At 70.9% G+C, this 40,870-nt stretch carries 40 protein-coding genes and 1 pseudogene (1 of these 41 running past the window's edge); 14 read left to right on the top strand and 27 right to left on the bottom strand.

Annotated elements, in window-relative coordinates:
* Nucleotides 1-153: 153 nt before the first annotated feature.
* From FE633_RS23785 to FE633_RS23775, 3 genes are read right to left on the bottom strand one after another with little or no spacing between them, the layout of a single operon-like run.
* Entirely contained in the window at nt 154-1,014 is an 861-nt protein-coding gene (locus tag FE633_RS23785; RefSeq protein ID WP_246113794.1) for a hypothetical protein, read from the bottom strand.
* Nucleotides 1,014-2,291 (bottom strand): VWA domain-containing protein, encoded by a 1,278-nt coding sequence (locus FE633_RS23780; RefSeq protein WP_138047198.1) that lies wholly within the window; start codon nt 2,289-2,291, stop codon nt 1,014-1,016. Before FE633_RS23780 ends, FE633_RS23785 begins: the two co-directional genes overlap by 1 nt.
* A 56-nt stretch (nt 2,292-2,347) precedes the next feature.
* Complete coding sequence (locus tag FE633_RS23775; RefSeq protein ID WP_246113803.1) at nt 2,348-3,826, bottom strand: IucA/IucC family protein; 1,479 nt, start codon at nt 3,824-3,826, stop codon at nt 2,348-2,350.
* 190 nt (nt 3,827-4,016) lie between these two features.
* Here FE633_RS23775 and FE633_RS23770 point away from each other — a divergent pair, with 190 nt between their 5' ends.
* Both FE633_RS23770 and FE633_RS23765 read left to right on the top strand, forming a co-directional pair.
* A complete protein-coding gene (locus tag FE633_RS23770) occupies nt 4,017-5,642 on the top strand; it encodes an IucA/IucC family protein (protein WP_138047196.1) in 1,626 nt (541 codons plus the stop codon).
* Nucleotides 5,643-5,782: 140 nt separating this feature from the next.
* Nucleotides 5,783-6,291 (top strand): annotated as a pseudogene (locus FE633_RS23765) (DM13 domain-containing protein).
* Nucleotides 6,292-6,425: 134 nt separating this feature from the next.
* Here FE633_RS23765 and FE633_RS47405 read toward each other — a convergent pair.
* From FE633_RS47405 to FE633_RS23710, 12 genes are all read right to left on the bottom strand, one after another.
* Nucleotides 6,426-6,602: a hypothetical protein gene (locus tag FE633_RS47405; protein ID WP_171060095.1), complete on the bottom strand. Its 177-nt coding sequence runs from the start codon at nt 6,600-6,602 to the stop codon at nt 6,426-6,428.
* Nucleotides 6,603-6,626: 24 nt separating this feature from the next.
* A complete protein-coding gene (locus FE633_RS48610) occupies nt 6,627-7,502 on the bottom strand; it encodes a 3-hydroxybutyryl-CoA dehydrogenase (protein ID WP_281291245.1) in 876 nt (291 codons plus the stop codon).
* A complete protein-coding gene (locus FE633_RS48605; RefSeq protein WP_138047195.1) occupies nt 7,499-8,725 on the bottom strand; it encodes an acyl-CoA dehydrogenase family protein in 1,227 nt (408 codons plus the stop codon). The genes FE633_RS48610 and FE633_RS48605 overlap by 4 nt, the downstream gene beginning before the upstream one ends.
* Nucleotides 8,726-8,751: 26 nt before the next feature.
* A complete protein-coding gene (locus tag FE633_RS23750) occupies nt 8,752-9,870 on the bottom strand; it encodes an alcohol dehydrogenase catalytic domain-containing protein (RefSeq protein WP_138047194.1) in 1,119 nt (372 codons plus the stop codon).
* A gap of 108 nt (nt 9,871-9,978) precedes the next feature.
* Entirely contained in the window at nt 9,979-11,433 is a 1,455-nt protein-coding gene (locus FE633_RS23745; RefSeq protein WP_138047193.1) for a class I adenylate-forming enzyme family protein, read from the bottom strand.
* Complete coding sequence (locus FE633_RS23740; RefSeq protein ID WP_138047192.1) at nt 11,430-12,677, bottom strand: NAD(P)/FAD-dependent oxidoreductase; 1,248 nt, start codon at nt 12,675-12,677, stop codon at nt 11,430-11,432. Before FE633_RS23740 ends, FE633_RS23745 begins: the two co-directional genes overlap by 4 nt.
* Nucleotides 12,674-12,997 carry a 2Fe-2S iron-sulfur cluster-binding protein gene (locus tag FE633_RS23735; protein WP_138047191.1) on the bottom strand — a complete coding sequence of 108 codons (324 nt, stop codon included), beginning with the start codon at nt 12,995-12,997 and terminating at the stop codon, nt 12,674-12,676. Before FE633_RS23735 ends, FE633_RS23740 begins: the two co-directional genes overlap by 4 nt.
* A gap of 23 nt (nt 12,998-13,020) precedes the next feature.
* Nucleotides 13,021-14,244 (bottom strand): cytochrome P450, encoded by a 1,224-nt coding sequence (locus tag FE633_RS23730; protein ID WP_138047190.1) that lies wholly within the window; start codon nt 14,242-14,244, stop codon nt 13,021-13,023.
* A complete protein-coding gene (locus FE633_RS23725; RefSeq protein ID WP_138047189.1) occupies nt 14,241-14,771 on the bottom strand; it encodes a cupin domain-containing protein in 531 nt (176 codons plus the stop codon). Before FE633_RS23725 ends, FE633_RS23730 begins: the two co-directional genes overlap by 4 nt.
* A gap of 176 nt (nt 14,772-14,947) precedes the next feature.
* Entirely contained in the window at nt 14,948-15,493 is a 546-nt protein-coding gene (locus FE633_RS23720) for a MarR family winged helix-turn-helix transcriptional regulator (protein WP_246113793.1), read from the bottom strand.
* A 35-nt stretch (nt 15,494-15,528) separates the two neighbouring features.
* Complete coding sequence (locus FE633_RS23715) at nt 15,529-16,377, bottom strand: fumarylacetoacetate hydrolase family protein (RefSeq protein WP_138047188.1); 849 nt, start codon at nt 16,375-16,377, stop codon at nt 15,529-15,531.
* Complete coding sequence (locus FE633_RS23710; RefSeq protein WP_138047187.1) at nt 16,374-16,985, bottom strand: carboxymuconolactone decarboxylase family protein; 612 nt, start codon at nt 16,983-16,985, stop codon at nt 16,374-16,376. The genes FE633_RS23715 and FE633_RS23710 overlap by 4 nt, the downstream gene beginning before the upstream one ends.
* A gap of 81 nt (nt 16,986-17,066) precedes the next feature.
* On the opposite strand from FE633_RS23710, the gene FE633_RS23705 reads away from it, so the two are divergent.
* The 5 genes from FE633_RS23705 (at nt 17,067) to FE633_RS23685 (ending at nt 21,526) form a co-directional block, all read left to right on the top strand.
* Nucleotides 17,067-17,948 carry a VOC family protein gene (locus tag FE633_RS23705; RefSeq protein ID WP_138047186.1) on the top strand — a complete coding sequence of 294 codons (882 nt, stop codon included), beginning with the start codon at nt 17,067-17,069 and terminating at the stop codon, nt 17,946-17,948.
* Nucleotides 17,949-18,006: 58 nt separating this feature from the next.
* Nucleotides 18,007-19,554, top strand: a complete 1,548-nt coding sequence (gene paaZ / locus FE633_RS23700; protein WP_138047185.1) for a phenylacetic acid degradation bifunctional protein PaaZ — start codon at nt 18,007-18,009, stop codon at nt 19,552-19,554.
* 465 nt (nt 19,555-20,019) lie between these two features.
* Nucleotides 20,020-20,271: a hypothetical protein gene (locus tag FE633_RS23695; RefSeq protein WP_246113802.1), complete on the top strand. Its 252-nt coding sequence runs from the start codon at nt 20,020-20,022 to the stop codon at nt 20,269-20,271.
* Between the two features lie 21 nt (nt 20,272-20,292).
* A complete protein-coding gene (locus FE633_RS23690) occupies nt 20,293-21,207 on the top strand; it encodes a HipA family kinase (protein WP_138047183.1) in 915 nt (304 codons plus the stop codon).
* 37 nt (nt 21,208-21,244) lie between these two features.
* On the top strand, nt 21,245-21,526 hold the full coding sequence (locus FE633_RS23685; RefSeq protein ID WP_425473213.1) for an Rdx family protein: 282 nt from the start codon (nt 21,245-21,247) through the stop codon (nt 21,524-21,526).
* Between the two features lie 21 nt (nt 21,527-21,547).
* Here the strand turns inward: FE633_RS23685 and aceB are convergent, their stop codons facing one another.
* Both aceB and FE633_RS23675 read right to left on the bottom strand, forming a co-directional pair.
* Nucleotides 21,548-23,170, bottom strand: a complete 1,623-nt coding sequence (aceB, locus tag FE633_RS23680; protein ID WP_138047181.1) for a malate synthase A — start codon at nt 23,168-23,170, stop codon at nt 21,548-21,550.
* Nucleotides 23,171-23,286: 116 nt separating this feature from the next.
* On the bottom strand, nt 23,287-23,925 hold the full coding sequence (locus FE633_RS23675) for a nucleotidyltransferase family protein (protein WP_138047180.1): 639 nt from the start codon (nt 23,923-23,925) through the stop codon (nt 23,287-23,289).
* A 209-nt stretch (nt 23,926-24,134) separates the two neighbouring features.
* On the opposite strand from FE633_RS23675, the gene FE633_RS23670 reads away from it, so the two are divergent.
* Entirely contained in the window at nt 24,135-24,449 is a 315-nt protein-coding gene (locus FE633_RS23670) for a DUF5955 family protein (RefSeq protein WP_138047179.1), read from the top strand.
* A gap of 13 nt (nt 24,450-24,462) precedes the next feature.
* On the opposite strand, the gene FE633_RS23665 is transcribed toward FE633_RS23670, so the two are convergent.
* Nucleotides 24,463-25,278: an IclR family transcriptional regulator gene (locus FE633_RS23665; RefSeq protein ID WP_138047178.1), complete on the bottom strand. Its 816-nt coding sequence runs from the start codon at nt 25,276-25,278 to the stop codon at nt 24,463-24,465.
* Nucleotides 25,279-25,539: 261 nt separating this feature from the next.
* On the opposite strand from FE633_RS23665, the gene allB reads away from it, so the two are divergent.
* Nucleotides 25,540-26,889 (top strand): allantoinase AllB, encoded by a 1,350-nt coding sequence (allB, locus tag FE633_RS23660; RefSeq protein WP_138047177.1) that lies wholly within the window; start codon nt 25,540-25,542, stop codon nt 26,887-26,889.
* 5 nt (nt 26,890-26,894) lie between these two features.
* Complete coding sequence (gene alc, locus FE633_RS23655; RefSeq protein ID WP_138047176.1) at nt 26,895-28,025, top strand: allantoicase; 1,131 nt, start codon at nt 26,895-26,897, stop codon at nt 28,023-28,025.
* Nucleotides 28,026-28,265: 240 nt separating this feature from the next.
* Here the strand turns inward: alc and FE633_RS23650 are convergent, their stop codons facing one another.
* Nucleotides 28,266-29,036, bottom strand: a complete 771-nt coding sequence (locus FE633_RS23650) for an SDR family oxidoreductase (protein WP_138047175.1) — start codon at nt 29,034-29,036, stop codon at nt 28,266-28,268.
* A 148-nt stretch (nt 29,037-29,184) separates the two neighbouring features.
* On the opposite strand from FE633_RS23650, the gene FE633_RS23645 reads away from it, so the two are divergent.
* Both FE633_RS23645 and FE633_RS23640 read left to right on the top strand, forming a co-directional pair.
* Nucleotides 29,185-29,814, top strand: coding sequence for a dihydrofolate reductase family protein (locus tag FE633_RS23645; protein ID WP_138047174.1), 630 nt, complete (start codon nt 29,185-29,187; stop codon nt 29,812-29,814).
* Between the two features lie 141 nt (nt 29,815-29,955).
* Nucleotides 29,956-30,348, top strand: a complete 393-nt coding sequence (locus FE633_RS23640) for a guanyl-specific ribonuclease (RefSeq protein WP_138047173.1) — start codon at nt 29,956-29,958, stop codon at nt 30,346-30,348.
* Here FE633_RS23640 and FE633_RS23635 read toward each other — a convergent pair whose 3' ends face one another.
* Nucleotides 30,349-30,555 (bottom strand): hypothetical protein, encoded by a 207-nt coding sequence (locus FE633_RS23635; protein WP_138047172.1) that lies wholly within the window; start codon nt 30,553-30,555, stop codon nt 30,349-30,351.
* A 179-nt stretch (nt 30,556-30,734) separates the two neighbouring features.
* Between FE633_RS23635 and FE633_RS23630 the strand changes: the two genes are divergently transcribed.
* On the top strand, nt 30,735-32,072 hold the full coding sequence (locus FE633_RS23630; RefSeq protein WP_246113792.1) for a sensor histidine kinase: 1,338 nt from the start codon (nt 30,735-30,737) through the stop codon (nt 32,070-32,072).
* 65 nt (nt 32,073-32,137) lie between these two features.
* Nucleotides 32,138-32,809 (top strand): response regulator, encoded by a 672-nt coding sequence (locus FE633_RS23625; protein ID WP_138047171.1) that lies wholly within the window; start codon nt 32,138-32,140, stop codon nt 32,807-32,809.
* Between the two features lie 30 nt (nt 32,810-32,839).
* Here FE633_RS23625 and FE633_RS23620 read toward each other — a convergent pair whose 3' ends face one another.
* The 7 genes from FE633_RS23620 to FE633_RS23590 form a co-directional block, all read right to left on the bottom strand.
* Nucleotides 32,840-33,187, bottom strand: a complete 348-nt coding sequence (locus tag FE633_RS23620; RefSeq protein WP_138047170.1) for a DUF3099 domain-containing protein — start codon at nt 33,185-33,187, stop codon at nt 32,840-32,842.
* Nucleotides 33,184-34,368 carry a chorismate synthase gene (gene aroC / locus FE633_RS23615; protein WP_138047169.1) on the bottom strand — a complete coding sequence of 395 codons (1,185 nt, stop codon included), beginning with the start codon at nt 34,366-34,368 and terminating at the stop codon, nt 33,184-33,186. The genes FE633_RS23620 and aroC overlap by 4 nt, the downstream gene beginning before the upstream one ends.
* Entirely contained in the window at nt 34,365-35,666 is a 1,302-nt protein-coding gene (gene aroA / locus FE633_RS23610) for a 3-phosphoshikimate 1-carboxyvinyltransferase (protein WP_138047168.1), read from the bottom strand. Before aroA ends, aroC begins: the two co-directional genes overlap by 4 nt.
* A gap of 161 nt (nt 35,667-35,827) precedes the next feature.
* Nucleotides 35,828-37,468 carry a flavin-containing monooxygenase gene (locus FE633_RS23605; RefSeq protein WP_212747268.1) on the bottom strand — a complete coding sequence of 547 codons (1,641 nt, stop codon included), beginning with the start codon at nt 37,466-37,468 and terminating at the stop codon, nt 35,828-35,830.
* Nucleotides 37,469-37,556: 88 nt separating this feature from the next.
* The gene (gene phzG / locus FE633_RS23600; protein ID WP_138047166.1) at nt 37,557-38,192 is read right to left on the bottom strand and encodes a phenazine biosynthesis FMN-dependent oxidase PhzG; all 636 of its coding nucleotides are present in this window, start codon (nt 38,190-38,192) and stop codon (nt 37,557-37,559) included.
* Nucleotides 38,193-38,201: 9 nt separating this feature from the next.
* Nucleotides 38,202-39,080 (bottom strand): PhzF family phenazine biosynthesis protein, encoded by an 879-nt coding sequence (locus FE633_RS23595; RefSeq protein WP_138047165.1) that lies wholly within the window; start codon nt 39,078-39,080, stop codon nt 38,202-38,204.
* Nucleotides 39,077-40,870: the 3' portion of an anthranilate synthase family protein gene (locus FE633_RS23590; protein WP_425473212.1), read on the bottom strand. Its footprint extends 183 nt past the window's final position; 1,794 of the gene's 1,977 nt are visible here — the last part of the coding sequence; its start codon lies off the right edge, out of view; the stop codon is at nt 39,077-39,079. The genes FE633_RS23595 and FE633_RS23590 overlap by 4 nt, the downstream gene beginning before the upstream one ends.

Raw genomic sequence — 40,870 nt, 5'->3', positions numbered from 1 at the left:
GATGCCGTCCCTCGATGCCGTACCAGGACATCCGGCGATCCGTGAGCAGGGCAGCCTGGCGCGCTGCTGATGCCAAGAGGCGCGTCGCACCGTGCAGTTGGTGCGACGCGCCTCCCAGGAATCGTCCCCGGGGCGGGGACGGCGTCCGGCGGATCAGCTGCCCGGCGGAACCCGCGAAGGCTGCCCCGCACCCCGCGTGAGCGAGCATCCGCCGACGCCCGCGAGCGCCGCCAGCACCCCGCCCACGGTGGTCCACACCCACCGGTCGGACCACCAGCCGGAGGCCCAGCCGTCGTCCGGTTCGAGCGAGGACAGCACGGCGGTCGACGAGTCGTCGGAGGACTCGTCGCCCTCCTCGGTGGTCATGGCGATCCCCGGGACCAGCGGCTCCGCCAGCGAGCCGTCCACCGCCGCCGCACCGCCGACGTCCTTCGCGTCGACCCGGACCTCCGCGTCCACCGGCAGTCCCAGATCGGCCGTCCCCAGGTCCGTGGCGGTCAGCCGGATGTAGTACGTGCCCGGCAGCGGGTCGTTGGCCCACTGCTCCGACCAGGCGCGCACCGTGCGCAGGGTGCAGGACAGCTCCACGGAGCCCGCTTCCGCCCCGGCCGTCCGCGTCTGCGCCCCGTACTGGCACGCCTGGCGGCGCCGCAGCCCGTCGTACACGTCGATCTGCCAGGTGGACGAGGTCTGCGCGGCGTCCGGCAGTTTCACCGTCGCCTTCACCGTGGGGCGCCGGCCGGAGTCCGCGGGGAACGACCAGTACAGGTAGTCGCCGGTGGAGGCACCGGCCGTCGCCTTCTGCCCCTGCTCGATCTCCGTCGCCGTACGGAAGGACGTGCCCGCCCGGGTCGGCGCGTCACCGTCCTCCGACGGGCTCGCGGAGGGCGAGGAGTCGGCGACGGAGGGGGAGGCGGTACCGCCGAGCAGCAGGAACAGCCCGGCCGTCACCGCGAGAGCCGCCCCTCGCGTCGTACGCGACACAGTCGTACGCAACACACTGGTGATTCGCATCAGTTGGTCCTCCAGACCGCGACCCGCCACCGCGACAGCCAGCCCCACAGCACACCCGCCAGGAAGCCGACCAGTACCAGCACGCCCAGCAGCCACCAGCCGCGCCCGAGACCGAAGGAGGCCACGTCGCTCGACCCGCCGGGTCCCTTCACGACGTCGATGGTCATTTCGAGCGGAAGTCCGGGTGTGGTCTTCACGCCACCGGCCGGGGAGAAGGAGTGGGTGACCTGCAGGCACACGGTCTCGGGTGCGAGCTCGCCTTCGCCGTCCGTGCCCTCCAGCTCGGCTTTCGGGTAACGCAGCCCCGTCGAGAGCACATCGGTCCGGCCGTTGCCCGCCGCCTCACCGCGCACGATCTCCCGGCCGTGCACGGTCACCGCCCGCAGCAGCAGCCCGTACGACGGATCCACCCCGCGGTCGGCCGCGACGCTCACCGAGGCGCGCAGTTCATAGCCGTGCGGGACGGGCACGCGGTACCAGCGCTGCTGCCCGAACTCCTCGCGGTCGGTGTACAGGCCGGACCGCAGCCTCGGTGCCTTCGCGCATGCGTCCGCGCCGTCCACGGCCTCCGGCACCACCACCGGATCGGCGGCCCGGTCGACCAACTGGCTGACCTTGTCGGTGAGTTCGTCGGTGTGCTCCACCGAGGTGTACGTTCCGCCGGTCGCCTCCGCGATACAGCTCAGCTGCTGCCGCAGCTTGGTGTTCGGGACCAGACCGAGCGTGTCGATGGTGAGACCGATGCCCTTGGCGGCGATCTCCCGTGCCACCTCGCACGGGTCCAGTGGCGCGCAGGTGTCCTCGCCGTCGCTGATGAGGACGATACGGCGGGAGCCCTCGCCGCCTTCGAGGTCGTCGGCCGCCTTGAGGAGCGCGGGGCCGATCGGCGTCCAGCCGGTGGGTGTCAGGGTCGCCACGGCGGCCTTCGCCTCGGTGCGGTCCAGCGGTCCCACCGGGTACAGCTGAGCGGTGTCCTTGCAGCCCTTCTTCCGGTCCTCACCGGGGTAGTTGGCGCCGAGCGTCCGTATGCCGAGGTGCACCTCCTCGGGCGTCGCGTCCAGCACTTCGTTGAAGGCCCGCTTCGCCGCGGCCATCCGTGACTGGTTGTCGATGTCCCGCGCCCGCATCGAACCACTGACGTCGAGGACGAGGTCGACCTTGGGCGCGGGCTGGTCAGCCACCTCGTCGGCGACGGCTCCGGACGGGAGGGCGATCCCGGCCGTCAGGGCGGCGAGCAGGGTGCAGACTCCTGCCGCCAGCCGTTTTCTTTTGATCATCGCCGGATCCTATGGACCTCAAGGGGCAGGCGCCAAAACGGAGTTGGGAGGTGAGGTCAGGACCGGGGTCCCGGCGCCAGGGGATTGGGGACCTGGGCCCAGAGGTCGCCAGGCCCCATGGGGGAGAGCCGCATCAGCGTCAGCGCCTTCGTGGGCAGTGGCCCGTCCAGCAGAGTCGCGAGGTCGGGGGAGGGCGGCAGGTCTCGTACGGCGGTGGCGAGAGCTTCGCCGAGGGCCGCGCTCGAACCGGCCGTCGCCCCGAGCGTGCCCGTCACGAGTGAGCCGAACAACTTGCGGCGCAGGGTGGTTTCGTCGTCCGTGATCAGCCGGCCGGAGAGGTCCGGAGCCGGGATGCCGTGGCGGGCGAGGCGGGCCGGGCTGATGCGGATGTCGGCAAGGTCGCGGTAGATGAGGCGGGTCGGGGAGCACGAGGGAGAGAGCACCACGAGGAGGTTCTGACCATGCGCCTCCAGCGCCACCCCCAGGTCGAGCAGTCGCAGGGACACCGTCAGCGCGAGCCGCGTGAACTCGGCCGTCCAGGAGGCGGATCGGGCCTGTTCGGTCGTGGCGAGCGCGGCGACCGGCACGACCCGCTCGCCCTCGGCCGCGTACGTCTCCGGCGCCTCACGCACGACCGCCGCGAGATCAGGCGTGTGGGCGGTGACCGCCCCCAGGGTCCGCGTGATGTGCAGGAGGCCGTCCAGGCGGGCGGCGACGGCTTCCAGGAACGCCGACACCGTCGCGGCCGTCTCGATCGAGTACACCGAGATGTCCCGCACCGCCGACGTCAGCCGGGCACTGAGCGCGGTCTTGATGTGCGGGCCACCGGGCGTGGCCTCGGCGAGCGTGCGCAGCGACATGAGGGGATGCGCGGTGATGCCCGTGCCGTCCACGAGCCTCTCGTCCTTGAGTACGTGCCGGGCCTGCCAGGGATGGACCGGGATCACTGTCCGTCCCCCTGCCTCCCGGTAGGGCCACTCGCCCGACACCAGACAGGTCTCCTCCGGCACCGCGACCAGCCCCAGCCCGACCAGCGGCCGGTGCTCGGGCCCGTACGCCAACTGCTCGGCGACCGAGAAGCCCGGCCGGGAACGGCAGTTGGGGTGGAACGGATGCCCGTCGACGATCCGCTGCTCCCACTCCCAGGTGGTGCGAGGGCGGTCGTGGTCGGGCGGCGGCTGGTTGGCGCGTGACAGGGCCAACGAGGCGACGCTGTGGTCGAGTTCGGCGGCGAAGCCGTCACCGTACGGGAAGGAGAGGGCGGTCATGAGTGCGGCCGGGTGGTCGTACGCCGTGCCGTCCAGTTCCACCTCCGCGACGGAGGCGGCAGTCCCGTACGCGTCCGAGTGCGGGCCGTGCAGACGGCGGCCGTCGGCCAGGTGGAGCGTCAGGCCCTCGCTCCCCGGCTCGCGCTGCGTGATCCACGGCAGCGGCTCATGAACGAGACCACGCCACAGCCGGGTCAGCACGGCCGCCCTCGCCCCGGGGAGCCCGGCGGCGTACCGCGACAGCAGGGCGGGGCGAACGGTACGCAGCTCGGCGGCGAACGACTGCTCGGCGGCGAGCGAGGGCTCGGCGGCGAGCGAGGGCTCGGCGGCGAGCGAGGGCTCGGTCTCGGCCGGGGTGCGGGGACGGTGCACGGTGCGGCTCCTCGGTGTGGGGGACGGCGTCGCGGCCGGGGTATGACGCCGGAGATACTGATCGTCAGTGCACGGTACGGAACGAATGGATCACGTGGACTCCATGCCCCCCAGGGACAGGGACGACGTCTCGGCGGCAGCCGACGCGTACGCGGCCGCGCCGCTGCTCAATTGTCTGCTGCGGGAGGTGGCCGAGCCCGCACCGGGGCCCGGTGCGGGGCAGGCGGAGGCACACATCGCAGGGCAGGTCGAGGGGCACGTCGAGCGGCGGGTGTACCGGCTGCCCTCCGGCGGACGGCTCCTGCGGGTACGCGGCGGACGCCGGCCCGCCGATCCGGAGGTGTACTGGGCCGGGGCCTGGCACCGTCTCGACCACGCCGAGTTGGTCAAACTCACCGCCGAGGAGCTGCGTCGGCACACCGGCCTGTCGAACCCCGAGCTGCCCATCGAGATGGCGGACAGCCGGGACGCGGTGGCGGCGATCCTCACCGCGCGCGACAGCGCGACACCGCCCGAGGACCCGTATCTGCGCTCCGAGCAGTCCCTGATCACCGGACACCCCTGTCACCCCGCCCCCAAGGCCCGGGGCGGCGGCCCCGTCGCCGGCTGGCTCCCGTACGCCCCCGAGGCGTACGCCCGCTTCCCGCTCGTCCTTCTGGGCGTACGGGAGGACGCGGTCGTCGAGGAGGGCGACCTGCGGGCGATCGACGCGCTGGGCGAGGCCCCTGCCGGCTACCGGCTCCTCCCCGCCCATCCCTGGCAGCTCGACCTGGTCGGCGCCCGCCCGGAGATCCGCGACGCCTTCGCCGACGGCCGCCTCGTACGGCTCGGCCGGACCGCGTCCCCGGCCTGGCCCACGGCCGCCATCCGCACGGTGTACGTCCCCACCGCCGACGTCTTCGTGAAGTTCAGCCTCGACGTCCGCATCACCAACGACATCCGCCGCCTCTGGCGCCACGACCTCCTCCAGCTCCGCCGCACGGACGCGGCGGTCACCTCGGCGTTCACGGCCCTGGACGGACCCGCGACCTGGCTCAGCGACCGCGGCTACCGCACCGCGGACTTCGCCTTCGAGGAACTCGCCGTCCTCGCGCGTGACGGTCTGCGCGAGCATGTGCTGCCCGGCGCCACGCCTCTGCTGGCGGCGGCACTGACGGAGAGCGCGGACGGCGTGGACGGTGCGGAGGGCGCTAAGGGCGCGGACGGTTTCGCCTCTGGGCCGACAGGACCCAGCCCCCTCGACTCCCTCCCCGACCCCGCCGCCTGGTGGGCGGCGTATCTGCGTCAAGTCGTCCCGCCCGCCCTGGAGTTGTTCGCCCGGCACGGCGTCGTCCTCGAAGCGCACCTGCAGAACACGGTGGTGGCCGTGGACGCGGACGGCATGCCCGTTCAGGCGCTCTTCCGGGACGCCGAGGGTGTGAAGCTGCTGCCCGACGTGACGCGGGCCGCCGGCTGGGAGCGGCTGGTGTACTGCCTCGTCGTGAACAACCTCCTGGAGATCGCGGGGGCGCTGGAGGAGCGGTACCCCGGGGTGGAGCTCTGGCCCGCCGTGCGGAAGGAACTGTCACGGCACGACCGGGAGCTGCCCGAGGTCGCGGAGCTGCTCCGGGCGCCCTCCCTTCCCGGCAAGACCAACCTGCTGCTGCGATGGACGGGAGCGGACGGGGCGGACGCACGCTACCTGCCCCTGCCCAATCCGCTTCGGCAGTGATTGGCGCTCGGTGTGTGCCATACGCGACCGCCGACCTCTGACGGCCAGATGTGGTGGCGGGTACATGCGTGCCGCGGTGAGTTCGGGACGGAGTTGGTGCGGGCTATTCGTGCCGTCCGTGCACGCCCTGTACTTACGCCCTGGGGGGGGCGAGTTGGGCTCCACGACGCCGGGCAGGGCCTCGTCGATGGTCTCGTCCTGCCAAAGCTTCCAGGGCTGGAACCAGTAACAGCTCCGCTTCTCCTGGCGCGGCGCCCGCCGAGCAGCCCGCCGAGTCGGCTTCCCCGGCGGCCGGGCCGCAGACGCTGGCGAGCGGTGAGCTGATCAGCCACGAGCACGCGACATCGGGCAGGTGAAGCTCGTACGGCTGGCCGACGGCTCTCATGTCGTCCGACTGGAGAACCTCGACACCAGCAACGGAGCGGACCTGCGCGTGTGGCTGACCGACGCACCGGTGAAGGAGGGGCAGGCCGGCTGGCATCTCTTCGACGACGGGAAGCACGTCAGCCTCGGCAAGCTCAAAGGCAACAAGGGAAGCCAGAACTACGCCCTTCCCAGTGAGGTGGATCCGTCGAGCTACAGCAGCCTGAGCATCTGGTGCGACCGTTTCGACGTCTCATTCGGCGCTGCCGAGCTCGCCCGCGTCTGACAGCCGTGCAGTCATGGCCGGACCGGACCGCCGAGCTGTGGCCGCACCGGCCGTCGGACCACGGCCGGTCCCCGTGAGAGTGGCGATTCTCGCCACGCCGCGAGGTGAGAGAACCGTCCGCGCGGCCGCCCGACCTAAGGCGTGTCGACGGAGGTGGCGCCGTTCGTGGCATAGGCCACCAGGGCTTCGTGGCGACGTCGAGGGGGAGGTCCGCCCTGAACGAACGGCAGCGCACGCTTCTCGAGCGGCTCGCGGCCGTGAGGAACCTGGAGCCCGGGCGTCGGGCGACTGGAAATCACGATCGCGATCATCCGCGTACTTCCTGTGCCATGGGGTCAGTTGCCCTTCTCGGAATAGTCGTGGAAGCCGCGCCCGGACTTCCGGCCGAGCAGACCGGCCTCCACCATGCGCAGCAGCAGGGGCGGCGGGGCGTGCAGCGGGTCCTTGAAGTCCGCGTACATCGCCTCGGCGATGGCGGTGAGGGTGTCCAGGCCGATCAGGTCCGCCAGGCTCAGCGGCCCCATGGGGTGGGCGCAGCCGAGGACCATGCCGGTGTCGATGTCCTCCGCTGAGGCGTGGCCGGACTCCAGCATCCGGATCGCCGAGAGCAGGTACGGCACCAGAAGGGCGTTCACCACGAAGCCGGCCCGGTCCTGGGCTCGGATCACCTTCTTGCCCAGGACCTGCGTGACGAACTTCCCGGCCCGGCTCTCGGTCTGGGGCGCCGTCAGCAGGGACGGCACGATCTCGACCAGCTCCAGCACCGGGACCGGGTTGAAGAAGTGCACCCCGATCACCTGGTGCGGGCGTGCGGTGGCCATGCCGAGTTTCATGATGGGCAGGGAGGATGTGTTGGACGCGAGGAGGGCGTCCTCGCGGGTGACGATCCGGTCGAGCTCGGCGAACAGCTCGACCTTGACCTTCTCGTCCTCCGTCGCCGCCTCCACCACCAGGTCCCGGTCGGCGAGAGCCGTGAGATCGGGGGTGACCCGCAGCCGGTCGAGTGCGGCATCCCGTTCCGAGCCGGTGAGCTTTCCACGTCGTACGCCCCGGTCGAGCGAGGCGGTGATCCGGGCCCGGCCGGCCTCGGCCGCCACCGGGCTCACCTCGTGGACCACCACGTCCAACCCGGCCCGGGCGCAGACCTCGGCGATGCCCGCGCCCATCAGACCGCAGCCGACGACCCCGACCCTGTGGAAGTCCGAACTCACCGGAAGGCCGCCTGCCCCGTCAGCGCCTGGCCGATCATGAGGGTGTGCATCTCGACGGTGCCCTCGTAGGTGAGGATCGACTCCAGGTTGTTGGCGTGCCGGATGACCGGGTACTCCAGCGAGATGCCGTTGGCGCCCAGCACGGTACGCGCGGTGCGGCAGATCTCCAGCGCCGCCCGGGTGTTGTTGAGCTTGCCGTAGCTGACCTGGTCGGGGCGCAGACCCCGGTCGTCCTTGGTGCGGCCCAGATGCAGGGCCAGCAGGAAACCCTTGTTCAGCTCCAGGGACATGTCGGTCAGCTTGGCCTGGGTCAGCTGGAAGCCGCTGATCGGGCGGCCGAACTGGACCCGGTCGCCGGCGTAGGCCAGCGCCGCCCGGAAGGCGGAACGGGCGGCGCCCATCGCGCCCCAGGCGATGCCGTAGCGGGCCTCGCCCAGGCAGGACAGCGGTCCGCGCAGTCCCCGCACGCCGGGCAGGACGGCACTGCCCGGCAGCCGTACGGAGTCCAGCACCAGCTCGCTGGTCACCGACGCCCGCAGCGACATCTTGTGCTTGATCGCGGGCGCCGAGTACCCGGGCGTGTCGGTGGGGACGACGAAGCCGCGGATACCGTCCTCCGTACGTGCCCAGACGACGGCGACATCCGCCACCGAACCGTTGGTGATCCACATCTTGCGGCCGTCGAGGACCCAGTCTCCCCCACTCTCGGCTCCGCTCGAGCGGGAGGTGCCCCCACCGTCGCGGCGGGCCGTGGTGCGCATGCTGCCGGGGTCGGAGCCGGAGTCGGGCTCGGTGAGGCCGAAGCAGCCGATGGCCGTCCCCGCCGCCATCCGCGGCAGCCATTCCTCCTTCTGCTCCTCGGAGCCGAAGGCGTGGATCGCGTACATGGCCAGCGAACCCTGGACGGAGACCAGGGAGCGCAGCCCGGAGTCGGTCGCCTCCAGTTCCAGGCAGGCCAGGCCGTAGTCGACCGCGCTCATGCCGGCGCAGCCGTAGCCCTCCAGGTGCATGCCCAGCAGGCCGAGTTCACCGAGCTCCTTGGTGAGTCCGCGGATGTCCTCGATCTCCCCCTGCTCGAACCACCCGGCGATGTGCGGGTCGACGCGCCGGTCGCAGAAGGTGCGCACCGCGTCGCGCACGGCGCGCTCGTCCGGCGTGAGCAGGCTGTCGAGTTCCAGAAGGTCGAGGGGGTCGGCCGGGCGCCCGGCTTGCTGAGCGTGCATCACATTCTCCAGGAATCTCGCAGGGGTCAGGCCGTGGCCGTCGGGCTGATGATGAAGTTGCTGAAGCCGCCATTGCGCACGGCGATCCCGCTGATGGCCTCGTTGACCTGCTCCAGGGGGTACACGTGGTGCTCCAGCGGGCTCAGGTCCAGCAGGCCGGCCCCCGCCATGTCGGCCATGGTCTGGCCCTCGGCGGAGGTGAACCACGCCGAGCCGATCAGCCGCAGCTGCTGGTCCATCATCCGGTGGATGTCGATCGGCAGATCACCGGCTACGGCACCGATGTTGACGGCGATGCCGCCGCGCGCCATCGCCCGCATGCCCGCCCGGAACGTCTCGTGCGGGGCGCCCGGGCCGAGGGCGTCGACGTAGATGTCGGCGCCGTAGCCGCCGGTCTCCTCGCGGACCCAGTCGTCGAGCGGGCCGTCGTCCAGGGAGTGCAGGTGCAGTCGGCCGCCCGCCAGCTTGCCGACCTGGTCGAGGAGGGCCTTGTCCCGGCCGGTGCCGTACACGTGGGTGAGGCCCATGGCGGGCGCGAGGAGCGCGGCGGCGATGCCCAGGGTGCCGCTGATGCCGTTGATGAGGATCGTCTTGCCCGGACCGGCCTCGGCCTTGCGCAGTGCCGAGTACATGGTGCCGATGTAGCCGAAGCGGGCGGCGGCCTCGAAGGAGAGCGAGTCCGGCAGCTTCACCAGGCTGTACGCCGGAGCCACCATGTACTCGGCGAGGCCGCCCTGGTAGCGGTCGAGCAGGTCGACGGCGGTCGGGGAGAAGCCGAAATATCCGGCGAAGGCATAGCTGGCGCAGTTGATCGAGTCACCGCTGCGACACGAACGACAGGAGCCGCAGGAGCGGCCCGGGTTGACGTAGACCCGGTCGCCAGGCTTGAACGCCTGGACGCCTTCGCCGACCGCCTCGACCACGCCCGCCGGGTCGAGACCGAAGATCGCCGGCAGGGTGGGCAGGGGGCTGTGCGGGAACCAAGTGGTCCACATGTTCAGGATGTTGGCGAGGTTGGGGACGATGTTGACGGCGTGGACGGCCACGCGGACGTCACCGCGGCCGGGCTCGGGAACGGGCAGTTCCTCGAGCCTCATCGGCTCGCCGACGTGGTGCATCCGCGCGGCTCGCATGGTCGCACTCATGGCGTCTCCTCGGGGTGAGGGTAGGGGGGAGACGGCACCAACGGCGGTGCGGCCTCTGGGAGTTGTGGAGAGATGAGAGAGGGGTTGAGCGGTTTTTCCGACGGGTGGTCAGCTGTCCAGCAGCGTCATCAGTCGTGCGCGCTGCAGCTTTCCGGTGGCCCCGCGGGGCAGGGCGGGCACCACGCACAGGCGGCGCGGCCACTTGTGCCGGGCGAGCCGGCCGTCGAGATGACCTCGGACGTCGTCCAGGGTCGGGTTGCCGGACTCGCTGACGAGGAAGGCGGTCACGACCTCGCCCCAGACGGGGTCCGGCGCCCCGGACACGGCGACCTCGACGACGCCGGGGAGGTCGGCGAGGGCGTTCTCGACCTCGGCGGGATCGACGTTCTCCCCGCCGGTGATGATCATGTCCTTCAGCCGTCCGACGACCGACAGCAGGCCGTCCTCGTCGAACACCCCGCGGTCCCCGGAGTGGAACCAGCCTTCGCCGTCGGTCACCGGCACCGGTCCGTCGGCGGTCCAGTACACGGCGGCCACCGAGGGACCGCGCACCCAGATCTCGCCGGGCGTGCCGGCCGGTGCGGGCGTCCCGGTCGCGTCCACGACCCTCAGTTCGGCCTGCGGGACGGGTGGTCCCGTGGAGGTCGCCGGTTCGTCGGGCGCCGAGTACGTCACCCCTGCCGCGGTCTCCGTCAGGCCGTAGGAGTTGACCACACCGATCCCGCGGGCCCGGAACTGCTCGCGGGTGGCGGTCTGGGCCGGTGATCCGCCGGACAGGATCCAGCGCAGGGTGTTCAGGTCGCCGCTGCCGAACCGGGGGTGGCGGGCCAGCAGCGCGGACATGGCCGGTACCGCGAAGGCGCAGGTTACCCGGTGGTCGCGGACCAGGTCGACGAACAGGTCCGGGTCGAACCGCGGGGCGAGGATCACCGTCCCGCGCCGGGCCCAGGTGTACTGCGGGAGCCCGCCCAGTACGGCGACATGGGCCAGCGGGGTGGAGACGAGTGCCGTGTCGTCCTCGCCGAAGGGCAGCCGGGCCAGGCCGTTGACCATGCTCCAGTGCAGGTTGTCGTGGGTCAGCGTGACGCCCTTGGGGCGGCCGGAGGTGCCGGATGTGAAGGCGATGACCGCGACGTCGGAGCCGGACGGGGCGTCCGGTTCGGGAGCCTCGGGCCCCTCGTCCCCTGCGGGGTGCAGCTCCTCCCAGGCCAGCCTCAGACCCGTGCCCGCCGGGAAGCCCTCGTCGGCGACCACCGCCGTCGGCCGGGTCTCCTCGCACACGGCCGCGAGCTCGCGGCCAGCCACCTGCGGGTGCAGGGGGACGAGCACCGCCCCCATCCGGGTCACCGCGAACAGCGTGATCAGGGCCTCGGGCCGGGCCGCCCCCTGCATCACCACCCGGTCGCCCCTGCGCACCCCGTACTTGTCGAGGCGAGCGACGGTCCGCCGCACCGCCCGGTCGAGCTCGGCGTAGGTCCAGGAGCGGTCCTGGAAGACGAGGGCGGTCCGGGAACCGGCCTCGACCGCGCTGACGGCCAGATGAGCACCGAACGTACGCGTCATGCCCGTACCTCCGCCGCGCGTCTGGCCCGGGCGAGCGCGCCGAGGGTCGTCCCCGTGAGGTCGGCGGCGGTCACCGGGGTCCGCCGTTCGAGGAGCCTGCGGGCCGCGAGATGTTCGGCGGGCCAGTTCAGGGTCTCCACCGCCACGAGCAGACCGTCCCGGAAGGCGTATGCGGCCAGTCGCTCGGGGGAGTCGCCGACCGCCAGGCGTACGTCGTCGGAGGGCGCCCGGAGCCCGGCGATCTGCAGCTTGATGTCACCTTGGTCGCTCCAGAACCACGGCAGGCTCTCGTACGGCGCCGGTGGCTGCCCGGCGATGCGTCGGCCGACCAGAACCCCCTGGTCGGTGGCGTTCTGCACGGACTCCAGCCGGACCGGTCCGGCCGCGTGCGGGTGCGGGTGGCGGGCGCAGTCGCCGACGGCGGAGATCCGCCGGTCGGAGACCGAGCGCAGCTGTTCGTCGACCAGCACGCCGTCGTCCACGGCGAGGCCGGCGTCCCGCGCCAGCTCATCGCGGGGCGCGGCGCCGATGCCGTACACAACGAGGCCGGCGGGAAGGACGGCGTCGGAGGTGACGACCCGCTCGACCCGGCCGGAGCCCTCCAGGGCCCGTACAGCGGTGCCGGTGAGGATGCGTACGCCCGCCCGCTCGTGCCTCTCCCGCACATGCGCCTCCACCTCGGCGGAGAGCGCCCGGCTCAGCAGCCGGTCGGTGAGTTCAACGACGGTGACCCCGGCGCCACGGGCACGGGCAACCCGGGCCAGCTCGAGGCCGATGAAGCCGCCGCCGATGACCACCACGTCCCTGGCCGTCGTCAGCGCCCGGCCGATGGCTAGAGCGTCGTCGAGGGAGCGCAGGGCGTGGACGCCGTCGAGGTCCGCGCCGGGCACGGGAAGCGGGCGGTTGCGGGCGCCGGTCGCCAGCACCAGGTGGGCGTACGGAACGCTCATGCCGGACCGGGTGCGGACCGTGCGGGCGGCCGGGTCGAGGGCGACCACGTCGTCACCGAGCCGCAGCCCGATGTCCCGCTCGCCGTAGAAGGTCTCCGGGACCAGCGAGACCCGCAGGTCGTCGTGGTCGGTGTGGGCCTTCTTCGACAACGGCGGCCGCTGGTACGGCAGATGCGGCTCGGCCGCGAACACGGTTACCGGACCGTCGTATCCGGAGGCGCGCAGGGTGGAGGCGACGCTGAAACCGGCCTGCCCGCCGCCCACCACGACCACTCCCGGTGCGCCGCTCGTCATACCTGCTCCTCGGGCACGTGGACGACCAGTCCGTCCAGGGCGTCGGAGAGCTGGATCTGGCAGCTGAGCCGGCTGGTGGGCCGGCGTTCGGCGGCGGTGAAGTCCAGCATCTCGTCCTCGACGTCGTTCGGCGGGCCCGCCGGCTCGGACTGCGTGGCGTCGACGTAGACGTGGCAGGTTGCGCAGGAGGCGTTGCCGCCGCACTCGGCGACGATGCCCGGGACGCCGTTCGAGACGGCCGCCTGCATGAGCGCGGTCCCCGACGCGGCGGTGACCTTGCGTTCGGTCCCGTCGGGCAACTGGAAGATGACGGTGGGCATGAAGTCCTCCCGATGGGGACGGCTCAGGCTGCTTGCCAGGTGACGTTCAGCGAGGTCAGCCCGCGGAACACCCAGCCGTCCATGCGGCCCGCGGCGGAGTCGCTGTCGGATGCTGTCGCGCCTTCGGCGAGGCGCAGTCCCTTCAGGCGGCTGAAGATGAGGGGCCAGGCGATCGCGCTGACTTCGTGGCGCGCGACCCACGCGCCCATGCAGAAGTGCGGACCGCCGCCGAAGGCGAGGTGCGGGCGGTGCGGCCGGTCGACGTCGAACTCGTCGGCCCGCTCGAACACCGAGTCGTCCCGGTTGCCGGAGGCTATGACGAGGGCGACGCGGCTGCCGGCCGGGAGGGTCACCCCGGCGATCTCGTACTCCTGGGTGAGCTGGCGCGGGTACATGCCGATCGGCGAGACCCAGCGGGCCGTCTCCTCGAAGACCCGCTTCCAGCTCGCCGGATCCGCCAGGACCCGGTCCAGCACCCCGGGGCGGTTCAGCAGTGCCCAGGCGCCCACCCCGAAGACGTCACGCGGCTCGTTGACGCCTCCGCCGATGATGACCTTGACATTGTTCTGGATCTCCGCGAGCTCCACCGGCCCGTCCGCGTGGACCATGGAGGAGATCACCGAGCCGTCGGGCTCGCGCCGGGCCGCCTCGGCGGCTTCGGCAACCGCGCCCTCGATGGCCCGGGTGGCCCGCTCGGCGCGGAGCCAGACGTCGGGGTCGTCGGCGTAGTTGCTGTTGCCGGCCATCATCGCCCGCGACCAGTCGGCGATGTCCTCGGCGCTCGCCGTGCGCAGGCCCAGGACCAGGGCCAGGTTGGCGGCGACGAGCGGCTCGGCGAAGTCGGCGATCAGGTCGGCCCCGCCGCGGCCGGCGATGCGGTCGAGCAGTTCGTGCGCGGTGCGTTCGAAGGAGGCCGCCCACAGGTCCCGGACCTGGCGCGGGCGGGTGGGCGGCTCGGCGGCGGATCGCAGCCTGCGGTGGTTCGGCTCGTCCTCGCGGAGCATGTTGGGGCCGACCGTGCGCAGCAGCAGCGAGCCCTCCTCGCGGGAGCTGAACACCTCGGGCAGCTTCTCCGCGTGGACGATGTCCTCGTACCGGGTGAGCAGGTGCCGGCCGACCGAGGGCACCCAGGCGAGCGGGGCGGTTCGGCGCAGCTCGGTGTAGGCGGGGTAGGGGTCGCGGCGCAGGTCGGCGAGGTCCAGGTCGACGACCGGAGCGCCGGGCGCCGCCGTCGTCAGGGGGCTCATGAGATGCGGTCCGCGCCGATGAGGACGAAGAACATGGTGGCGGGCTCGGTGCCGTTGTTGCGCCAGGCGTGCCGGGTGGCGTTCTGCACGACGATGTCGCCGGGCCCCAGGACGGCCGTCTCGCCGCCGTCGAGGTCGAGGACGATCTCGCCGCTCAGGACGACGCCGTAGTCGACGGTCGGGGTGGTGTGCATGCCCGGGTTGTCGGGCTCGAAGAGCTCGGCGAGACCGGGGCTGGCCTCCAGCTGCTCGGCCGCCGCGGCGATCGGGTCCCAGGACGGGTCGGCGTAGACGCTGCCCGGCGGGAAGGTGACGGTCAGGGCGACCGTCTCGCCGGGAGCCGGGACGAAGTTCGTGAGGTCTGCCGTCGGATCTTCGGACGGGACGGCGGGAGAGGCCGTGTTCCACACCACGGAGCGGGCGAAGCCGGAGGTGTGGGTGAACTGACGGGTGCGCGGCGGCTCGCCGTCACTGACGATCACGGGCTTGCCGCTCGGGCTGACACCGCTGACGACACGACGGACCATGACTCTCTCCTTTGAGGAACCGACGCGAGGGGCGTCAGGGGAAGGTGGCTGAACGTTAAAGGGCCTCGGGAAAATTCGTTAGAGGTCTGACGGTAAAAGTTCTGACGATATGGGAGGTCGCCCTGCCGGGGGATGCCACACGGGCTCCGCGCGGGGGTCGGCCGGGCTCGCCGGACTCAGGCGTCGTCGGCCGGGGTCTCCTGGTTGACCAGCGTACGCAAGAGATGCACCAGCTCACTGAGCTGGTCGTCACGCAGGACGCCGGTCCAGGCCCGCTCGCGCTTTGTCTGGGCCTCGATGGCCTGCCGCAGCGTGTCGCGACCCTCGGAGGTGAGCTCGACGAACAGCTGACGGCGGTCGGACTCGACGCGTTCACGGGTGATCAGGCCGCGGCTCTCCAGCGTCGCCAACGCGCTGGAGATGCTGGCCCGGGTGGATCCGGAGACCCGCCCGATGTCCTGCTGGGCGAGGGGGCCGTAGACCCACAGGGCGTTCAGGATCCTGAAGCCCGCCCAGGTCAGGCCCAGGGGTCGATGGACGTGTTTCTCGAAGTCCTTGGTCAGCCGGGCTTCGAGCCGAGTGAGGTCGGTGACCATCTCGATCGCGTCGAGGTCCCGGGGATCGGTCGTGCCCAGCTCGCGATGGTGGTGGCGCAGGAGTTCCGAGAACTGCCGGGTCCGGCTCGCGCCTGTGGTCTCCGGTTCGCGCACGGTGTCGGTCACGATCTCCCACCCTTCCTCGTCCGGCCTGACCGGTGTCAGCCGGCGACGACCGGATTGACCATAGTCCCGACGCCCGTGACCTCGGTCCGCAGGACCTTGCCTTCGGTGAGGTAGAGGCGAGGGGTGCGGCGGACGCCGCAGCCTGCGGGGGTGCCGGTGAAGATCAGGTCGCCGGGCTCGAACGTCACCCGCTTCGACAGCCAGGCGATCAGCTCGGGCACGCTGAAGATGAGGTCGGAGGTGCGGCCGCGCTGCACTTCGAGGTTGTCGACCCAGCCGGCCACCTCGATGTCGTCGGGGTCGGCGAACTCGTCGAGGGTCACCAGGTAGGGGCCGATCGGGCTGAAGGTGTCGTACGACTTCGGCAGCGTGAACTGGTTGATCGGCTTGCGCCACTGTTCCTTGCGGTCGCTGATGTCCTGACCTGCGGTGACACCCGCCACGTGGGACCAGGCGTCGGCCTCGGGGATGTTCTTGCCCGCCTTGCCCATGACCACGACGAGCTCGGCCTCGTAGTCCACCTTGTCGTACTGCGGCTCCACCACGATCGAGTCATAGGGGCCGACCACGGAGGACGCGAACTTGGCGAAAACCGACGGCTCGTCCGGGACGGGGAGGTTGGACTCCTCGGCGTGCGCGCGGTAGTTCAGGGCCACCCCGATAGCCTTGTACGGCTTGGCGACGCGGCCCAGGTCACGCTTGTCGAACGGCTTCCAGTCGGCCTCGGCGGCGCGCTCGGCGAGGGTGCGCAGCTCGTCGTGGAGGGCAAGGTCGCAGAGCACCTCCAGACGCGGCTCGATCGCTCCCTTGCTGGCGTCCGCGATGTCGAGGGCGAGGTCGTCGCGGACGACGACCGGGCGGCCGGCGAGGTTGGCGAGCTTCATGCGGCTTCTTCCTTCTGCTGGTCGGCGGGCTGACGGTCGGCGGGACGGGGGAGCGGCAGGGCGAGGTCGCCCTCCGCCTGGACTCCGAGCGTGTTGATGACCGTGGCGATGGTCAGGTACTGGCCGACGGTGTAGAGGACGTCAATGACCTGCTCGGTGCTCAGGTGGGCCGTGAGCCGGCTCCACAGCCCGTCGTCCACGCCCTGGTGGTCGAGGATCGAGTCGGTGGCGGTGAGCAGCACCCGGTCCAGCTCGTCGAGCCCGTCCCAGTCGCCGTTCACAGCGGCCAGGATCGTCTCGTCGGCGAGCCCGGCGCGGCGGGCGATCCGTACGTGCTGGTCCCACTCGTACGCGGCCTGCGCGCGGGCCGCGATCCGCAGGATCATGAGCTCGCGGGACGGCAGAGGCAGGGTGTTCTTCCCCAGCACATGGTTGCCGAAGACGAGGAAGCGGCGCAGCGCGTCCTCGTGGTGCGCGAGGGTCGCCCAGATCGTGTAGATCCGGCCGTCCTGATCGCGGTACGGCGCCAGCGCCGCCAGTGTCTTCTCGTGCAGCTCGCCCTCATTCACGGGCTCCACGCGGGCCTTCTCGGGCACTTCTCCCGACATCGGAGACCTCCTCGGCTCGATGGCGCCAAGGTATTCGTATGAGTCTTGACCGTCAAGGGTCTAACAAATACCGTCTTCGCCATGACGATCCAGAGCCTTGGGTACGTGGGCATCGGTGCGCCCGACCCGACAGCATGGGCGGAGTACGCCCGCAGAGTGATTGGCCTCGCGGTCGAGCCCGGAACCGCATCCGACAGCTCAGCCGCGGGCGGCGATTGCGTGCGCTACCGCCTGCGCATGGACCAGCACCCCTTCCGCATGTGGCTGACCGAGGCGCCGACGGGCGGCGTGACGGTCATCGGGTGGGAGGTACGCGACCCGGCGGCGATCGACGAGATGACGGTGCGCCTGAAGGAGGCCGGAGTTGACGTGTCCGTCGGCACCGACGAGGAGTGCCAGGACCGCCAGGTGGTCCGGATGGTGCACTTCACCGGTCCCCTCGGCATCCGCACCGAGCTCTTCTGCGGCCGCCGCCTGGCCCCCAGCCAGTTCGTCTCGCCGCTGGGCGTCGACTTCGTGACCGGAGAGCAGGGGCTCGGGCACGTGGTGATGAAGACGCCGCGCGTGCAGGAGGCGGTGGACTTCTACTGCGACGTCCTGGGATTCCGGCTCAGCGACACCGCCGACTACCCCTGGGGCACCTTCTACTTCCTCGGATGCAACCCACGGCACCACAGCATCGCCTTCATCCGGTCGTACAGGAACGAGGGAACCCACCACATCCTGTGCGAGGTGACCAGCCCGGAGGAGGTCGGCCGCGCCCTCGACCGCACGCGTGAACACGACGTGAAACTCATGGCCACGCTCGGCAAGCACGCCAACGACGGGATGTTCTCCTTCTACATGACCTCGCCGGCCGGCTTCGGGATCGAGATCGGCGCGGGCGGCGTGCAGGTCGACGAGAGCACCTGGGTCAGCCGGGTCTACACCGCCGACATCTGGGGCCACCACCCGGCCGAGTAAACGGCGCACCTTCCGTAACCCCTCCCTCGAAGTTCTCGAAGAAAGCGGGCCGCACCCCATGCTCCAGAGCTATCTGCAGGACACCTGGGTCACCCCCACGGCCACGGACGGGTCCGCGACCGACGTGCACGACGCGGTCACGGGGGACCTGCTCTGCCGTGTCTCCTCCGCCGGCCTCGACCTCACCGGGGCGTTCGGCCACGCGCGCCGCGCCGGCGGCCCCGCGCTGCGGGCCCTGACCTTCCACCGGCGGGCCGACCTCCTGGACGCCGTCGCCGCCGCCGTCCGCGCCCGCCGCGAGGAGCTCTACGCCCTCTCCGCCCGCGCCGGTGCCACCCTGAACGACGCCCGCTACGACGTCGACGGCGGCATCCGCGTCCTGCGCGACTACGCCGCCCGGGCCCGCACCGAACTCCCGGACGCGACCTACCTGGTCGAGGGCCCCGCCGAACGCCTCGCTCGCGGCGAGGACTTCCTGGGCGTCCACCTCGTGACCCCTTCCCCGGGCCTGATGCTCCAGGTGAACGCCTTCAACTTCCCCGTCTGGGCCCCGCTGGAGAAGCTGGCCCAGGCGGTGCTGGCGGGCATGCCGAGCGTGGTGAAGCCGGCCACCCCCACCGCGTACCTCACCGGGCACCTGGTCCGGATCGTGACGGGGGCCGGTGTCCTGCCGCCGGGGACCCTCCAGCTGGTCGTGGGCTCGGTACGGCCGGCCCTCGACCTGCTCGGAGAGCAGGACGTCCTGTCCTTCACCGGCTCCGCCGCCACCGCCGAGACCCTGCGCACCCATTCCCACCTGGTGTCCCGCTCGGTCCGCTTCAACGCCGAGGCGGACTCCGTCAACGCGATCGTCCTGGCCCCCGACGTCACGCCCGGCTCACCGCTCTTCGACGCGTTCGTGCGCGAGGTGGTGACCGAGATGACGGTGAAGGCGGGCCAGAAGTGCACCGCGATCCGCCGCGTCCTCGTCCCCCGGGAGCAGGAGTCCGCCGCCCTCGACGCGATCTCCGCGCAACTCGCCGGGGTGACCGTCGGCAACCCCGCCGCCGAGGGCGTCCGGATGGGCCCGGTCGTCAGCCTCGCCCAGCGCGACGACGTACGGCGCGCAGCACGCCGTATCGCGGAGTCCGGCCGCTTCGTACACGGCGACCCGGAGAAGGTACGGGCGGTCGACGCCGACCCCGAGCGGGGCGCCTTCCTGGACACCCTCCTCGTATCCGCCGACCCCGAGGCCACCGCGCCCCACGAGGTCGAGCCGTTCGGCCCGGCGGCGACGGTACTGGCGTACCGCGACACCGGGCACGCGGCGGATCTGCTGGCGCGGGGGCGGGGCAGCCTCGCCGCGTCGACGGTGAGTGACGACGTCGACTGGACCAGCGCGTTCGTACGCGAGACGGCGGCCTGGCACGGGCGGCTGCACCTGCTCGACTCGCTGACCATGGGACAGACCACCGGACACGGATCACCACTGCCGGCGCTGCGGCACGGCGGCCCCGGGCGGGCCGGTGGAGGGTCGGAGATGGCGGGTGTCAGAGGTGTGGTGGACCTGATGCAGCGGACGGCGGTGCAGGGGTCCCGGCGGGCTCTGGACTCGCTGGGGGCGTAGGCGCTGCTGATGGTGCAAGAAGGGCGCCCTGGCCGTGGTCAGCGCCTACTACTCGCTCGACACCGGCCGGGTGGAAGTCCTCACCGGCGCGCCGTCCGCCTGGCAGATGCCTCCCGGTCGGCCGAGCCGGCCGAGGTGTTCGGATTGAGCCCGGAGGACATTGACTACGCGAGAGGCTTGCTTCATGTCCGAGCTCAAGCGCCATGTTGAGCCGTTTCCGCCGGTGAAGGTGGAGCTCCCGTGGGGGAAGCCGGAGGCGGAGGGACAGCGGAGGAAGTTCTCCCTTCTGCTCACCACACGATTCGGCAAGGCCATTGCGGTGAACACCTGGAACCCCTACACCTGGAAACCTGCGTTGGCCAGGCCGGCATTGTCCCGCCGCGCGACAAGGGAGCGAAGGATTGGCGGTGGGAGGCGGCACCGCGGGACGGTTTCCACGTGCTGCGGCACACCTGTGCCTCGATCATGTTGGAGGCGGGAAAGTCTGTGGTGACCGTGGCGCGGTGGCTCGGACATTCCTCGCCAGCGATCACCCTCGGTTACTATGCTCACTTCATGCCGGAGGCCGGAAGTAAGGGGCGGACGGCCATCGACCACTGCTGGGGAGGCAGGGAGATCTACATGCCGGTCGAAACTCCCCAGATTCTCCCCAGGGCTGATGATGGGCGATTCCCGCTGTTGCGTGCCTCCGAGGTCGAGCGTGGATTTCAAGGCTGAAGGGGCGGGTGGCCTGGGAAAATGCTGACTGAAGTCACCGCAACCCGCTACGTCGAACCCCTGCGGTCCGGCGGCTCCGTCCCTGGAGTCGTCGAGGCCGACGACCTGGGGACGTACGTCGTGAAGTTCACGGGCTCCGCGCAGGGGCGCAAGGCCCTGGTCGCCGAGGTGATCGTCGGTGAGCTGGCGCGCGCCCTCGGGCTGCGGTTCCCCGAGCTCGTGCTGGTGCACTTCGATCCGGCGGTCGCCGGGCACGAGCCCCACCAGGAGGTCCAGGACCTGCTGCGCGCCAGCGCCGGGCTCAACCTCGCCATGGACTATCTGCCGGGCGCCCAGGACTTCACCCCGGAGGTGGCGAGGACGTTCGCCGTTGACCCGCTGGAGGCGGGCAGGATCATCTGGCTGGACGCCCTCACGGTCAACGTGGACCGTACGACGCACAGTTCGAACCTGATGATCTGGCCCACATTCGGCATCGCACCCCCGCGCCTGTGGCTCATCGACCACGGCGCGGCGCTGGTCTTCCACCACCGCTGGGACACGTCGTCACCGGAGAAGGCGTACGACTTCCGGCGGCACGCGCTCGGCGGCCACGCGCCGGACACGCGGGCCGCGGACGCCGAGCTCGCTCCCCGGGTGACCGAGGAGCTGCTGCGCGCGATCACGGCGGAGGTGCCCGACGCCTGGCTCCTCGACGAGCCGGGTTTCGCGACCCCCGACGAGGCCCGCGAGGCGTACGTCGGCTACCTCCTCGCCCGCGTCAAGGCCTCCGCGGCCTGGCTCCCCACGGACTTCCCCACCCGTGAACAGCTCGCCACCGAAGACGCCCACCGCGCGGCGAAAACCCAGGAGGGCCGGCCGAACTGGCTGAAGCGGGTGCCCGACCTGCACGGCAAGCCGCCGGCGGAACAGGACTGGTCGGTGCACCTCGGATGACCACTGGGACACTCACATGACCACTGAGAGCACACACGTGACCACTGAGAACACGCATCGCGTGCAGATCGAGTACTGCACCCAGTGCCGCTGGCTCCCCCGGGCCGCCTGGCTCGCCCAGGAACTCCTCACCACCTTCGAGCAGGAGCTGACGGAGCTGGCGCTCAAGCCCGGCACGGGGGGCGTCTTCGTCGTACGGGTCGACGACGAGGTGATCTGGGACCGCCGCGAGCAGGGTTTTCCTGAGCCGACGGCCGTCAAGCGCCTCGTACGCGACCGAGTGGCCCCGGAGAAATCCCTGGGCCACTCGGAGAAGTGACTGCTCAGCCGAAAAGGCTGCTCAGCCGACGAGCTGCTCGTACGCCGGCAGCGTCAGGAAGTCCGCGTAGTCCTCGTCCAGCGACACCTTCAGGAGCAGGTCGTGGGCCTGCTGCCAGTTGCCGGCGGCGAAGGCCTCCTCGCCGATCTCCGCGCGGATGTTCGCCAGTTCCTCGGCCGCGACCTTGCGGGCCAGCTCCGGCGTGGCCTTCTCGCCGCCCGCGAACTCCACCCCCGCGTTGATCCACTGCCAGATCTGGGAGCGGGAGATCTCGGCGGTGGCCGCGTCCTCCATGAGGTTGAAGATGGCGACGGCGCCCAGGCCGCGCAGCCAGGCCTCGATGTAGCGGATGCCGACCTGGACGGCGTTGACCAGGCCCGCGTACGTGGGCTTCGCGTCGAGGGAGTCGATGGCGATCAGGTCGGCCGCCTTGACGTCGACGTCCTCGCGCAGGCGGTCCTTCTGGTTCGGCCTGTCGCCGAGCACGGCGTCGAACGAGGCCATGGCGATCGGCACGAGGTCCGGGTGCGCGACCCACGAGCCGTCGAACCCGTCGCCCGCCTCACGGTCCTTGTCGGCCTTGACCTTCTCGAACGCGACCTTGTTGACCTCTTCGTCGCGCCGGGACGGGATGAACGCCGCCATGCCGCCGATCGCGTGTGCACCGCGCTTGTGGCAGGTGCGGACCAGCAGCTCCGTGTACGCGCGCATGAACGGGGCCGTCATCGTCACCGCGTTGCGGTCCGGCAGCACGAACTTCGCCCCGCCGTCACGGAAGTTCTTGACGATCGAGAAGAGGTAGTCCCAGCGGCCCGCGTTCAACCCCGAGGCGTGGTCGCGGAGTTCGTAGAGGATCTCCTCCATCTCGTACGCCGCCGTGATCGTCTCGATCAGGACGGTGGCGCGGACGGTGCCCTGCGGGATGCCGACGTAGTCCTGGGCGAAGACGAAGACGTCGTTCCACAGGCGGGCTTCCAGGTAGGACTCCGTCTTGGGGAGGTAGAAGTAGGGGCCCTTGCCGAGGTCGAGCAGGCGCTGCGCGTTGTGGAAGAAGTACAGGCCGAAGTCGACGAGCGCGCCGGGGACGGGGGTGCCGTCCGCGTCGACGAGGTGGCGCTCGTTCAGGTGCCAGCCGCGGGGGCGCGTCACGACCGTCGCCAGCTCCTCGGCCGGCTTCAGGGTGTACGACTTGCCCTCGGGGGAAGTGAAGTCGATACGCCGTTCGTACGCGTCGGTCAGGTTGAGCTGGCCGAGGATCACGTTCTCCCAGGTGGGCGCCGAGGCGTCCTCGAAGTCCGCGAGCCAGACCTTGGCGCCCGAGTTGAGGGCGTTGATGGTCATCTTGCGGTCGGTGGGGCCGGTGATCTCGACGCGGCGGTCGTTGAGCGCGGCCGGCGAGGGGGCGACCGTCCAGGAGTCGTCGGCCCGGACGGCGGCGGTCTCCGGGAGGAAGTCGAGCGTGGAGGTACGGGCGATCTCGGCGCGGCGCTCGGCACGACGGGCGAGGAGCTCGTCACGCCGGGGCGTGAACAACCGGTGCAGCTCGGCCACGAAGGCGAGGGCCGCGTCGGTGAGGACCTCTTCCTGCCGGGGCAGGGGCTCGGCGTCGACGATGGCCAGCGGGGTCGGCGCTGGTGCGGACATGAACTGTCACTTCCTTCAGCGAGCTACTTCGGCGAGCTACATGAGCGAGCTTCTCGAGCGGGCTTCTCCGGCGAACGGAGCGAGCCGACGCTTCTGATACATGGATACTAGTTTCCTCATGGTGGAAGTTCAATGTCCTGTTGTTGTGATGAAAGGCGGAGCAGGTCGCCTTCCGTGTCGATGTCGTACGTCTGCGCCACGTCACCGCATTCGACGAGCGTGATCGCGCCCTCACGAGCCTTCAGATAAGCGCGTGCCCCCTGGTCACCGGTGGCGGTCGCCGCGATCCCCGCCCAGTGGTCCGCACCGAACAACACGGGATGCCCCCGCCGGCCGTCGTACGCCGCGGAGGCGAGCGACGCGGGGGAGTCGAACGCGGCGAGCACACGGGCCACGGCCTCCGGGCCGATACCGGGCTGGTCGACGAGCGAGACGAGGGCGGCACGCGCGCCCGTGCCCGCGAGCGAGGCGAGCCCGGCCCGCAGGGACGACCCCATGCCGCCCTCCCACTCGGGATTGTCGACGAGGACGCAGTCGGGCAGTACGGCCCTGGACCGTACGGTCTCCGCCTGGGCCCCCAGGACCACATGGACGCGGGTGCAGCCGCCCTCGCGCAGGACTGCGGCCGCGTGCTCCACGAGAAGGCGGCCCCGGTGCTCCAGGAGCGCCTTGGGCCGCCCGCCCAGGCGCCGCCCTCCCCCCGCGGCCAGCAGCAGCCCGGCGACCGGGTTCTCGGGGGCCTTGTTCTCCGTCATGCCCCCTGCATACCTGACCCGGCCCCGGGGCGCCGACGAACCCGGGCGGGCCTCATGGTGTCGGAGGACTGAATTTCGGTCCTTGAGGTGGCGCCCAGCGCATCGGGTGGCGTTTACTGACCCGCGTCCCTCGGCACCTGACCACCGCCATGGGGCGTTCGTCGGGAGTGCGAAGTCGGGCGCACAAAGGCGTGCGAGGGGGGAGAGCTGTGTTGCGGAGCTTGGGGCAGAGGCCAGTGACCGGCAGGGACGAGGATTCGAGAGTGGCGGAGCTACGGACCGCGGTGTCCAGGCTGCGCCGCGAACTCGCCGCGCATCCGGCCGACTTCCCGGACCGCGGCATAGCGGAGGACGAGCTCGCGGCCCTCGCCGCGATGGCCGTCAGCGGCATTCCCGAGGTTCCCCGGCTGCGCCGCTCGCTGCTCCTGATCGCCGGATCCATCGGCTCGGTCAGCGCGCTCTCGTCGGGCCTCGCGGAGGTGCGCAGCGCGGTGGAACTCTTCGGGGAACCGCCACGGCGTTGAGACCGAGGCCGGTTCAGGCCCCTGTCCCCGAACTCGCCAGTGCCTCCGACAGCTCCACCGCGACCTGCTGCAGTACGGGCACGATCTTCTCCGTGGCCGTCTCCGTGACCCGGCCGGCCGGCCCCGAGATCGAGATCGCCGCGGCGGTGGGGGAGTCGGGGACGGACACCGCGAGGCAACGGACGCCGAGCTCCTGCTCGTTGTCGTCCACCGCGTACCCCGCCCGGCGCACCTCTTCGAGCGCGGTGAGGAAGGCGTCCGGAGAGGTGATCGTCTTCTCTGTCGCGGCCGGCATGCCCGTACGGGACAGCAGCGCGCGTACCTCGTCCGCCGGGAGCTGCGCGAGCAGCGCCTTGCCGACGCCCGTGGAGTGCGGCCGTACGCGGCGCCCGACCTCCGTGAACATCCGCATCGAGTGCTTGGACGGGACCTGCGCGACGTACACGATCTCGTCGCCGTCGAGCAGCGCCATGTTCGCCGTCTCGCCGGTCTCCTCGACGAGGCGTGCCAGGTAGGGGCGGGCCCAGGTGCCGAGCAGCCGGGACGCGGACTCGCCGAGGCGGATCAGGCGGGGGCCGAGCGCGTACCGGCGGTTGGCCTGCTGGCGTACGTAACCGCAGACCACGAGCGTGCGCATCAGCCGGTGAATCGTCGGCAGCGGCAGCCCGCTGCTCACGGAGAGCTCGCTCAGGCCGACCTCGCCTCCCGCGTCCGCCATCCGCTCCAGGAGATCGAAGGCTCGCTCGAGGGACTGGACACCACCGGTGGGGGCGGAGTTCCTGGACGCGGAGGCATCCCCAGGGGCGTCGTTGGCGCTGGACGTCGGCACGTCGCGGTCCTTTCAAGACTGGCAGAGAAATCGCAGCCTACCCGCCAGTTTATTGACGGTCCGGCTACGTGGAACTACGTTCTGCTTCATGGAAGTCTAATTCCGCCCAATGGAAAGGTCCAGAGTGTGTGGGTTCGGGGCAGAGTGGAGAAGCCGACTCTTGACGGTCTGAGGCGGGATGGGAAGACTCCTTCAACAGAAAGTTGAATTCCGTTACGTGGAAGTAAAGGGATCCGCACAGCGGCATGGAGAGGGGTCCGCGTGTCTGACGACAGATGGGTCGAACTGATACTGCGCTCGGTGCGCGTCATCACCCCCGAAGGGACGCGCGCCGCCTCGGTCGCGGTCGCCGGAGGGAAGATCACGGCCGTACTGCCGTACGAGGCCGAGGTGCCCGCCGGAGCGCGGCTGGAGGACTTCGGTGACGACGTTCTGCTGCCCGGTCTGGTCGACACCCACGTACACGTCAACGACCCGGGCCGCACGGAGTGGGAGGGCTTTTGGACCGCCACCCGTGCCGCGGCCGCCGGGGGCATCACGACGCTGATCGACATGCCCCTCAACTCCCTTCCGCCGACCACCACGGTCCACCACCTTCGTACCAAGCAGGAGGTCGCCCGGTCCAAGGCCCACATCGACGTCGGCTTCTGGGGTGGGGCGCTGCCCGACAACGTCAAGGATCTGCGGCCGCTGCACGACGCCGGCGTCTTCGGCTTCAAGGCTTTCCTGTCCCCTTCCGGAGTCGACGAGTTCCCCGAGCTGGACCAGGACCAACTGGACCGGTCGCTGGCCGAGATCGCGGGATTCGGCGGTCTGCTGATCGTGCACTCCGAGGACCCGCACCACCTCGCCGCCGCCCCCCAGAAGGGCGGCGGAAGGTACGCCGACTTCCTGGCCTCACGGCCGCGCGACGCGGAGGACACGGCCATCGCCAACCTCATCGCGCGGGCCAAGCGCCTGCACGCGCGCGTGCATGTGCTGCACCTCTCGTCCAGCGACGCGCTGCCGCTGATCGCCGAGGCCAAGCGCGAGGGTGTACGGCTCACGGTGGAGACCTGTCCGCACTACCTCACGCTCACCGCCGAGGAAGTGCCCGACGGGGCGAGCGAGTTCAAGTGCTGCCCACCGATCCGCGAGGCGGCCAACCAGGACCTGCTGTGGCAGGCGCTGGCCGACGGCACGATCGACTGCGTCGTCACCGACCACTCGCCCTCCACCGCCGACCTGAAGACCGACGACTTCGCCACGGCGTGGGGCGGCATCTCCGGCCTGCAGTTGAGCCTCTCCGCGGTCTGGACCGAGGCGCGCAGGCGCGGTCACGGGCTGGAGGACGTCGTCCGCTGGATGTCGGAGCGCACGGCGCGGCTCGTCGGCCTCGGTGAGCGCAAGGGCGCCATCGAGGCGGGCCGGGACGCCGACTTCGCGGTCCTCGCGCCCGACGAGACCTTCGCGGTCGACCCCGTCGCGCTGCACCACCGCAACCCGGTCACGGCTTACGCGGGCCGAACCCTGTACGGCGTCGTCAAATCCACCTGGCTGCGCGGCGAACGCATCGTGTCCGAGGGCGAGTTCGCGGAACCCGCCGGCCGACTTCTCGAAAGGAACGACTGATCACCATGACGGCGCAGCCTGAAGTCCCTCTGGCGAGTTTCGCCGGCGACGCGAACCCGTACCCGGGCGGCGACCCGTACGCCGACTACCGCACCGCCGACTTTCCGTTCGAGCGGTACGTCAACCTCGCCGACCGGCAGCTCGGCGCGGGAGTCGTCGCCGCCAACGACGAGTTCTTCGCCCAGCGCGAGAACCTGCTCCTGCCCGGGCGCGCCGAGTTCGACCCCGAGCACTTCGGGCACAAGGGCAAGATCATGGACGGCTGGGAGACGCGGCGGCGCCGTGGCGCCTCCGCCGAGCATCCGTGGCCCACGGACGAGGACCACGACTGGGCGCTGGTGCGCCTCGGTGCCCCCGGTGTCGTACGCGGCGTCGTCGTCGACACCGCCCACTTCCGCGGCAACTACCCGCAGGCGGTGTCGGTCGAGGGCGCGTCGGTGCCCGGCTCCCCGTCCCCCGAGGAGCTCCTCGGGGGCGACGTGAAGTGGACGACTCTCGTACCCCGTACGGCTGTTGGCGGCCACGCCGCAAACGGCTTCGCCGTCTCCGTCGAACAGCACTTCACGCATCTGCGCGTCAACCAGCACCCCGACGGGGGCATCGCGCGCCTGCGCGTGTACGGTGAGGTGGTCCCGGACCCCGAATGGCTGACGGTGCTCGGCACCTTCGACGTGGTGGCCCTGGAGAACGGTGGCCAGGTCGAGGACGCCTCCAACCTCTTCTACTCGCCCGCCACCAACACCATCCAGCCGGGGCGCTCCCGCAAGATGGACGACGGCTGGGAGACGCGGCGCCGTCGCGACACCGGGCACGACTGGATCCGCTATCGGCTCGCCGCCCGGTCCGAGGTCCGCGCGATCGAGATCGACACGGCGTATCTCAAGGGCAACTCGGCGGGGTGGGCGTCGGTCTGGGCGCGCGACGGCTCCGCCGGGGACTGGGTGGAGGTGCTGCCCCGCACCCGCCTGCAGCCGGACACGAACCACCGTTTCGTCCTCCCGGCCCCCGTCGTCGGGACGCACGCGCGCGTGGACATCTTTCCGGACGGGGGGATCTCGCGGCTGCGGCTGTTCGGTTCGTTGACGGAGGAGGGAAGCGCGGAGCTGCGCTCCCGACGCCAGGAGCTGGGCGGCTGACGGGGGTTTGTTTCGCCCCCGCCGCCCCTACCCGTCCCATCCCGTACCTGGGGGCTGCGCCCCCAGACCCCCGCTATCGGCCTTGCGGCCTCGTCCTCAAACGCCGGACGGGCTGAAAATCAGCCCCTCCGGCGTTTGAGGAGCGGGGGTCCAGGGGCAGAGCCCCCTGGCGGGGTCTGGGGCGGAGCCCCAGGGGACGGGAATGGGTAGGGGAGGCGGGGGCGAAAAACCCCCGGTCACCTACGCCGCATGTCCGCCATCCACCGAGAATTCCGCCCCCGTGACATACCCCGCCTCACCCCCCGCCAGATACGCGACCATCGACGCCACCTCCTCCGCGGAGCCGAACCGCCCAACAGCCGTGTCCGCGCTCTGACCGGCCGCGTACGGACCGCTCGCCGGGTTCATGTCCGTGTCGATGGGACCGGGATGGACGATGTTCGCGGTGATGCCACGATCGGCCAGCTCACGGGCGAGGGCCTTCGTCAGGCCGATCAGAGCGGACTTGCTCGTCGCGTAGAGCGTGCCGCCCGGGCCCGGTACACGCTGTGTCATACAGGAGCCGATCATGATGATGCGGCCCCCGGGGGCCAGCTGCGCGGCGGCCGCCTGGGTGGTGAGGAAGACGCCACGGACGTTGGTCGCGAGGACGCGGTCCACGTCCGCGAGGGAGAACGTGGGCAGGGGCCCGAGGAGTCCGACGCCGGCGTTGTTGACCAGCACGTCGAGCCGTCCGAGCGAGGTAGCGGCCCGCTCGACGGCCTCCACCGCCTCGACCGCGTCCGTCGCGTCCGCCCGCAGCGCGACGCCGCGCCGCCCCAGCGCCTCGATTCCGTGTACGACGTCCTGCGCGGCTTCCTTGCCCTGTACGTAGGTGATGGCCACGTCCGCGCCCGCACGGGCGAGCCGGAGCGCCGTCGCCGCCCCGATCCCACGGCTGCCGCCGGTCACGAGGGCCACTTTGCCGTGCAGGTTGTCTTGAGGGGCGTTCCTGGTGTCGTCAGAAGTCATGGCTTCATCACACCGGCCGTCGCCCTCCGGTGCTGGCGGTGATCGGACGCCGAGTTCACCCACCTGGACGGCGGGACCGATGAGTTGCGGGCGCCGGTGGAGTCTGAGCTGATGACAGGACACCCCACATCGAAAGAAGGCACCGGTCATGGGCAAGCTCACCCTCACCAGCTTCGTCACCCTCGACGGCGTCTACCAGGCCCCAGGCGGTCCCAACGAGGACCCGAGCGGTGGCTTCGGGCACGGCGGCTGGAGCGTTCCGTACGGCGACGAGGACTTCGGACGGTTCATGATCGAGGTCTTCGACCACGCGGGCGCGTTCCTCCTCGGCCGCCGTACGTACGAGATCTTCGCCTCGCACTGGCCCAGAGTCACCGATCCGGCCGACCCGATCGCCTCGAAGCTCAACTCCCTGCCCAAGTACGTCGCCTCGTCGACGCTCACGCAGCCGGACTGGGCCAACACCAGGGTGATCGGCGGTGACCTGCTCAAGGAGGTCACCGCGCTCAAGGAGGACACCGACGGAGAGCTCCAGGTCCACGGCAGCGGCGCCCTCGCGCAGTCTCTTCTGGCGCTCGACCTGGTCGACACCGTTCACCTGTTGTCCTTCCCCGTCGTACTCGGCACGGGCCGCCGGCTCTTCGCCGAGGGCGGGCTGCCGACCGCGTTCCGGCACGCCGGGGCGCGCGTCACGGGCAAGGGCGTCGCCATCCACACCTACGAGCTGGCAGGACGTCCGGAATACGGCTCGTACGAGCTTCCGACGGAAAGCGCGTAGCGCGTGCCTACGGAAGCCGTGTCGTCCCGATGTGTCTGCAGCGCGGCAGGTTAACTACCGGAAAATTCAACCGACTTGCTGGGCAAAAACGTCGCCCTTGACATTGACATGCCAGGGTCTACGCGCGTCATGCTAGAGGGCATGAGATTCCCCCCACGTACCACTCGCATCGGCGCCCTGGTCTCTCTGATGTCGGCCCTGCTCATAGGCGGCGCCGCCACGGTTCCCGCGAACGCGGCGGCGACCGCGGTCGGCAACGTCTGCTACAGCGCGCTGCCGTCCCAGGCGCACGACACGCTCGACCTGATCGAGTCGGGCGGTCCCTTCCCCTACCCCCAGGACGGCACCGTCTTCCAGAACAGGGAAGGCATCCTTCCGGACCAGAGCAGCGGCTACTACCACGAGTACACGGTGGTCACCCCCGGCTCCGACACGCGCGGTGCCCGACGCATCGTCACCGGCGAGGAGCAGCAGGAGGACTACTACACAGCGGACCACTACGCCTCGTTCCGGCTGGTCGACTACAACTGCTGATCACCCGCGTTTCCGGCTCTCGGCGGCTGCGAACAGCGCGATCGACAGGACCAGCAACGCGACGCTCGCGTAGATCTCGTAGCCGTCGAGAAAGCCGATCCTCTGCACGAGGGGCCAGGCACGCAGCCAGCCGGTGAGCTCGTGCATCAGACCGGCCGCGCCCTGTATGAGGGCGATCACGCCGAGAAACTCCAGAACCTGCTTCATGCCAGGATCCTCGCCCCGCGGACCCCCCACGCTCATCGGCCGCGGGGCGAGGTATGTCCGACGGAAGTCTCGGGCCGGAGAGGTGGGGGCGAGCCGAAAGTCTTCGACAGTGCGACTTTGGTCGTTGATCATGTGCTCGGGGCTGTGGGCGAGTCCGCCGATGCGTAGATTTGTCGGCCGTGAGAGGTGACGAGGGGATGCGGGGGGCGGGGGCAGGCCCGGGGGCGACGCCGGTGGCGGCGTCGGCGGCGCTGCCTCTGCCCGGGCGCCGTTGGCTGCTCCCTTCGGCGGTCGCCGCCGAGCTCGACCCCGACCGGGTGGCACGCGCCGGGCGGACGGGGCGGCCCCGGCGCACCGTGCGCGACTGGATCATCGACTTCGCCGCCTTCCTGCTGGCCGTCGTCCTCGGTCTGCTCACCGCGGACACCCTGCCCGACGAGGCCGGCATCCCGTACGCGCTGGAGGTCGCCGACCAGTTGATCGGCGCGTTCGCCTGCGCCGCGATCTGGCTACGCCGCCGTTGGCCGGTCGGCCTCGCCGTGGCCATGGTCCCCGTCACCTTCGTCTCGAACACGGCGGGCGGTGCGGGACTGGTCGTGCTGTTCACGCTCGCCGTGCACAGACCTTTCAAGTACGTGGCCTGGGCCGGCGGTGTCTCGACCGCGCTGCTCCCGCTCTTCTACTGGCTGCGGCCCGCCCCCGATCTGGCCTACCTCCCGTCGTTGATCCTCGGGGCGCTGCTCGCCGTCGCGACCATCGGCTGGGGCATGTTCGTCCGCTCCCGCCGCCAGCTCCTGCTGAGCCTGCGCGACCGCGCCCAGCGCGCGGAGACGGAGGCCGCCCTCCGCGCCGAACAGGCCCAGCGCCTGGCGCGCGAGGCCATCGCGCGCGAGATGCACGACGTTCTGGCCCACCGGCTCACGCTGTTGAGCGTCCACGCGGGCGCGCTGGAGTTCCGGCCCGACGCACCCAGGGCGGAGGTCGCGCGGGCGGCCGGCGTCATTCGGGAGAGTGCGCACGACGCGTTGCAGGACCTGCGGGAGATCATCGGGGTGTTGCGGAGGGGGGCCGGAGGCGAGGGCGGGGCCGGGCCCGGGGGTGCGGTGGGGGAGCCCGGGCGGCCGCAGCCGACCCTCGCGGCGCTGGAAGCGCTCGTCTCCGAGTCCCGTGAGGCCGGGATGAAGGTGGTGCTCGACAACCGCGTCGCCGAGGCGGCCTCCGTTCCCGCCTCCGTCGGGCGTACCGCGTACCGGATCGCGCAGGAGGGCCTGACCAATGCGCGCAAGCACGCACCCGGGGCGGAGGTGACGGTCGCCGTGTCGGGAGCGCCGGGGGACGGACTGACCGTGTCCGTACGCAATCCGGATCCGCCGGGCGAGGTCCCGCCGGTGCCGGGCTCCGGGCAGGGGCTGATCGGGCTGACCGAGCGGGCGATGCTGGCGGGCGGCCGGCTTGCCCACGGGCCGCTGGGAGGCGGGGGGTTCGAGGTGCGGGCCTGGCTGCCGTGGGAGCGGTGAGCATGGCCCACGGGCTCGATGGGCCGACGTGCCGTCAGGGCGGGAACCGTGATTACGTGGGCCCCATGACTCCGATCCGTCTGCTCCTCGTCGACGATGATCCGCTGGTCCGAGCCGGGCTGACCTTCATGCTGGGGGGCGCCGACGACCTCGAGATCGTTGGGGAGGCCGCCGACGGGGGTGAGGTGGAGGCGCTGGTGGAGCGCACGCGGCCCGATGTCGTGCTGATGGACATCCGGATGCCCACCGTGGACGGACTGACGGCCACGGAGCGGCTCAGGAGTCGTAAGGACGCGCCCCAAGTGGTGGTGCTCACCACCTTTCACGCCGATGAGCAGGTGATGCGGGCGTTACGGGCGGGCGCCGCGGGGTTCGTCCTCAAGGACACTCCGCCGGCGGAGATCCTGGCGGCGGTGCGTCGGGTCGCGGCCGGGGATCCCGTGCTTTCCCCCACTGTCACCCGGCAGTTGATGGAGCACGCAGCGGGTGCCGCCCCGGACACACGGCGTGCGAACGCCCGTACGCGGATCGCCGCGCTCAACGACCGTGAGCGCGAGGTCGCCGTCGCGGTCGGGCGGGGGCGGTCGAACGCCGAGATCGCGAGCGAGTTGTTCATGAGCGTCGCCACCGTCAAGACGCACGTCTCCCGGATCCTCGCCAAGCTGGACCTCAACAACCGTGTGCAGATCGCCCTGTTGACGTATGACGCGGGGCTCTTGGAGGGGGACGGGGCCTAGCCTCGCCATTCGGTCGGGTCCGGGTAGGAGTCAGGAAGTCTGCTCTCCTTCGGGCGCACAGACTTCCGTGGGGTAGGAGAACACGGCCCCGGCAGGGTCGGACGGCGATGGCGAGGTGCGCGGGCCGGCCGGGCTTTTCCGGCGGCCGCCGTTGGCGATCACCACTGCCGCGTAGGGCATCAGGACGGCGAGAGCCAGGGCCACCACGGCGATGTAGCGCTGTCTGTCCCAGAGACCGGCCGCCGCGATCACGGCCAGTGTTCGGACGGTCATGGAGATCACATATCGGCGCTGCCTGCCCCGGACGTCCTCCGTGAGGCTCTCCTGAGCGTCAGTCACCTGGTACACGACACTGTCGCGCTTCCGACGGCCCCTCATCGGGTCGGCATGTTGTCGAGGTAGGACTGGACGTTGCGGCGGGTCTCGGGCACCGAGTCGCCGGCGAACTTCTCTGCCACCGCATCCGCCAGAACGAGCGCGACCATCGACTCGGCGACGATGCCGGCGGCCGGGACCGCGCACACATCCGAGCGCTGGTGGTGGGCGGCCGCCGGCTCGCCGGTGGCCACATCCACCGTCTTCAGCGCCCGCGGTACGGTCGCGATCGGCTTCATCGCCGCCCGCACTCGCAGGAGTTCACCCGTGGTCAGCCCGCCCTCGGTACCGCCCGAGCGCCCCGACGCACGCCGTATGCCCTCATCCGTGGTGACGATCTCGTCGTGCGCCTCCGAGCCCGGCACTCTCGCCAGGTCGAAGCCGTCGCCGACCTCGACGCCCTTGATCGCCTGGATACCCATCAGCGCGGCCGCCAGCCGCCCATCCAGCCTGCGGTCCCAGTGCACGTGCGAGCCCAGACCCACCGGCACCCCGTACGCCAGCACTTCGACCACACCGCCCAGGGTGTCGCCGTCCTTGTGCGCCTGGTCGATCTCCGCGACCATCGCCTGCGACGCGTCCGCGTCCAGGCACCGCACCGGATCCGCGTCCAGCCTCTCCGCATCGGCCGGGGTGGGGTAGACGCCGTGGGGCGCCTTCGCCGCGGCCAACTGCACCACGTGCGAGACGATCTCGATGCCGGCCGTCTCCCGCAGATAGGAGCGGGCCACCGCACCGAGCGCCACCCGGGCCGCCGTCTCCCGCGCGGAGGCCCGCTCCAGGATCGGCCTCGCCTCGTCGAAACCGTATTTCTGCATGCCTGCCAGATCGGCGTGGCCGGGCCGCGGACGGGTCAGCGGGGCGTTGCGGGCCAGCCCGGCCAGCACCTCCGGATCGACCGGGTCGGCCGCCATGACCTGCTCCCACTTGGGCCACTCGCTGTTGCCGACCATGACCGCGACCGGCGAACCGAGGGTCAGCCCGTGCCGCACACCGCCGAGGAAGGTGACCTCGTCGCGCTCGAACTTCATCCGCGCGCCGCGTCCATGACCGAGCCGGCGCCGGGCCAGGTGGTCCGCCACCATCGTCGTGGTGATCGGCACGCCGGCCGGAAGGCCCTCCAGCGTCGCCACGAGTGCGGGACCGTGGGACTCGCCCGCGGTCAGCCAGCGCAACCTGCTCAACGGTGCTCCTCAGAGTCAGTGGGGACGACAGGGTTCGACATGAGCCTGCGCAGCTCGGCGTGGAATCCGGGGAAGGTCTTGTCCACGCAGGCGGGGTCGTCGAGGGCGAACCCGGCGGAGGAGGCCAGGTTCAGGACCGCGAAGGACATCGCTATCCGGTGGTCGCGGTAGCAGGCGATCGTCGTCGGACGCGGAACGCCGGGGTGGACGGTGATACGGTCCGCGTCCTCCTCGACCAGGATGCCGCAAGCGCGCAGGTTGCGGGCCACGGCGCTGATGCGGTCCGACTCCTTCAGCCGGGTATGGGCGATGCCCGTGATCGTGATGGGGGCGTCGGCCAGCGGGGCGACGGCTGCCAGCGTCATGAAAGTGTCCGAGATGTCACCCATGTCGATGGTGAAGCCGCCCCTGAGGGAGTCCGGGCCGCGCACCGTCGTCTCGTTGTCGCCGACCGTCACCTCGGCCCCGGCCAGGCGCAGCACCCGCGCGAACCCCAGGTCTCCCTGGAGGCTGTGGCGGCCCAGGCCACGGACGGTGACCGAGCGCCCGGTGGCCGCTGCCGCCGCGAAGAAGTACGAGGCGCTGGAGGCGTCGGGTTCGACGGGGAGGTCGCGGGCGACATAACCGCCCGGACGTGTCGTGATCCGGTTCCCCGACCGCTCGACGTGCGCCCCGAAGTGCCGCATCAGGGCCAGGGTCATGTCGACGTAAGGACGGCTGACCAGATGCGGTACGTCGATGGTGAGCGGGCGGCTCAGCAACGGGGCCGCCATCAGCAGTCCGCTCAGGTACTGACTGCTCAGGTCGGAGTCCAGTACGATGCGGCCGCCTTGGAGCCCCCCGCCTTCCACGACGAGCGGCAGCCGCCCGCCGCGTCCGACGTGGACCGTCACCCCGAGCCGGGTGAGAGCGTCGATCAGGGGACGCATGGGGCGCGCCCGCAGTTGGAGTGAGCCGTCGAAGTAGAACAGCCCCTGTCCGGTCGCGGTGAAGGGCGGCAGGAAGCGGGCGGCGGTGCCGGCGTCCCCGCAGTGGACCCGGGCGTCGCCGAGGGGCCCGCCGCCGAGGCCGCGCACGTGCCAGTGGCCGTCACCGGGCTCGGCGGACACGCGCACGCCCAGCTGCTCCAGGGCGCCACGGAAGGCGATGGTGTCTTCGCTGACCAGCGGCGCCGACAGCACGGTGGTGCCCTCAGCCGCAGCGGCAAGGAGCAGGGCGCGGTTTGTCAGGCTCTTGGAGCCCGGGATGCGGGCGTGAGGCGTTTCGACGGCGATGCCGTCGAAAGTCCTGAGGGGCATCGAGCACACTCCTGGGGCTGGGAAGGGTGTGGGACGGGGTGCGAGGGAGGCGCTCCGGTGGGGGCGGTGTACTTGTCATTGGTCCGCGCTGGGGCGGGCTCGGGTGTGTGCGAGGTGAGGGCTCCGGCCCGGGAGGCACCATGGCCGGAGCCCTGTGCGGGCTACGCCGCCGTCGGCAGTTCGCCGGTCGGCGCCGCCGCGCTCCGGAGGACGTAGCCCTCGTAGCCGGCGGCAGTCACCTCGCGCAGTTTGTCCCGGAACGAGCCGAGGCCCGCGAAGTAGAACATGGTCGTTCGCTTCTTGCCGGGAATGTTGGCGCCGAAGATCCAGGACTCGACCTTCGGGAAGAGGGTGTAATCGGCTGTCTCCTGGCAGGTGACGGACCATGCGTCCTCCGCCTCCCGGGTGGCCTCGATCGATGCCAGGCCGCCGTCCTCCACTGCCTTGACCAGCTCGGCTATCCACTCCACCTGTGTCTCGATGCCCGGTGGCAGGTTGCTGAAGGCGCTGTTCGGGCCGAGGACCATGAAGAGGTTGGGGAATCCGGCGACGGACACCCCGAGGTAACTGCTGGCGCCGTCCTCCCAGTGCTCACGGATGGTCTCGCCGCCGCGGCCGCGGATGTCCATCTGCTTGTAGCTGCCGTCGACCGCGTCGAACCCCGTGGCGAAGACCAGCACGTCGAGTTCGTGCTCGACGCCGTCCTCGGTCACCACACCCTTGGCCGTGGCCTCGACGATCGGGGTCTCCCGCAGGCTGACCAGGCTGACGTTGTCGCGGTTGTAGGCCTCGTAGTAACCCTGGTTGCAGATCGGGCGCTTGGCGTACAGATCGGAGGGCGTCAGCTTCCGTGCCGTCTCCGGGTCCTTCACGATCTCCCGGATCTTCGACCGGATGAACTCGGCGGCGGCCTCGTTCGCATCCGGGTCGACGGCGATGTCGCCGAAGCTGCCGAACATGAACCGGAAGCCGTTGCCGAGGTCCCAGGCCTCCTGGAACACCCGCCGGCGCTCCTCCTCGGAGACGCTCATCGCCGGAACGTCGCTCTCCTCGAACCCGCACCCGACGCGGGAGGTGCGCACCTGCTCCCATATCCGGTCGTAGTCGGCCCGTATCGCGGCCTTCTCCGCTTCGTCGACCGGACCGTTGCCCGACGGGACGACGTACTGCGCGGTGCGCTGGAACACCGTCAGGTGCGCGGCCGTCTGCGATGCCGCGCAGACGAACTGGGTGCCGGTGGAGCCGGTGCCGATCACACCCACCCGCTTGCCGTCGATCGAGAGATCCTCGGGCCAGGCGCTGGTGTGCACCAGGGTGCCCTCGAAGCGGTCGAGGCCCTTGATGTCGGGGAAGTTCCGGCTCGACAGCGGCCCCAGCGCGCTCACCACGTAGCGGGCCGTGACCGTCTCGCCGGTGTCGGTGGTCAGCGTCCACACATCGTGGAACTCGTCGTACGCCGCCGACTCGACGGCCGTGTCGAACTGGATGTCACGGGCCAGATCGTGGCGCTCGACCACGGTCTCCAGATACGCCAGGGTCTCGGCCTGCGGGGTGTACCGGGTGTGCCAGTCCCACTCCTGGAGCAGTTCCTTGTCGAAGGAGTACTTGTAGACATGGCCGTCCACGTCGGACATCGCGCCCGGGTAGCGGTTCCAGTACCAGGTGCCGCCGACGCCGCCGCCCTTCTCGAAGGCGCGGACGGTCAGGCCGAGTTCGTTGCGGAGCTTGTGCAGTGCGTAGATGCCACCGAATCCGGCGCCGATGACGACGGCGTCGAAGTCGGCTTCTGCCTTGTGGGTCACGGGTGAACTCCGTTGTTTCATAAGTGGACAGGTGGGATGGAGTCGGCCGCCGTGGGCGGACGACAGCTGTGAGGGGACCAAGGCCCGGCTATGGCTGGAGCCTGACGACGCGCCAGCCGTCCGGGGTCAGGTCGTAACGAAGCCGGCGATGCGCCCGGTCGTCGGCCGCGGACCAGAACTCGACCACGGCCGGCTCCAGCCGGTAGCCGACGAACCGCTCGGGCCGGGGCAGCGGGGTTCCGGATTGCGCGAGCGCCTCCGCCCGCCCCCGCAGCCCTTCCAGGTCCGCCACCGGGTCGCTCTGCCGGGACGCCGTGGTCATGGAGTGCAGTGGGGCGGGCCGGGCCTGCCAGAGCCGGTCCGCCTCGGCGCCGGCCAGCACCGCGACCGGGCCCGACACGATCAGCTGCTGGCCGGTCTCCCGCCAGTACAGCAACCCCGAGCCCCAGCCCGTCTCGGCGATCTCCCGGCCCTTCTGGCTGGTGCTGTGGCTGGTGAAGAGGAGTCCTTTCGCCGAGACGTCGATGACGGAGACCGTCCGGTTGGAGGCACGGCCACGTTGGTCGGCCGTGGCGAGTGCGAGAGACAGGGGCTCGCGCACCTGGGCCTCGATCGCCGAGGTGATCCACTGCCCGACGAGGGACATGGGCTCGGCCGGCGGCACGTCGTACTCCGGGAACGGCCGGTCCACCACACCGGTCAGACTCTCGAACCTGCTGCTCACGGCTGCTCCTCAGACATAGATCTTTCCGCGGGCGAGGGTCACGCCTGAGCCGCCGACCCAGACCGACGACGTGACACAGGTGCAGTGCTGCCGGCTTCCGTCCGCCTTGGCGCGCATCAGCGACGGGCGTCCCATCTCGACACCCTGGTGGATGTCGATCCACTGGCCGTACTCGATGCGCCCGTGCCGGGCGAGGTGGAGGGCGAGCGGGCCCGCCGCCGAACCCGTCGCGGCGTCCTCGACCACTCCGTATGCGGGCGAGAACATCCGGGTCCGCCAGCTCGCCTCGGACCCGGCGAAGCAGTTGGCCGCCAAGTTCGGGAACGCGGCCAAGGCGTCGTGGTCGGGGGTGAGACGGGACAGCGCGGAGACGCTCTCCAGTCCCACCAGGACATGTCGGGGACCGTTGGTGTAGATCTCCACCGGAAGGTCCGCCTCCGGCACGCCGAGTGCCGCGAGCAGCTCCTCGGCGCGGTCGAACGGCGCCCAGGTCGGAGTGGGCTGCCGCATCCGGGCGCCGACGACCTTGCCGTCCACCCGGTCCAGTTCGAAGTCGATGAGCCCCATGGCCGTCTCCAGCCGGAGCTGGTCCTTCGAGAAGTCCCTGCCGAGCGCGATCGCCGTGCCGAGCAACGGGTGCCCGGCGAAGGGAAGTTCGTTGACCGGGGTGAAGATGCGGATCCGGGCGTCTCCCCCCTTCAGCGGGGGGAGGACGAAGGTGGTCTCCGAGAGGTTCATCTCCCGGGCGATGCTCTGCATCCGGTCGGCGGGGATGTCTTCGGCACGGCAGAAGACGGCCACGGGGTTGCCGCGGAGCGGAGTGTCGGTGAAGGCGTCGACGACCACGTACCCGTGCCTGGTGCGGGGCGCGGCCTGTTCTGTCTTCATTCTCGCAATGTCCTTTCCATGAAGGAGCCGAGGATGTGCGGACCGTTCTGGGTGAGCACCGACTCGGCGTGGAACTGGAGGGAGGAGAAGTGGGATCCGTGCAGCGCGTGCACCTCACCCGTCGTGGAGTCCCGGCAGACCGCCACCCGGCCGACCCCGCCGACGTCGACGGAGTCCTCGTCGGACCGGGCGGCGAAGGTGTTGTAGAAGCCGACCCGCTCCCGCCTGCCGAACAGCTCGATCTCCCGCTGCACACCCTGGTTGGGCGTGTCCCGCCGCCGGATGTCCAGACCGAGCCGGGTGCTGAGGACCTGGTGGCTCAGGCAGACCGCGAGGAACGGGCGGCGCCGGTACAGCAGGGTGTCCACCGCGGTGCGCAGCCGGGCGATCTTGGGGTGTGCGGCGTCACGGGGATCTCCCGGGCCCGGCCCCAGGACGACGAGGTCCCAGTCGTCGAGCGCGAGGCGCGCCCGCGTGCGGCGGCCGGTCGGCAGGTCGTCGTAGCTGCGGACCGTCACCGCCATTCCCAGGGACCGCAGTTGGTGATCGAGCATCGAGGTGAAGGTGTCCTCGGCGTCGACGATCAAGGTGCGCAGACCGGTCAGCCGGGGGAAGCGGGGCGCTTGTCCGCCGCCGGTGTCCAGCCAGAAGCCGGCGATGGCGTCGTTGCGTCGTTCCAGCGCCTCCCGCACCTGGGGCCGGCCTCCGAGCCGGGGCGGGCCCGCGGTCTCCAGGGCGGCGAGGAGACCGGCCGCCTTGGCACGCGTCTCGGCGACCTCCGAGTCGGGGTCGGAGTGGCGTACGAGGGTGGCGCCGACGCCGATGGTCGTGCGGCCGGAGGCGTCGATGTCGGCGGTGCGGATGAGGATGGCCGAGTCGAGCGTGCGAGCGCCGGAGGCGTCGCGTCCGATGAGGGCGGCGACGCCGCTGTAGTAGCCCCGGCCCCGCGGCTCGTGCCGGTCTATGACGCGGCAGGCGCTCTCCAGGGGGCTTCCGGTGACGGTCGGCGCGAACATCGACTCGCGCAGGATGTCTCGTACGTCCCAGTCGGTGCGCCCCTCGATGAAGTACTCGGTGTGGGCGAGCCGTGCCATCTCCTTCAGCCGCGGCCCCGTCACGCGTATCCCGGGCGCGCAGATCCGCGCCATCATCTTGAGCTCCTCGTCGACGACCATGTAGAGCTCGTCGGACTCCTTCTGGTCGGCGAGGAAGGCCATGACGTCCGGCAGGGTGGGGCCGGAGGCCGGGTAGCGGTAGGTCCCGCTGATGGGGTTCATCGTGGCGAGGCCGTCGTGGAGCGTGATGTGCCGCTCCGGGGAAGCGCCGACGAAGGTCCGCTCCCCGGTGTGGACGACGAAGGTCCAATACGCTCCCGATTCGAGCTCCAGCAGCCGCCGGAAGAAGGCCAGGGCGTGGTGGGGGGAGTAGTCGCCGATATCGGTCACGAACGACCGCTTGATGACGAAGTTCGCGCCCTCGCCTTCGCCGATCTCCTCCTTGAGCACCCGGCGGACGGTCTCGGCGTAGTCGTCGTCGGCCATGTCGAAGTGCCCGCCGGACAGAGTCAGGGGCACAGCCGGCAGCCGTCGCAGGGCCTCGGCGACCGGAACCGTTTGCTGCCCGGTCACGGTCATCGCGATCAGGGGCGCATCGTCGTCGGCGCAGGCGAAGCCGCGCTCGCGGATCTGGCGGTAGGGGATGAGCGCCAGGACCTCGTGGGCACCGGGGTCGGCGGCCCCGGCCCGGCCCGTGCGCTCTTCCGCCGGCCCGTCGGACAGGGGGATGCCCGC

Origin of the sequence: Streptomyces montanus (assembly GCF_005786655.1) — a bacterium.
GTDB classification, from domain to species: domain Bacteria; phylum Actinomycetota; class Actinomycetes; order Streptomycetales; family Streptomycetaceae; genus Streptomyces; species Streptomyces sporangiiformans.
Note: the sequence above shows the minus strand (reverse complement) of the source record. Positions and strands in the feature narration are given on the sequence as shown.

Coding starts and splice junctions, on each gene's coding strand:
- FE633_RS23785 (WP_246113794.1), bottom strand. CDS start 1,014: ATGCGAATCACCAGTGTGTTGCGTACGACTGTGTCGCGTACGACGCGA.
- FE633_RS23780 (WP_138047198.1), bottom strand. CDS start 2,291: ATGATCAAAAGAAAACGGCTGGCGGCAGGAGTCTGCACCCTGCTCGCC.
- FE633_RS23770 (WP_138047196.1), top strand. CDS start 4,017: ATGGATCACGTGGACTCCATGCCCCCCAGGGACAGGGACGACGTCTCG.
- FE633_RS47405 (WP_171060095.1), bottom strand. CDS start 6,602: ATGATCGCGATCGTGATTTCCAGTCGCCCGACGCCCGGGCTCCAGGTT.
- FE633_RS48605 (WP_138047195.1), bottom strand. CDS start 8,725: ATGCACGCTCAGCAAGCCGGGCGCCCGGCCGACCCCCTCGACCTTCTG.
- FE633_RS23750 (WP_138047194.1), bottom strand. CDS start 9,870: ATGAGTGCGACCATGCGAGCCGCGCGGATGCACCACGTCGGCGAGCCG.
- FE633_RS23745 (WP_138047193.1), bottom strand. CDS start 11,433: ATGACGCGTACGTTCGGTGCTCATCTGGCCGTCAGCGCGGTCGAGGCC.
- FE633_RS23740 (WP_138047192.1), bottom strand. CDS start 12,677: ATGACGAGCGGCGCACCGGGAGTGGTCGTGGTGGGCGGCGGGCAGGCC.
- FE633_RS23735 (WP_138047191.1), bottom strand. CDS start 12,997: ATGCCCACCGTCATCTTCCAGTTGCCCGACGGGACCGAACGCAAGGTC.
- FE633_RS23730 (WP_138047190.1), bottom strand. CDS start 14,244: ATGAGCCCCCTGACGACGGCGGCGCCCGGCGCTCCGGTCGTCGACCTG.
- FE633_RS23725 (WP_138047189.1), bottom strand. CDS start 14,771: ATGGTCCGTCGTGTCGTCAGCGGTGTCAGCCCGAGCGGCAAGCCCGTG.
- FE633_RS23715 (WP_138047188.1), bottom strand. CDS start 16,377: ATGAAGCTCGCCAACCTCGCCGGCCGCCCGGTCGTCGTCCGCGACGAC.
- FE633_RS23710 (WP_138047187.1), bottom strand. CDS start 16,985: ATGTCGGGAGAAGTGCCCGAGAAGGCCCGCGTGGAGCCCGTGAATGAG.
- FE633_RS23705 (WP_138047186.1), top strand. CDS start 17,067: ATGACGATCCAGAGCCTTGGGTACGTGGGCATCGGTGCGCCCGACCCG.
- paaZ (WP_138047185.1), top strand. CDS start 18,007: ATGCTCCAGAGCTATCTGCAGGACACCTGGGTCACCCCCACGGCCACG.
- FE633_RS23695 (WP_246113802.1), top strand. CDS start 20,020: ATGTTGGAGGCGGGAAAGTCTGTGGTGACCGTGGCGCGGTGGCTCGGA.
- FE633_RS23690 (WP_138047183.1), top strand. CDS start 20,293: ATGCTGACTGAAGTCACCGCAACCCGCTACGTCGAACCCCTGCGGTCC.
- aceB (WP_138047181.1), bottom strand. CDS start 23,170: ATGTCCGCACCAGCGCCGACCCCGCTGGCCATCGTCGACGCCGAGCCC.
- FE633_RS23675 (WP_138047180.1), bottom strand. CDS start 23,925: ATGACGGAGAACAAGGCCCCCGAGAACCCGGTCGCCGGGCTGCTGCTG.
- alc (WP_138047176.1), top strand. CDS start 26,895: ATGACGGCGCAGCCTGAAGTCCCTCTGGCGAGTTTCGCCGGCGACGCG.
- FE633_RS23650 (WP_138047175.1), bottom strand. CDS start 29,036: ATGACTTCTGACGACACCAGGAACGCCCCTCAAGACAACCTGCACGGC.
- FE633_RS23645 (WP_138047174.1), top strand. CDS start 29,185: ATGGGCAAGCTCACCCTCACCAGCTTCGTCACCCTCGACGGCGTCTAC.
- FE633_RS23640 (WP_138047173.1), top strand. CDS start 29,956: ATGAGATTCCCCCCACGTACCACTCGCATCGGCGCCCTGGTCTCTCTG.
- FE633_RS23635 (WP_138047172.1), bottom strand. CDS start 30,555: ATGAAGCAGGTTCTGGAGTTTCTCGGCGTGATCGCCCTCATACAGGGC.
- FE633_RS23625 (WP_138047171.1), top strand. CDS start 32,138: ATGACTCCGATCCGTCTGCTCCTCGTCGACGATGATCCGCTGGTCCGA.
- FE633_RS23620 (WP_138047170.1), bottom strand. CDS start 33,187: ATGAGGGGCCGTCGGAAGCGCGACAGTGTCGTGTACCAGGTGACTGAC.
- aroA (WP_138047168.1), bottom strand. CDS start 35,666: ATGCCCCTCAGGACTTTCGACGGCATCGCCGTCGAAACGCCTCACGCC.
- FE633_RS23595 (WP_138047165.1), bottom strand. CDS start 39,080: ATGAAGACAGAACAGGCCGCGCCCCGCACCAGGCACGGGTACGTGGTC.